At 38.9% G+C, this 45,755-nt stretch carries 38 protein-coding genes and 2 riboswitches; of the genes, 31 read left to right on the forward strand and 7 right to left on the reverse strand.

All coding sequences use genetic code 11. From position 1 onward, the window contains the following. Positions 1-327: 327 nt before the first annotated feature. From metN to H5084_RS14925, 4 genes are all read left to right on the forward strand, one after another. On the forward strand, positions 328-1,362 hold the full coding sequence (gene metN, locus H5084_RS14910) for a methionine ABC transporter ATP-binding protein MetN (protein WP_182691175.1): 1,035 nt from the start codon (positions 328-330) through the stop codon (positions 1,360-1,362). Further along, on the forward strand, positions 1,352-2,038 hold the full coding sequence (locus tag H5084_RS14915) for a methionine ABC transporter permease (protein WP_182691176.1): 687 nt from the start codon (positions 1,352-1,354) through the stop codon (positions 2,036-2,038). Before metN ends, H5084_RS14915 begins: the two co-directional genes overlap by 11 nt. A 55-nt stretch (positions 2,039-2,093) precedes the next feature. Next, positions 2,094-2,912, forward strand: coding sequence for a methionine ABC transporter substrate-binding lipoprotein MetQ (metQ, locus tag H5084_RS14920; protein WP_028868769.1), 819 nt, complete (start codon positions 2,094-2,096; stop codon positions 2,910-2,912). Positions 2,913-3,462: 550 nt separating this feature from the next. Next, positions 3,463-4,671, forward strand: a complete 1,209-nt coding sequence (locus tag H5084_RS14925; RefSeq protein WP_182691178.1) for a hypothetical protein — start codon at positions 3,463-3,465, stop codon at positions 4,669-4,671. A 252-nt stretch (positions 4,672-4,923) separates the two neighbouring features. Here the strand turns inward: H5084_RS14925 and H5084_RS14930 are convergent, their stop codons facing one another. From H5084_RS14930 to H5084_RS14950, 5 genes are all read right to left on the reverse strand, one after another. After that, positions 4,924-5,694 carry a putative DNA-binding domain-containing protein gene (locus H5084_RS14930; protein WP_182691180.1) on the reverse strand — a complete coding sequence of 257 codons (771 nt, stop codon included), beginning with the start codon at positions 5,692-5,694 and terminating at the stop codon, positions 4,924-4,926. A 159-nt stretch (positions 5,695-5,853) separates the two neighbouring features. Then, entirely contained in the window at positions 5,854-6,741 is an 888-nt protein-coding gene (locus tag H5084_RS14935; RefSeq protein ID WP_182691182.1) for a DUF692 family multinuclear iron-containing protein, read from the reverse strand. 93 nt (positions 6,742-6,834) lie between these two features. Next, positions 6,835-7,110: a DUF2282 domain-containing protein gene (locus H5084_RS14940; RefSeq protein WP_028870302.1), complete on the reverse strand. Its 276-nt coding sequence runs from the start codon at positions 7,108-7,110 to the stop codon at positions 6,835-6,837. Between the two features lie 49 nt (positions 7,111-7,159). Further along, positions 7,160-7,474 (reverse strand): co-chaperone YbbN, encoded by a 315-nt coding sequence (locus H5084_RS14945; RefSeq protein WP_182691184.1) that lies wholly within the window; start codon positions 7,472-7,474, stop codon positions 7,160-7,162. Between the two features lie 28 nt (positions 7,475-7,502). Continuing rightward, positions 7,503-7,988: a YHS domain-containing (seleno)protein gene (locus H5084_RS14950; protein WP_028870304.1), complete on the reverse strand. Its 486-nt coding sequence runs from the start codon at positions 7,986-7,988 to the stop codon at positions 7,503-7,505. Between the two features lie 152 nt (positions 7,989-8,140). On the opposite strand from H5084_RS14950, the gene H5084_RS14955 reads away from it, so the two are divergent. Beyond that, complete coding sequence (locus H5084_RS14955; RefSeq protein ID WP_182691187.1) at positions 8,141-8,974, forward strand: AraC family transcriptional regulator; 834 nt, start codon at positions 8,141-8,143, stop codon at positions 8,972-8,974. Positions 8,975-9,151: 177 nt separating this feature from the next. On the opposite strand, the gene H5084_RS14960 is transcribed toward H5084_RS14955, so the two are convergent. After that, the gene (locus H5084_RS14960; RefSeq protein WP_182691189.1) at positions 9,152-9,733 is read right to left on the reverse strand and encodes a PEP-CTERM sorting domain-containing protein; all 582 of its coding nucleotides are present in this window, start codon (positions 9,731-9,733) and stop codon (positions 9,152-9,154) included. Positions 9,734-10,135: 402 nt separating this feature from the next. Then, positions 10,136-10,279, forward strand: a riboswitch (cobalamin riboswitch). Between the two features lie 148 nt (positions 10,280-10,427). Between H5084_RS14960 and H5084_RS14965 the strand changes: the two genes are divergently transcribed. From H5084_RS14965 to H5084_RS15090, 26 genes are all read left to right on the forward strand, one after another. After that, positions 10,428-11,246, forward strand: a complete 819-nt coding sequence (locus H5084_RS14965) for a DUF4198 domain-containing protein (protein WP_028870307.1) — start codon at positions 10,428-10,430, stop codon at positions 11,244-11,246. Positions 11,247-11,313: 67 nt separating this feature from the next. Beyond that, positions 11,314-11,922: a cobalt transporter CbiM gene (gene cbiM / locus H5084_RS14970; RefSeq protein WP_028870308.1), complete on the forward strand. Its 609-nt coding sequence runs from the start codon at positions 11,314-11,316 to the stop codon at positions 11,920-11,922. Beyond that, complete coding sequence (locus H5084_RS14975; protein WP_182691191.1) at positions 11,922-12,611, forward strand: hypothetical protein; 690 nt, start codon at positions 11,922-11,924, stop codon at positions 12,609-12,611. The genes cbiM and H5084_RS14975 overlap by 1 nt, the downstream gene beginning before the upstream one ends. Next, positions 12,611-13,417, forward strand: coding sequence for a cobalt ECF transporter T component CbiQ (gene cbiQ, locus H5084_RS14980; protein ID WP_028870310.1), 807 nt, complete (start codon positions 12,611-12,613; stop codon positions 13,415-13,417). Before H5084_RS14975 ends, cbiQ begins: the two co-directional genes overlap by 1 nt. After that, a complete protein-coding gene (locus H5084_RS14985) occupies positions 13,389-14,078 on the forward strand; it encodes an energy-coupling factor ABC transporter ATP-binding protein (protein ID WP_182691192.1) in 690 nt (229 codons plus the stop codon). Before cbiQ ends, H5084_RS14985 begins: the two co-directional genes overlap by 29 nt. 21 nt (positions 14,079-14,099) lie before the next feature. Then, positions 14,100-15,938 (forward strand): AAA family ATPase, encoded by a 1,839-nt coding sequence (locus H5084_RS14990; RefSeq protein WP_182691194.1) that lies wholly within the window; start codon positions 14,100-14,102, stop codon positions 15,936-15,938. Between the two features lie 108 nt (positions 15,939-16,046). Then, on the forward strand, positions 16,047-17,528 hold the full coding sequence (locus H5084_RS14995) for a cobyrinate a,c-diamide synthase (RefSeq protein ID WP_182691196.1): 1,482 nt from the start codon (positions 16,047-16,049) through the stop codon (positions 17,526-17,528). 9 nt (positions 17,529-17,537) lie between these two features. Further along, the gene (locus tag H5084_RS15000; RefSeq protein ID WP_182691198.1) at positions 17,538-18,722 is read left to right on the forward strand and encodes a cobalt-precorrin-5B (C(1))-methyltransferase; all 1,185 of its coding nucleotides are present in this window, start codon (positions 17,538-17,540) and stop codon (positions 18,720-18,722) included. Further along, positions 18,719-19,522, forward strand: a complete 804-nt coding sequence (cobK, locus tag H5084_RS15005) for a precorrin-6A reductase (RefSeq protein WP_182691200.1) — start codon at positions 18,719-18,721, stop codon at positions 19,520-19,522. The genes H5084_RS15000 and cobK overlap by 4 nt, the downstream gene beginning before the upstream one ends. Next, positions 19,512-20,153: a precorrin-8X methylmutase gene (locus tag H5084_RS15010; protein ID WP_028870312.1), complete on the forward strand. Its 642-nt coding sequence runs from the start codon at positions 19,512-19,514 to the stop codon at positions 20,151-20,153. Before cobK ends, H5084_RS15010 begins: the two co-directional genes overlap by 11 nt. Further along, on the forward strand, positions 20,153-21,574 hold the full coding sequence (gene cbiE, locus H5084_RS15015) for a precorrin-6y C5,15-methyltransferase (decarboxylating) subunit CbiE (protein ID WP_259396835.1): 1,422 nt from the start codon (positions 20,153-20,155) through the stop codon (positions 21,572-21,574). Before H5084_RS15010 ends, cbiE begins: the two co-directional genes overlap by 1 nt. Before the next feature lie 2 nt (positions 21,575-21,576). Next, positions 21,577-22,350, forward strand: a complete 774-nt coding sequence (cobI, locus tag H5084_RS15020) for a precorrin-2 C(20)-methyltransferase (protein WP_182691202.1) — start codon at positions 21,577-21,579, stop codon at positions 22,348-22,350. Next, on the forward strand, positions 22,347-23,120 hold the full coding sequence (locus H5084_RS15025) for a cobalamin biosynthesis protein (RefSeq protein ID WP_182691204.1): 774 nt from the start codon (positions 22,347-22,349) through the stop codon (positions 23,118-23,120). The genes cobI and H5084_RS15025 overlap by 4 nt, the downstream gene beginning before the upstream one ends. Positions 23,121-23,182: 62 nt before the next feature. Then, a complete protein-coding gene (gene cobJ / locus H5084_RS15030; RefSeq protein ID WP_028870315.1) occupies positions 23,183-23,968 on the forward strand; it encodes a precorrin-3B C(17)-methyltransferase in 786 nt (261 codons plus the stop codon). A 164-nt stretch (positions 23,969-24,132) separates the two neighbouring features. Further along, a complete protein-coding gene (gene cobM, locus H5084_RS15035) occupies positions 24,133-24,939 on the forward strand; it encodes a precorrin-4 C(11)-methyltransferase (protein ID WP_160063412.1) in 807 nt (268 codons plus the stop codon). Next, complete coding sequence (cobW, locus tag H5084_RS15040) at positions 24,923-26,032, forward strand: cobalamin biosynthesis protein CobW (protein WP_182691207.1); 1,110 nt, start codon at positions 24,923-24,925, stop codon at positions 26,030-26,032. The genes cobM and cobW overlap by 17 nt, the downstream gene beginning before the upstream one ends. Positions 26,033-26,038: 6 nt before the next feature. Continuing rightward, positions 26,039-29,854 (forward strand): cobaltochelatase subunit CobN, encoded by a 3,816-nt coding sequence (gene cobN, locus H5084_RS15045; protein ID WP_182691209.1) that lies wholly within the window; start codon positions 26,039-26,041, stop codon positions 29,852-29,854. A 58-nt stretch (positions 29,855-29,912) separates the two neighbouring features. Continuing rightward, on the forward strand, positions 29,913-30,566 hold the full coding sequence (gene bluB / locus H5084_RS15050) for a 5,6-dimethylbenzimidazole synthase (RefSeq protein ID WP_182691211.1): 654 nt from the start codon (positions 29,913-29,915) through the stop codon (positions 30,564-30,566). A 238-nt stretch (positions 30,567-30,804) separates the two neighbouring features. Further along, positions 30,805-31,989 carry a sirohydrochlorin chelatase gene (locus tag H5084_RS15055; protein WP_182691212.1) on the forward strand — a complete coding sequence of 395 codons (1,185 nt, stop codon included), beginning with the start codon at positions 30,805-30,807 and terminating at the stop codon, positions 31,987-31,989. 155 nt (positions 31,990-32,144) lie between these two features. Further along, a complete protein-coding gene (locus H5084_RS15060; protein ID WP_182691214.1) occupies positions 32,145-32,798 on the forward strand; it encodes a histidine phosphatase family protein in 654 nt (217 codons plus the stop codon). Continuing rightward, positions 32,795-33,724 carry an adenosylcobinamide-phosphate synthase CbiB gene (gene cbiB / locus H5084_RS15065; RefSeq protein ID WP_182691216.1) on the forward strand — a complete coding sequence of 310 codons (930 nt, stop codon included), beginning with the start codon at positions 32,795-32,797 and terminating at the stop codon, positions 33,722-33,724. Before H5084_RS15060 ends, cbiB begins: the two co-directional genes overlap by 4 nt. Before the next feature lie 290 nt (positions 33,725-34,014). Continuing rightward, on the forward strand, positions 34,015-35,085 hold the full coding sequence (locus tag H5084_RS15070) for a threonine-phosphate decarboxylase (protein WP_182691218.1): 1,071 nt from the start codon (positions 34,015-34,017) through the stop codon (positions 35,083-35,085). A gap of 100 nt (positions 35,086-35,185) precedes the next feature. Then, a complete protein-coding gene (locus tag H5084_RS15075) occupies positions 35,186-37,213 on the forward strand; it encodes a GGDEF domain-containing phosphodiesterase (protein ID WP_182691220.1) in 2,028 nt (675 codons plus the stop codon). A 172-nt stretch (positions 37,214-37,385) separates the two neighbouring features. Beyond that, positions 37,386-37,835 carry a DUF302 domain-containing protein gene (locus tag H5084_RS15080; protein WP_182691222.1) on the forward strand — a complete coding sequence of 150 codons (450 nt, stop codon included), beginning with the start codon at positions 37,386-37,388 and terminating at the stop codon, positions 37,833-37,835. A 397-nt stretch (positions 37,836-38,232) separates the two neighbouring features. Continuing rightward, complete coding sequence (locus H5084_RS15085) at positions 38,233-38,994, forward strand: transporter substrate-binding domain-containing protein (RefSeq protein ID WP_182691223.1); 762 nt, start codon at positions 38,233-38,235, stop codon at positions 38,992-38,994. Between the two features lie 1,067 nt (positions 38,995-40,061). Then, positions 40,062-40,313 (forward strand): hypothetical protein, encoded by a 252-nt coding sequence (locus H5084_RS15090; RefSeq protein WP_182691225.1) that lies wholly within the window; start codon positions 40,062-40,064, stop codon positions 40,311-40,313. A 609-nt stretch (positions 40,314-40,922) separates the two neighbouring features. Here H5084_RS15090 and H5084_RS15095 read toward each other — a convergent pair. Next, positions 40,923-41,840, reverse strand: a complete 918-nt coding sequence (locus H5084_RS15095) for a DMT family transporter (RefSeq protein ID WP_182691227.1) — start codon at positions 41,838-41,840, stop codon at positions 40,923-40,925. A gap of 611 nt (positions 41,841-42,451) precedes the next feature. After that, positions 42,452-42,613: riboswitch (FMN riboswitch) on the reverse strand. Positions 42,614-45,755 lie beyond the last annotated feature (3,142 nt).

The following is a 45,755-nucleotide window of genomic DNA, read 5'->3' on the forward strand; positions in this document are numbered from 1 at the left end:
CATTTAAACCACTAAACTGCGCTTTTTCGCCTTGAACTAAGCATAAATAGCTTAGCCCTGAGCATTTACGTTTTTATTTTGGTAAAAAGCACTCAGTTTTAATGAGTGCTGAGTAGTTACAAATAACCTTCATTTGATCATAATTTAAGCATTATTGAGTAACGAAATTGAATGTCAGAAGCTTGTAGATGAGATAAATGAACTTGCTACTAATCATTAATTGCTTTAGACGTCTAGATGGCTTAGTATGCACTGGTAATTACGATGTAGATCACAGACTATATTGATCCAACAAAACGTAACACCCGATTAATTTCAGGAAATCTGATGATAGAAATAAAAAATGTAAACAAGGTATTTTATCAAGGCAATAAAGCGATTAATGCGCTGTCTGATATTAATCTCACCATAGAACAAGGTACTATTTTTGGCGTAATAGGATCATCTGGCGCAGGTAAAAGTACTTTAATACGCTGTGTGAACTTGTTAGAGCGTCCAACATCAGGACAGGTTATTGTTGATGGCGTCGACCTAACGGCCTTATCTGAACAAGAGTTAACACAAACTCGTCGCAAAATAGGCATGATTTTTCAGCACTTTAATTTGCTTTCATCGCGTACTGTTTTTAATAATGTTGCGTTGCCACTTGAACTAGCTGGTGTGGCAAAAAATAAAATTAAAAGTAAAGTAGAAGATTTATTAGAGCTTGTAGGCTTAGCAGATAAACGTGATGTTTACCCTGCCAACTTAAGTGGTGGTCAAAAACAACGTGTTGCGATTGCAAGAGCGTTGGCTTCTGATCCTAAAGTATTGTTATGTGATGAAGCAACCAGTGCTTTAGATCCAGCGACAACGATTTCTATTTTAGAGCTATTACGCAAAATTAATGAAGAGCTAAACCTAACTATTTTGCTGATCACCCATGAAATGGCCGTGGTAAAAGGCATTTGCCAAGAAGTGGCGATAATTGGTGATGGTAAATTAGTTGAAAATGGCACTGTGGGTGACATCTTTGCACACCCAAAAACAGATCTCGCACGTGACTTTATTCGTTCAACATTAGACTTATCAATACCTGCTGACTACGAAGCGCGCTTACATGCTACACGCACAAAAAATAGCTACCCATTAATTCGTTTAGAATTTACAGGCGCTTCCGTTGATGCACCTGTGATCAGTCATGTAGCACGAGAGTTTGATATCGATATTAGTATCTTAAGCTCAAATATGGATTACGTTGGCGGAGTTAAGTTTGGGCTTATGTTAGCCGAATTCATTGGCCCTGAAGCTTGTGCGAATAAAGCAATTCAGTATTTAAAAGAACAAAAAATTGAACTAGAGGTGTTAGGTTATGTCATTTAATGCAGTGATTACATGGTGGACTGAAAACACCCGTTTAATTGAGTTATTAGTGGACTCTTTATGGGAAACCCTAGTGATGGTATTTACCTCTGGTTTTATTGGTTTTGCTGTGGGTATTCCTCTGGGGGTGTTGTTACACTTAAGTAAAAAGAATGGTTTGTTAGAAAATACCAGCATGAATAAAATCTTAGGTATAGTGGTCAATATTGGCCGCTCTATCCCATTTATTATTTTATTGGTTGCACTTATACCGGTGACTCGTTTTATCGTTGGTTCATCGATTGGTACTGCCGCAGCGATTGTGCCACTGACTATCGGTGCCATTCCGTTTATTGCTCGTCTGGTTGAAGGTGCACTATTAGAAGTGCCGTCTGGTTTAGTAGAGGCTGCACAAGCGATGGGCGCAAAACCAATGCAAATTATTAAAAAAGTATTATTACCAGAAGCATTACCCGGCATTATAAATGCCGTAACTATCACACTAGTGACCTTAGTAGGTTACTCGGCGATGGCTGGTACCGTTGGCGGTGGAGGTCTTGGTGATGTAGGTATTCGTTATGGCTATCAACGTTTTGATGCGACGGTAATGATGATCACTATTGTGATCTTAGTTATCTTGGTACAAATGATTCAATCACTAGGTGATCACCTTGTTAAGCGTGTTGATCATCGTTAAATTTTTATTCTTAACTATTAACTCTAAAAAGTAAGTCACATTCAAAGGAAAATATATGAATTTTAATATCAAAAAAGTATTAGCCGTTTTAGGTTTTGCATCAATCTTTGCCTTAGCGGGTTGTGGTGAAAAAGAAGTCGTCGCTGTTGATAATGACAAAATTACTGTCGGTGTTATTGCTGGTGCAGAGGCACAGGTTGCTGAAGTCGCAGCTAAAGTTGCTAAAGAAAAATTTGGTCTAGAAGTTAAGTTAGTGACTTTCTCTGACTACATTACGCCAAATGCAGCATTAGAAGAAGGTTCAGTCGATGTTAATGCATTTCAACATAAACCTTACTTAGATCAACAAATTACTGACCGTGGTTATAAGTTTGCTGTTGCTGGAAATACATTGGTTTATCCAATCGCTGGTTACTCAAGCAAAATCAAATCATTAGATGAATTAAAAGACGGTGATCAAATTGCTGTACCAAGTGATCCAACGAACCTAGGTCGTTCATTGATCTTGTTAGAAAAACAAGGTCTATTAACATTAAAAGAAGGCGTTGGTCTAAAAGCAACTGTTTTAGATATTGTTAGTAGTGAAAAAAATCTACAAATAATTGAATTAGAAGCTGCGCAATTACCACGTTCATTAGATGATGTTAGCCTTGCTATCATCAACACAACTTACGCAAGCTCTATTGACCTTTCTCCTGACCACGATGGTTTATTTGTTGAAGATAAAGACTCTCCATACGTAAACTTGATCGTTGCACGTGCTGATAATGTTCAATCAGAAAACGTACAAAACTTTGTTAAAGCATACCAAACAGATGTTGTATTTAATGCAGCCACTGAAATCTTTAAAGGTGGCGCTGTTAAAGGTTGGTAATCTGTTCTTTTTACAGTTATCTATACTTATTAATTGATGATATTAATTAACGCAGGGAAGTAATAGTACTCTGTTATATAACACTGTACTAAGTTGATTAAAAAGGTATTAAGCCCCGCTTAATACCTTTTTTTATAGCGATTGAAAAATGCTTTCTTAGTATCGACTATTGATACTTCTTATTAATACACTCTCTTAGTCGCTATCCTTAATACGCATCCAACTAAATTACTGATCAACAGTCATTAAAATAAATCATCTGAAACGCTATCTCAGCAAAGCCCTGCAATAAACTGACTACAAACTCTAAATCTATCTATAAGCCATCTTGATCGCCAGCGCTAACCAATCAATAAGCGGTATTGAAGCGAGTCTGGCTAGTAAGTGATGTGTATGAATAGCACAAAGATTTTAGTATGATCAATGATTACTTTTACTGTGCTCTGTAACTGCTTTGTTGAAGCATCGCCGGTTAAAGGTCGAATATAATAAAAGACCTAAGGACAATGCAATCAACAGTCTAGTGAATAGGTTTGAAAGGAATAATGAAATGAAAAAAATAACATTGCTCATGTGCATCTTGATGCTGCCAGTATCCGTTCAAGCCGACTGGAAAGAGTCACTATCAACAGGTTGGAATTCAGTTAAAAATACAAGCTCAAAAGTTTATACCGATTTAATCGAAGACGATGCTGAAATAGAAGGTTTATCCACACTTTCTGCTGCAAGGCAAAAATCCATTATCACATGGGATAAAATGGAAGATCGCTTCGCTGATATTATTGAAGTAAAAGAAGATAAGAGTGTAGCACCAGAAAGTGCTTTCTTTAAAAAGAATAAAGCAGGGTATCAAGAAGATATCGATGATCTGTTAGGCGATATCTACGCGATTTTAAATGATGATATCGTGAAAGAAGCGAGTAATAGCATTACTCAAATTGATTCAAAAATGTTAGATCTCCAAGCAAAGGCTTCTCAACAAAAATCTAAATCAGTCATTTTGATTGGCGAAGAGAGACAAGATGCATTACAAAAGCAGCAAGAATACGAAAACGATATAGAAGTGTATCAACAAAATCGTCAAAAAATGATTGAAGCAGTACAAGCTCGTCTTGATGATTTTGGTACTGAGCTTTCATTTGAACAAGTTGAGGCGCTGTTAGTCCGAGTGAATGCCGATGATATTCTCGCTATGACCACTGTTTTCCCAGTGATTAGTGAAATTGCCAGTTCTTTTGCTAAGATCACTGCAGCGTCAGGTGAAGATCTTAATAATGCGAAAAAATACTACAGCATGTATGTCGTGCTGTTAGAGTTACAGCTGTACATTCAAGAGCGTTATATTGGTGATCTCAAATACAAATATCTTCCTCGTATTGATGAGCTACAAAGTAAACAAAATAGTTTAATTAACAGCACTCAACAAGCGCAACGTAACGCTTCTTCAAAACATAAAGTATCGTATTCTTTGAACTTAAAAAGCCAGAATACGACACTACAGGCTATCAAACTATATAAGGTGAGTATGCAGCAAGATTTAAATAAAATGTCTAAAGCTCACGCACTACTGATGCAAGATTATACTTTAGCGGTGAATACCTTAAACACGGTCACCATGTCTTCTCAAGTGAGCAGTCTTATCACTGATAGTAATCAACTCTTTGATAGAATAATGGCGTTACAAGCACCAGAGTTGGTACCATTTAATAATATTCAAATGCAAAAAGAGTTCTCCGCATTAACTGAACAAATCAAATAAGCATTTTAATAATCAGTTCGAATATTATTTAAATAAACTATAGTCAATAACCAATAACCAATAACACCAGTGGCTACTGGTTTTAGATAAACTTTAATAGATGAAAAGTGAAATACTCAAGGTTAAATATTAAAGGTTAAATATTAAACTTTAATAATCAAAGATATGATGGCATTTTTATTCAACAATATAAATGCCCATAACTATAACTACAACAATAACTACAACCATAGCCATAACTGTAACCACTCATCATGCGTTATCTTGTAAGTGTAAAATCCAGTTCTGCTCTATTGCTGTTAGCAACCATTTTTCAAATGAAAAGTCGTTGCAATGACCCACTGCATCTAGGGCGTCTGCTAATGGTTTTCCTGCTTTTAGGTAATACATAAAATCAGCATCACTATCAGTTAAGCGAGTTACCTTGGGTTGATACTGTCGTCTGAATAACATTACCGTTCGCGGTTTGCATTTTGCTGATAATGCAATTTTTGCATTACGCATTGCATCTTCCCGTATTGATTGCTCTGGGTGGTGATGGGCTTGAAAAATATCGTCAATGGGAAACATCGTTTGCATTAACGTTAGATTCTCATTAAAAATAACACTGATATTTTCTGGCTCTGTATTCGCTAGTAACGCTAATGAAGCGTTTACCAATGTTTGGTCTGGACCCTGTAATGCACAATGGAAATGCCAATCCAATGACGCGCAGTCTGGTAAATAGGGGTAATCATGCGCAATTTGATGCGTAGCAATAAAGTCAGCAAAAGTTTCTCCCCATTGTGCCCAATCTCCTTGATCTGGCGGACATAACGTTAAAAACTCCTGCACTAGGCTTTCACTTATATCACTGTCTAATAATTTAAAAATGGTTGGAAAGGTAATGCTTAATGAACGTTGTGCATTAGCCAATAAATTACGTCGATAGATAGCAATACCCGCAATATCGTAACCGCTCTCTGCTAATAAGGTTGGGTTATCATTCCAAATCAAGGTTAATAAAAGCTGTTGCTCATTCATTTTATTTCCTGCGCTAATATTTTATGTTAATTCATTATTCGGTGTAGGTAGGGGGCGCGATAGCAAGGGTTTTATGAACTCCTGCGCAGTAAGCGTTAGCCACCTAGACAAGTGTCTGTCTCACTCTATAAGAGCAGGGGAGCACTCTAAATCAGTATGTTAGAAGTAACTAAGACTATATTCTTTCTCTGCTAATACGGCATTCGCGATAGTACGGGCTTTATTAGCTTCATCAATAAGTGTTGACCAGTTTGGTAAATTATTGTCCCATTCAATTAATGTAGGGACCGCACCAAACCGTTGTAAAGCTTGCTGGTAACCTTGCCATACTGGAGAAGAAACCGGGCAGGCGTGATCATCAATCATTAATCCTCCTGCAGCAGGTTGAGAGCAGCCAGCTAAATGGATTTGTGCAACGCTATTGATTGGCAATACATTGATATAATCAGCGATAGATTGTTCAATATTGGCACCTTCAAAGTTAATACTATTAACCGCAATATTATTAATATCTAACAATATTTTTGCACCAGTACGTTGGCTCAGTGCTGCTAAAAAAGTAGCTTCTGAAATATGACTTTGTTCGAACGTTAAGTATGATGACACATTTTCTATAATCAGTGGTCGGCCTAAAAAAGACTGTACCTTATCTACTTTGATACACATCCTGTCTAAGCTGGCATGCGTATGTTCAATAGGCAGCAAATCACCACTGTGTATTAATTGTCCTTGCTGCTGACCCCAAGTAAAACTGGCATGTTCTGACATTAAAAAAGGGTCAATACTGTCTGTTAGTTTCTTCAAACGCTGCAAATAATCGTTAGGAATATTTTCACGAGAGCCTAAACCCATGGATGTGGAGTGCAGACTGATTGGGTATTTTTCGCGAACTTGGTGTAACACAGATAGCGCAGCACCACCTTCACCAAAAAAATTTTCAGAGTGTACTTCTACAAAATCAACTTGCTTAGCTTGTGTTAATACGTCAGTAAAATGTGGATGCCTTAAACCGACACCAATTAATATATTCTGATTATTTACTGACATATTACTTTTCCTATAATTTATAGCCGTTTCATTCAGTTTGAGATCTCTATTTCACTCGTTTTATAGAGCTGTTCTTCATTCTGATTGCTAGGGCTACGAGTTTGCTTTGTAATGCGCTTTCGCTTCAGCTTTTGATAACCCACCAAGTGTAGAACAAGTCCCTTTTGCAACGAGTTTCCACTCACCTTTATCATTATCAAGTGATGATTGACCAGCACATGAATGGGTACCTGCTAAATTTGCGCAGTCATTTTGACCTGCCGCAGCGATGCCGTAACACTTTTCTTTACTCGCTGCTTGTGCAGGCGCTGAAACACCTGCGGCAATAACCGCTGCTAAGGCTGCGCTTGCTAATAATTTATGACTCATAAAAAAATCCTCTGAAGGTTTATTAGTGATGCATTGTTAAATGAAGCAACTAAATATATTGCTCTAACCATTGCATCAATTGGACTGGCGGCATGCCACCGATCTGTTGTGCAATAATCTCGTTATTTTTTACTAGTAATAGCGTTGGTACGCTTCGTATGCCGTAATCTATCGCGTCATGTTGTGAAGCATCAACATCCACTTTAATGGTGTTAAGGTGTTGGTTCATTGCATTGGATACATTTTCAACAACAGGTGTCATCGATTGGCAGGGCCCGCACCAAGACGCACTAAAAAAGAGTAGTGAATGTTCGTGCTCTAATAATAAATCATCAAGAGAGTCGTTAGCGGTTAGTTGCTTCATGGTTAAATCTCGCTTATTGCTATTAGTGTTATTCGTTTATTTTTTCAATTTGAGCTTCAGTCAAACCTTTAATACCCGTCCAGTTAACTTGTGCGGTTTCAAGGAAACCTGGGACATCTTTTAACCATTGTCTTTGTACATCTTTGTTAAGGTTTAAATATAATTTATCGCCTTTGATATGCCATGCTGTTGGGTCAGTATCAAACTTCTGATTCATCGCTACACCCATCGCACAAAAGCCACCGTATTGTGGAGCATACTTAGCCGGCGTTGCTTTAAATAAATCACGGTTATCGGCATTTGAAAAGTGGTAGATAGCACCATTGTAAGCGGCTGTATATTTGTCAGAGCCTTTAGTCGGTGCACCTTTAGTAAAGTATGAAACGGTATCGTAGCCCTGAATTGCTAGGTCGTTACTATTTGCATTAACTTCAATGTTGGCTGCAAAACTGAAGCTGCTGACTAACAGTGCAGAGCTTATTAGTGTGGATTTGATGAGTGATGAAAGTGTCATTGTATTTCTCCATGTTTAATAACGATAGTTTTAAATTAAGTCAGGACGGATTCTGGCTTGGTTAATAATATAAGGCTTTCAATCTAGTGAAAGGGATGACATAGTCCATATTTTGAACCCAATCGTCCAAAGTGGTCAGGGAGATAGTAACAATGGATCAACTTTCAATTATCTTGAAGCGGTTTTCGATGAACACGGAAGTCTTTTTTACTGGCAATTTGTGTGGCATTAGTCATTTTGATAAACAACCTAATCAAGGCCATTTACACCTTTTACAGGCAGGTGAGTTAACGCTTATTGATGAGCTGGGCAAATCTCAATTGTTTAATCAGCCGACGGTATTATTTATTCCTTTACCACATACTCATCGTATTGTTGGTGATCCTAATAATCCACCGAAGTTGGTCTGTGCTAATGTAATTTATAATGAAACAACATCTAATCCGATTGCAGAAGCTCTGCCTACCTTGCTGCATTTTAATCTCAATGATTGTCCTAAAATAAAACAGACGTCACTGGCATTATTTGAAGAGGCTTTTGAAGATAGATGCGGTCGATTACCTATGATTAACTCCCTGACGGATATTTTTATTATTTATATTCTTAGGCATGTATTGAGTCATAAAATGATCAAGCATGGTTTATTAGCTGGATTATCTCACCCTCAAATTTCTAAAGTTATCTTAGCTATCCAAGATGCGCCCGAGCGGCAATGGGGGTTAGAGGAGATGGCAGAACTGGCATTAATGTCACGTTCTAAATTTTCTGAATTATTTAAACGCCTTGTTGGTCAAAGCCCTGGAGACTATGTTATTGATTGGCGAATTATTGTAGCGAAAAGTTTATTAAAGAAAAATAAGTCAGTGTCATTAGTCGCCAATGCAGTGGGTTATGAGAACGGGTCTGCACTTGCTCGCGTCTTTAGAAAAAAACTAGGTATGTCACCTAAGGAATGGCTGGAAAAAATGAAGTTATTCAATGCATGAAAATAGAGGTCGAAAATCCTGTAGTAGGAAGCTAGATCCTAAGAATAGAAAGTCTACAGCGATAAGATTGTAAGTATTAAGGTGTAAAATGATAGGTTGGAAATATAGAGTAGCTGTAAAGCTACTCTATAAAAGGCAATGCGAGAATAGCTATTTTATAACAGCTATTTGATAAAGTTAGGCTTTACGACGACGCGCGGCTACTAAGCTAATTAAGCCTAAACCAAATAAGGCCATTGCACCAGGTGCAGGAACTGAAGCAATTTTTGCGACTTCAGTTGCTTGTGTACCATTTCTTAACACACCGTAAGTAAGTAGAGTCGCTGCACCAGTGTTTTCCCAGAACAACAAATCAAAAGATACTAAACCAGTATCTGCAAAGCTAATCAGCCCGCTACTTCTTTTAGCTGTATTTGCATTGTAGGTATAGACTGGATTACCCGCTAGACTAACTATCATGCCATCATCGTGGAAAAACTTCAGTGCAGAATATAAAGAAGTGTCAACAAAACCTGTTGCAGTTAATACAAACGTTTGATTATGACCATTATCAAATCCAGGCGCTCCATGTGCTGCAGCATCGCTGTAAAAAATATTATCACTTTCAAATGAAGATGTTGAGGCAGTTGCGCTATCAATAACTGCTTGAGATTGTGCAATATTGCTTAAAGATGAGTTTGTCTCATAGATATTAATAAGAGCTGCATTTGCGTTTAAAGCCATTAGTGAAGTAACGGCAGCTATGATGATTTTTTTCATGAAATTGATTCCTTTCGTTGTTAGGTTGTTTTTATAATACTCATTAATGATTAACTAATATTGAGTATATATCGCATAGTAAAGCAGTAATCGTGCCAATATGATAATGTGTTAAAATTCAGGTTCTTACTGAGTTGCCGTATGATCTCTGTTTTAATGTGTAAATTTATTCGTCATAAATGCTTATTTTTATACAACGGCTTCTGCTGCATTTATTACAGGTGTTGCCGATCATAAAAAATTTGACGGTACAAAAATAATGTTCATAAAACACAGGTAAAGTATTTAGCGATATCAGCACTTGTATTATTAAGCATAAAATAGGTGCTTTATATTGACTGTTTGACCTGTATCAAGTTATGGTTCTGCCTCCTTTGGATATCGTGTTAAAACGATGCATTTGTAGTGGTCATTAATCCCGTTATGTCGGTTACCATCACATCTGTTTGGGAACTTGGTTAAAGACCAAGGCTGCCCCCGCAACGGTAGAGCAATATTTATTGATTTTGCTGAGCCCGGATACCAAACCTCTGGATGATACTTGCTTTTGACGCAAGTACCGTGGTGTTGCGGAGGGCTTCACCGGCTGGTTTATCTTTATTAAGCATATTGGCAACAGTCATGTATTGCTTATTCTAGGTGTTCCATCTCCTCCACAACTTCGCCTGTTCATTAATCAGACGGAGATTTTTCTGTGTTAACCTTTAAAAAACTAAAACAATTTTCTAATCCCTTCATTTTAGCCGTAACCTGTATGCTTTCATTTTCGGCCAATGCTCATTTCCAAATGCTTTACACCCCTGAATTGTTACATGCAAAAGGCGGGGCAATCAGCTTTAAAATGCCTTTTACACATCCAGCTGCAAGCGGACATGTGATGGCTGTGGATAAACCTGAAGCTTTTTACATGATTAAAAAAGGTAAAAAGACCGACCTTATTGACACGGTTACTGATATTGAGTGGGAAAGCGCAGTTGATAAAGGCCATGCTTATCAGGCAGATGTGAAGTTACGTGGTTTAGGTGATTATGTCTTTATTGCACAGCCTTCTCCTTATTTTGAAGCAGAAGAAGATATTTATATTCAACAAATCACCAAAACAATTGTGAATGTTGGTAACCTCCCTACAGACTGGAATAAAGACATTGGGTTAACGGCTGAAATAGTGCCACTCACTAAACCTTATGCTATTTATGAAGGCGGTATTTTTAGTGCGGTAGTGAAGTCTAATGGCAAGCCAGTTCCATTTGCTGCTGTTGAAGTCGAATTTATGAATTATGTACCGGATATGCAAAATAATCATTTTGCCAAAGAACCGATTATGACACCGCCTTCGGATATTTTTGTGACTCAGACGATCTATACCGATGCGAACGGCACCTTCCACTTTTCATTATTAAAAGCAGGGCAGTGGGGATTTGCCGCGTTAGGTATAGGTGAAAAAACAACTTATCAAGGTAAAGCGTTATCACAAGACGCGGTTATTTGGGTGCAAGCGACTAAGTTACCATAGTCTTTGTAGCGTCGGCTTATATAGGCGCAACGTATTACTTAGACGTATCACTTTAAACGGATAAATTATGCATATTGTTGATGGTGCTCTGTCAGTACCGGTATTAGTCAGTGGCGCAGTTTTGGCGGTCGTCGGTGTTTTTATTGGTCTAAAAAAAATGGATTATGACCACCTGCCATTGGTGGGCGTATTAGCTTCTGTATTTTTTATTGCTTCTTATATCCATTTACCCTTGGGCTTTTCTAGTGTGCATTTAATTATGAATGGACTACTCGGCATTATTTTAGGCTGGGTTGCTTTTCCGGCATTATTAGTGGCATTGCTATTACAGGTTATTTTCTTTGGCTTTGGCGGTTTACTCGTATTGGGTGTTAATACCGTCAATATCGCGTTGCCGGCAGTGATTATTTATTATCTTTGTTACAAAGGCATTCGCCATGAAAGTGCTAAAGTTGCAGCTATTTGGGGCGCGATTGGCGGTGCCGGCGCCATTATCATTACCTCGGTGATGGTGGCTTTTTCATTAGCGTTATCGGGTGAGTCATTTGTATTAGCGGCAAAAGCAGTATTACCTGCGCATATTCCTATTATGATCGTGGAAGGTTTTGTTTCTTATGCTGCAGTCTATTTAATTCATACGGTAAAACCTGAGTTTATTACTAAGGAAAAAAGTTAATGAAAAGATTTTATTCATTATTTATTTTATTGCCTTTTTTATGGTCACTGACGATGAATGCTTTAGCGCATAATGTCGTCGGTGGTGTTTACGTCAATGGTTTTGATATTGAAGGTGAAGCTGGTTTTTCTAATGGTGCGATGGCTAATGCGGGGACGTTGGTTAAAGTGTCTGATCAGTCGGGGACGCCGCTGGGGGAAGTGGTGACTGATGAAGATGGCTTTTTTATATTCACTGCTAGAAAACGTATTAATCATGTGTTTGAAATAAATATGGGAGCGGGGCATACATTAAAAATGCTATTACCTGCTGAAGAGTTGCCTGAAGATCTAGACAATATTGTAAATAATAATATTAACAGCACCATTAGTGGCAATAGTGCCAATAGCAGCAATATAGATACTTCTAGCGCCGCTACTTCTGCGTCTAAAACGTCTGTAAACACTAAAACAAGTACAATCACGGGCACTAGCCAAAATATGAATAATGGGCCGATGTTAAGCGCCCAAATTACGCCATTAATGTTAGAGAAAGCGATTGCTAAACAGATAAAACCTTTACGCAAAGAGATCCAAGCATTAAAAGAAAAATCAGGGTTCCGCGATATGATCGGTGGTATTGGCTATATATTTGGTTTGCTGGGATTGGTGGCTTTTTTACGTGAACGTAAATTAAAGGCTAACAAGTAATGTCGCAGGGGCTAGAGCATAGTTTGACGTCATGGTCAGGACAAGCACTAAAACATCAAGCATCATGGATAGATGCAATTGATGCACGTGTGCGTGTGGTTTGCTCGGGGTTATTTGCGCTAGTTGTCGTTTTAAGCAGTCATTTTGTGCCGACCTTAGTCGGTTTGTTAGCTGCTTTTATACTGGTGAAGTCGAGCAAACTCAATATAAAGCGTACCTTGCGTCGAGTGATTGCGATGGATTTGTTCATGTTAACGCTAATATGTGTTTTGCCGTTTACCACACCCGGTGATGCGATGTTTAGTGTGTTTGGTTTTGATGCTAGTTGGCAAGGTTTAGCACATGCGTTATTAATCACTATTAAAGCGAATGCGGTGTTGTTAGTGTTATTTTCATTAGTAGCAACGATGAGTGCATCAACTCTAGGGCATGCACTTGCACATCTTAAAGTACCTGATAAATTAGTTCACTTAATGTTATTTATGGTGCGTTATTTAGATGTGATCAGCCAAGAATATAAAAAGATGCGTCGTGCAATGCAAGCGCGTGCTTTTGTTCTGCGCACCAATCAACATACTTGGAAAAGCATCGGTTACTTGTTTGGCATGCTATTAATTCGTTCTGTAGAGCGTGCTGAACGTATTTCAGGAGCCATGAAGTGTCGTGGTTTTTGTGGTCGTTATTATCTTAACGATGATATGAAAATGCGTCGCGTAGATGCTATTTTTGGTTTTGCTTTTTTCTGTTTCTTAATACTGTTAATAGGGCTCAATATTGATGACTTATTCAAATCAACCGCTGATTAAGATAGAAAACCTTAGTTACGCTTATCCAAGGCGTGGCAGTGTATTAAACGCCATTAACTTTGTTTTACATCGCAGTGAACGGGTTGTTATTAATGGTGATAACGGAGCAGGAAAAACGACGTTATTACATTTAATTGTTGGCCTTAAAAAAGCCAAGCAAGGTAAAATTATTGGCTTTGGTGAGAACTGTAAAACTGAGAAGCAGTTTAACCAGTTACGTGCTAAGGCGGGATTATTATTTCAAGATCCAGATGACCAGTTGTTTTGTCCAACGGTATTAGAAGACGTCATGTTCGGACCGTTAAATTTAGGGTTTACTAAGCAACAGGCGATTGAAAAGTCATTACAAACTTTGAAACAGTTGGGCATGCAAGGGTTTGAGTCACGTATTACCCACCAACTTTCCGGTGGTGAAAAACGCATGATCACCTTAGCCAGTGTATTAGTGATGGAGCCACAAGTATTAATTTTAGATGAACCAACTAACGCATTAGATGAGAAAGCTAAAATGCGCCTTTTAAATGTGTTGCAAGCATTGCCTCAGGCGATGATCATCATCTCCCACGATAAGATATTTTCAGACCAATTAGCAACGCGCCAATTAAACCTGCAAGATGGTTTATTAACTGAGGCATCAAATCCCTCGGTCGCTGTGGCTTAAGCCGCATTAGAGAGAATTAAAATGAGCAGCTACATCAATAATTATAATGACCCATCACTACAGGCTATTTTTCCTTTTAGCGCGGTGCAAGGGCAACCTCTGTTTAAGTTAGCGCTATTGCTTGCAACGGTTAATCCCCTGATTGGTGGTGTATTAATTTCAGGACCTCGTGGCTGTGCTAAATCAACCTTAGCACGCGCCGTGTCAGACTTGTTGCCCGTTAAGGATGAACAGACTCCACAATTTGTCACGTTACCTTTAGGTGCAAGCGAAGAGATGCTGATAGGAACATTGGATTTAGACCATGTACTAAAAGATAAACAAGTTAAATTTTCTCCTGGCTTATTAAAAAAAGCGCATAACGGCATATTGTATGTTGATGAAGTTAATCTGCTGCCTGATCATTTGGTTGACCAGTTATTAGACGTGGCGAGCAGCGGCGTAAATGTTGTCGAACGTGATGGTATTAGCCATGCTCATGATGCCCGGTTTACTTTAATTGGCACCATGAATCCCGATGAAGGTGAGTTGCGTCCACAATTAAAAGATCGCTTTGGTTTGATGGTTGAATTAGATAATACGTACAGCCTCAATGAGCGTATTAATATTGTTAAAACACGACAACGTTTCGAACTTGATAAAATTGCTTTCTGTGATGATTACCAAGCAGAACAAATTTTTTTACAGCAACAAATTAGCGATGCACAGAAATTATTACCAACAGTACAGTGTAGCGATGATTGTTTAATCGAAATAGCCACCCGTTGCCAACAAGCAAATGTAGATGGGTTGCGTGCTGATATTATGATGCATCGAGCGAGTTTGACGCATGCCGCCTGGTGTGGACGAAAAGCAGTAACCTTTGATGACATCGCGCAGGTTGCACCTCTTGTTTTATCGCACCGTATGCAACATGCGGGATCTCCGCCGCCGTCATCAACACCACCATCTCCACAGACTGAAAAGAGCAATAATAGCGGTGGCTTTTCTCGTCCTCAAGCGCCGCAAAAAACACAATCATCACGTGAATCTAGCGTTAACCCAAGTAATGAACATAATGCGACAGACTCAGACGCGACTTCTGATTCGAATAATGATGGTCGTTCAGGTGAGTGGGGGGCGATGCCTGCTCAATCGGGAGAAGCTCAAAAAACTAACAGCACGCTCAATATCGAATTACCAACATTAAAAAAAAGTACATTAAGTGATGTATTTAAACCCAACTTATTGAGCGAACAACATAATAAAAATAAACAAGGTAAAACAACCAAAGGTGAGAGAAAGTCAACCTTAAATAGCCACAAACCAGATTGGTTTAAAACCTTAACAACGAGTTTAGGGCAATGGCCGCCAGCGCAGTTTTCCTTTAAAAAAATTTCAACGGGTGAACAGAGGTTACACCTTATTTTATTAGATACTTCTGCTTCGACATTAAGTGATAGCTTGTCTGCTATTGCTAAATCGGTAGTGATGAATATTACCGATAGCGCTTATTTACAGCGAGATAAAGTTAGTTTGTTAGGGTTTGGTAATAATAACGTCGAAACAATCATTAAAGCAGGTCGAGCACCTAAACAGGTGGCTCGTTTGTTAGATGATATTAGTGCTTTGGGTGGCACACCTTTGCGTCTTATTTTAGAAAAAGCCTCACAGAGTATTAAGCAGCTGACCCATCAATATCCAGGACTATCGTTTTTTTGTTATCTGATCACCGATGGCCGAAGCCGTGTTGATATTGATGATTTAAAACTTAAAGTACCGACTTTATTGATAGATATTGAAAAAGCACAGATAAAACGTGGTCGTGGAAAGTTATTAGCCCAGCAATTAGATGCACAATATCTAGCTATACAGTGCTAGCTATAAAGCGATGAGATATCTAGCCATAAAGCGGTTAGCTATAAAGCACCTAAAAATTCAGCATTCAAATAGGTAGCTAGTGTTATTTAACATGAAGAGATTAATTCGATGAAAGAAAAAGCAAGTTGTCCGGCACTATTTTTGGCCGCTCCTGCATCAGGACAGGGTAAAACAACCATTACGTCTGCTATTGCACGCTATTTTACTGAGCAAGGCAAGGTCGTGCGTGTTTTTAAGACTGGCCCTGATTATCTTGACCCGCAAATTCTAGCGCAAGCATCACACGGGCATGTTGAACAGTTAGACATGTGGATGGCCGGTGAAAACTACTGTCAGCAAAAATTGTATGAAGCAGCACAAGAAGCCGACCTTATTTTAGTCGAAGGTGCGATGGGGTTATTTGATGGTGAACCCTCAAGTGCTGATTTAGCCGCTCGTTTTAATATTCCCGTTGCGATTGTGATGGATGTAAAAGGCATGGCACAAACTGCCGCCGCCGTTGCGATTGGTTTAGCTAACTTTCGTGATGACTATAGTTGCTATGGTTTAATTGCTAATAATTGCAGCAGCGAGCGTCACGCTCAATTAATTAGAGAGGCATTGGCTGAACAATTGCCGTTATTAGCGTGTCTTAAAAAAGATGCTGATATCGCCTTACCTGAACGTCATTTAGGGTTGGTACAAGCCAGTGAAGTCTTTGATGAATTAGAACAAAAATTCACATTGGGATGCGAATGGTTAGCTGATGGTGTTAAGCGTGCTAATGGTAATGAAAGTACAGAAAAACTATTACTCACATTACCGCCAAGCGTTGATTTTTATGCCGGTGAAATAGAAAAAGTAGGCAAATTACTCGAAGGTAAAAAAATCGCCATTGCCCGTGATCTTGCTTTTAGTTTTATCTATCAAGCGAATACGCGATTATTAGAAGAGATGGGGGCAACACTGCATTATTTCTCTCCGCTAAAAGACACGCAATTACCTGACGCTGATGCTTTATGGTTACCCGGTGGATACCCTGAATTATACGCTCAGCAACTTGCGGCGAATACTCAATTACAAACACAAATTACTGGTTTTTATAATGCCGGTAAACCTGTACTCGCGGAGTGTGGTGGATTTCTTTATTGTTTAAACGAGCTGGTGGATCTTGATAACAAGCATCATAAAATGTGTGGTGTGTTAAATGGTCAAGGCAGTATGTCAGGTAAACGTGGTTGTCAGGGTATGCAAAAAGCAATGCTACCGGAAGGTGAAATACACGGCCATGCGCATCATCGATCTCGTGCGATCATGGAAGTAGATGCAATGGGGTATGGGCAACGTCAACGTCACCCCGCACCCGGTGAAGCCATTTATCGTGATAAGAAATTAACGGCGAGTTACTTACATCTATTTTTCCCGTCTAATCCAACGTTGATTGCTGATTTGTTTACCGGGAAATTACAAGCGGTGGATCAGCAAAAGCTAACAGATTGGCAGAATTATGCCGCTTCAGGCACTGATAAAAATTCTGTAGATAAAAAGCAAGCGGCTAATAAGCAGCAAGCATCTAGTCAACAGCATGCCGCTATGCAGGCTCAACAATAGGGAACGTTTATGTGGCCTGAATCGAGTGAAACAGAGCAACCATTACGTAATGGTTTAACCACAGGAAGCTGCGCAACAGCTTGCTGTGTTGCTGCTGTGCGCTCGTTACTGGCAAATAAACAACCCAATAGCGTTGAAATTACCTTACCGCGTGGAGAGAAGGTTGACCTTGATATTATCAGTTACCAACCGATCGACAATGGCATTCGTACCAGCACCATTAAAGATGCCGGTGACGACCCCGATGCCACTCACGGAGCGACCTTGTTTGTTGAACTATGTTTAACCGCTGAACAAGGTATTAAATTTAAAGCTGCTGAAGGTGTGGGTACAGTCACTCGCGAGGGTTTAGTCCTTGCCATCGGTGAACCGGCGATTAATCCTGTTCCGCGTAAAATGATGACAGGGCACCTTGAACATTATGCGCTCGCTTATCAATATGCTGGTGGCTTTGAAGTTTCTGTTGGGATTGAAAACGGCGAGCAGATTTCTTTAAATACGATGAACAGTCGTTTAGGTATTATTGGTGGTTTATCTATTCTAGGCACAACCGGTATTGTACGTCCTTATTCCTGTGCTGCTTATATTGCTTCTATTCATCAAGGCATTGATGTTGCGCGTGCTAATAACTTCACTCATTTAGCTGCTTCGACCGGTATTGCTAGTGAGCATGCGATTAAAGAATTTTATCAAATGAATGAAGTTAGCTTAATTGAGATGGGCGACTTTGTGGGGGCAATGTTGAAATATTTACGTCGTGAAAAAGTCGATCCTAAAACGGGTAATAGAATTCAAAAGCTCAGTATCAGTGCTGGTTTTGGTAAATTAACTAAGCTCGCAAATGGTCATTTGGACCTTAATAGTCGTCAATCCAGCATCGATTTTCAGCAGTTAGCCAATATTGCAAAATCTTTAGGCGCATCACAGGCATTACAACAACAAATTCTAGAGGCTAACACCACTATTGAAGTGTTAAATAAAACCAAAGCGGCGGGGTTAGATATTGCGACAGTTGTGTGTATGGAAGCATTAAAATTTGCCAAAACCATTGTTCATGAATCCATTGAAGTAGAGGTCTGGGCCGTTGATAGAAAAGGTTTATTTGTGGCAAATAGTTACAATGATCGCTTTGATAAAAATGGACATCGGATTAACATATCAGACGAACAACTTAATAGTGAAACAAAACCATGAAAGTTCTAGTTATTGGTGGCACAGCAGATGGGCGTAAACTTGCGACTCAATTGTTTGAGTTGGGATTTGATGTGATTTATAGCATTGCTGGCATAGTGCGTAAAGCGACCGTTCCTGGGCCTGTTATTAGTGGCGGTTTCACACAATTTGGTGGTTTGGCAACTTATATTTCTGACCATAAAATTACTCATCTTATTGATGCTACCCATCCTTTTGCTGAGACAATGAGTAATACCATTGCACAAGTGAGCAATGACTTGTCGATTCCTGCCATACGTTTTCACCGTAAGCCATGGCCTAAAACCGATAATGATTATTGGGTAGAGGTGTCTGAATGGCCTGAATTAATCGCAAAAGTGGCTCAACATCAATCCTTATTTATGACTGCAGGGCAAATCTCGCAGGATGTTATTGAACAATTGGCCAAACAAGCTAAACATCTATTATTGCGCACTGCGATGCCCGCTAAAGTACAGCTTCCGGCTAATGTCACTTGGTTAAAAGCGATTGGACCTTTTTTACTAGAAGATGAAAAGCAGTTACTCCAAGCCTATAAAATAGACGCGATTATTAGTAAAAATAGCGGTGGTGACGCTACCTACGCAAAAATACAAGCGGCGGCACAAGCGGGTATTCCTGTTTACCAATTTAAACGCCCACAGCTTGCGCCATTACAGTATGAGTTTGATAATGCAGCGGATTGTGTTGCCTTATTACAAACATGTATAACATCAACTAAATTGCCTAAATCTGCTTTCGCGTCCTCTGCAACATTAACTGAGTTTAAAAATGAAATTTGATTATATCCACGATCCAAGCTTGATCGAGAATGAAAGCTTTCGCCAAATTAGAACCTTAACCGACCTCGACCATTTATCCATAGAAGCGCAACAAGTGGTAATGCGTGTTGTACATAGCGTGGGTATTCCTGCGGTTGCTTCACAGGTTAGGTTGAGTGAACGCGCTTGCCAATCGGGTATTGAAGCATTGCAAAAAGGGGCGTCAATCCTGTGCGATGTGGAGATGGTTAAACAAGGCATCACCAAACGAATGATTAAAACGGATCCATTGTGTTTTTTAAATGCAGAAGGAGTGCCAGAACGTGCTAAAGCAACGGGCGAAACCAGAACCATGGCAGCACTAACCGCTTGGTTACCTTACCTGCAAGGCAGTGTAGTAGTGATTGGTAATGCACCTACTGCGTTGTTTCGTTTATTAGAAATGATTGCTCAAGGAGCACCTAAACCGGCTTTGATTATTGGTATGCCCGTTGGGTTTGTCGGTGCTGCTGAATCTAAACAAGCATTATGGGATGTTCATCAACAGTTAGGTATTGAATGTATCACTTTATTAGGGCGAGAAGGTGGCAGTGCTGTATCTAGCGCGAGCTGTAATGCCTTATTACGTTGTATCAAAGGAGAGTTGTATTAATGAGTATCATTAAAAAATTAATGAAAATGTTCGAGATTAATGTTGCTAGCAAAGTTAAATCATCGTCTAAGGCTACGCGAGAAATCGCAGTGATTGGTTTAGGGGTAGCTGAAAATGCCATGCTCAGCGAACAAGCTTTAATCGCGCTGCAATCTGCGGATCTTGTCATTGGATCTGAGCGTCAATTATTAACGTTAGAAAAGCACTTAGCGGTACAACCTAAGATAGAAACCATAGGGGAAGGTGAGCAGCAACAAGTTGAACCTCAAACTCCAAGTTTGCCACCAAGAACAGAAATAATCCCTAAATTAAAAGATTTGAAAGTGCTAATAGAAACCGAACAAAAAGTGGTTGTATTAGGCTCTGGTGATCCCCTTTATTACGGTATTGGTACTTGGATCAGCAAACACTTTAACGATGCAACAGTACGTTTTTTCCCAGCCGTTTCTAGTATTACACAAGCTTGTCATAGCCTGTCGATTGCACAGCAAGATGTAAATGTTATCAGTCTGCATGGTCGTCCGTTGGCAAAATTGAAAGTAGCCTTAAAAGCGCAGCAAACCTTATTGCTGTTAACCGATAAAGACAGCTTGCCACATCACCTTGCGGCAGTTTGTGTAGACTCTGGGTTTGTTGATGCTGAAATCATTGTGTGTGAGCGTCTTGGTTACACAGAGCAAAAAATATCTCGATTCACAGCACAAGCGTTATTAGAAGCAGAGTCTGAAGGCGCCTTGCAAAATTTTGATGCGTTACATGTATCTTTTGTCATTTGTGGTGCGAATAAAGGTTTCTTGCCTGAGTTCCCTGGCATTAAAGATGCTGATTTTGAAACGGGCGAGTTAGGTAGTAAAGGTATGATCAGTAAACGCGAAGTACGTTTATCTATATTGTCATTATTACAACCAAGTAAAAGAGACATTATTTGGGATATTGGCGCAGGTTGTGGTGGTGTTTCGATTGAGATGGCGTATTGGCAACCTAAAGCAAAAATTTATGCCATTGAGCATAACCAAGCGCGATTCGATTGTTTATTACTCAACAAGCAAAAGTTTGGTGTGGTTAATAATTTAAAAACTACTTTTGGACGAGCACCAGGAGCACTGACTGGCTTACCAACACCGAATAAAATATTTATTGGTGGGAGTGACGGAGCACTTCCTGAACTACTTGAGTCACTATGGGAAAAACTGCCAGAAGACGGACAAATTGTGGTCTCTGCAGTGATGGAAAAAACTAAATATCAATTATTAGATTTTTACATAAAACGCAGTGATGTTAATGATAGTGAGTTAGAGACATTACAAGTTGCCGTTAATAAAAGTAGAACCTTAGGTGGTCAGCTTGCTTACCGCCCAGCATTGCCAGTGAGTTTGTTTAGCTTTATTAAAAAGAGCAATAAAGAAATAGTAGAGGAATAGAAATGAATGATCTTGCTTCAACAGCCCAAGGTGGCCTGTTTATTGGTGTGGGTGTTGGCCCGGGTGACCCTGAGTTATTGACCTTAAAAGCATATCGTGCGATTCAACATGCAGATGTTATTTGTTATTTAGAAAATGAATCAGGACAATCGCAAGCACTTGATATCGCTGTTGAAGCATTGAGAAGTCCTATTAAAAAGCAGCAACATTTAGGCGTGCGTTTTGCGATGTCTCGTGAACGTGTTGCGGCTAATTTAGCTTACGACAAAGCGATAGGGCAAATTCATGAGCAATTAAAACAAGGAAAAACGGTTGTATTTTTATGTGAAGGAGACCCTTTGTTTTTTGGATCTTTTACTTATTTATTAGAGCGTTTAGACAGCCAATACGCTTCACATGTTATTCCAGGTATTCCAGCTTTTGTAGCAGCGACGGCAGAACTTAAAATACCACTAACGGTATTAAAGCAATCTTTCGCCGTGATCACTGGACGTCATAGTGACGCAAAAATTAAAGCCGCTTTATTAGAACATGATGCCGTTGTGATCATGAAAGCAGGTATTGAAAGACCGCGTTTATTAGCTTTATTAAAAGAAACAAAGCGTTTTGATGATGCCAACTATTTAGAGTATATCAGCCGTGATAATCAACAGGTGATCACTGATTTAAACTTTTTAGAGAATATAGCCGGACCTTACTTTTCATTATTTGTCATTACCCGTAAAGAACCGCGTCGGGAAGCTAATCAGGAAGCGAATCGGGAAGAGAGGGCGTGATTAGAATTATCTGCTTAACCGAAGTCGGGTTGCAATTAGCAAGGCGTTTACAGCACCTTTTATCTGAGACTGATACTAAAAGTGAAGTGTGTTTCAAACCGACTCCTTTTATTGATTCAGTGCAAACTTATTTTAAACAACAAGACTCGTTAGTGTTCATCTGTGCCACTGGCATCGTGATGCGTACTTTAGCGCCTGTTATCAAGGATAAATATACCGATCCTGCGGTATTAGTGTTAGATGAACAAGGGCAGTTTGTGATCCCTTTGTTATCGGGGCATGAAGGCGGGGCAAATGAGTTCGCACGACAAGTTTCAAACTTGCTAGAAAATCAATTAGTGATAACTACTGCCAATCGTTATTTAAACCCCATCTATGTAGTGGGGATGGGATGTGAACGACATTGTCCGGAAGCTGTTTTGCAAGGTTTATTGGACGAGTGTTTAACAACGGCTGGATTAACGATCAATGATATCAGTGCGATCACCAGTATCGATATCAAAAGCGATGAAGTGGGATTGATTGCATTATCGAAAAATTTACATAAACCGTATGTAACCTTTGATGCAGAAACCTTGGGGGCGATGGAAGAGCGATTGTCTACTAAGTCTGATTATATTTTTAAAACCGTCGGTGTGTATGGTGTTGCAGAATCGGCGGCATTATATCAAGCACAACAATTAACTAAGAATGGCAGCGAATTACTGCTCAATAAACAAAAAAATAAACAAGCTACCTGCGCAATTGCGCGCAGTTACAGTTTGTCTTAATCATCAGCTACCACTAGTGTAGCGAGTAAAAAATTTAAAACGTAAATATTAAAGAGAGAGTCATGAATAATAAAAAACAACTTTTTGTTGTCGGTATGGGACCGGGTGATGCTGACTTAGTGGCTCCTAAAGCATTAAAAGCAGTACAACAAAGTACCGATTTAGTGGCTTATGGACTGTATTTAGATCTTTTAGGTGAGCCTTGTAATAACAAGGTACACCATGATTTACCATTGGGTGAAGAGATTGGTCGTGCGCGCCTTGCATTAGATCTAGCGGCAAGTGGTAAAACTACTTCACTTATTTCAAGTGGTGATATCGGCATTTATGCGATGGCAACATTAGTGTTTGAATTGTTGGATAGACAACTTCAAGGCCTTGAAGATCATCCTGAATGGTTAGAGGTTGAAATCGATGTTGTACCAGGCATTTCAGCAATGCAAGCAGGCGCAAGCCGTATTGGTGCAATGTTAGGTCATGACTTCTGTACAGTGAGTTTGTCAGATCTGTTAACGCCGTGGGAAACGATCAATAAACGTATTCATAGTGCTGGAGAAGGCGATTTTGTTATCTCTTTTTATAACCCTGTATCTAAGAAACGTGATTGGCAGCTTAATCACGCCCGCGACGTATTATTAAAGTACCGTCCAGCTTCAACACCGGTTTTATTAGGCCGTCAATTGACCCGTGAAGATGAAAGTATCCGTATTATCCGTTTAGATGAGTTAGATGCAAAAGACGTAGATATGTTTACGTTAGTGAGTGTCGGTAATAGTGAGTCTCGTCATATCGTCAACGGTGATAAAAACTGGGTGTACACACCTCGTGGCTATAAAAAGAAATTATAGCGTCGCACTTGAAGCGATTTCTGCGTTGAAAGTACTCACTTGGTAAACCAAGCTCCGTGCTTTCGCCTTGAACTAGCGTGAATTGCTTAGCCATAATTTATTTTGTGATAGTGAGTTAAAAGTAGCAATTAAAAGCTTAAAGTATTAATTAAGAAGGATTCTACATGAAAGTTTATTTTATTGGCGCAGGGCCGGGTGATCCTGAATTGATGACGATTAAAGGGGCGCGTTTGTTAAAGCAGTGTCCTGTTGTGTTGTATGCAGGGTCGTTGATTCCACGTCAAACATTACAAGATGTTGAAGACAGTGCAGAGTTGATTGTTGATACGGCTAAAATCAATCTTGATGAAATGGAAGCATATTTTGTTGAAGCTGCAAAAGCAGGTAAGGACGTTGCACGTTTACAGTGTGGTGATCCTGCTTTATACGGTGCTATTGCAGAGCAAATCCGTCGTTTAGAAAAACATGGTATTGACTATGAAGTGATTCCTGGTGTGAGTGCAACCGCTGCATCTGCTGCATATTTAGGCAAAGAGCTAACACTTTCAGGTGTGTCGCAAACGGTGATCATGACACGTTATGAAGGTAAAACACCTTTCCCTGAACGTGAGCGTTTACCGCAATTAGCACAAAGTGGCGCAACCTTAGCAATCCATTTAGGTATTACTAAGATCCGTAAAATTGTGGCTGAGTTAATTCCACATTACGGTGAAGATTGTCCTGTGGCGGTTTGTTACCGCAGTTCATGGCCTGACCAAGATAAAGTCACGGGCACATTAGCGGATATTGCAGAAAAAGTAGAAGCCAAAGGGTTTAAGTTAACGGCACTTATTTTGGTTGGTCACGTATTAGATACGACCAATTTTGAAGATTCGTACCTGTATAAAAAAGATAAACCTAATATTTTCCGTCGCCGTAAAAACACACTTTCCATTGAAGAATTAGAGGTCAAAAATGACAGTAGCAAATAAGAACGTTTCATTAAATAAAATTCCAACGACGGTTGTAACAGGTTTTCTTGGTAGCGGTAAAACAACGTTATTAGCAAACTTGCTTAAAAAAGCAAAAGGCAAACGTATTGCTGTGATCATGAATGAATTTGGTGAATTAGATATCGATTCAGAATTACTACGTAGCTGTCCCTTTGATGAAGAAAGTGGATGCGAAGGAGATGGCGCAGAACTAGTCGGTGGCGATGATGGAATCTATGAATTAGCCAACGGTTGTATCTGTTGTACGGTAGAAGAAGAGTTTTTACCTGTGATGAAAAAATTGGTTGAACGTCGTGACCAAATCGATCATATCCTAATTGAAACATCTGGTTTAGCGTTACCAAAACCATTAGTACAAGCCTTTAACTGGCCGGGTATTAAAGAATATTGCACGGTTGATGCTGTTATTACATTAGTTGATGGTCCTGCAATTGCAGCGGGTCGTTTTGCAGCTGATGAAGATAAAGTAAAACAACAACGTGCATTAGATGAAAGTTTAGATCATGACCCAAGTTTACAAGAACTATTAGACGATCAACTTAACTCTGCTGATTTAGTGGTCGTGAGTAAAAGTGATTTATTAACTGAAGAAGAGCAAGCACGCGTTAAAGCTGTCATAGAGAAACGTGTACCAAGTTCAGTTAAAACTGCCTATATCAATAATGGTGACGTACCACTTGAAGTGTTAATCGGTATTAATGCGGGCACTGAAAAAACCATTGATAAAGTTCATAACCATCATGACCATCATCATGCTCACGGTGCACATCACGACCACGCACATGACCATTTTGATTCAATGGTGATCAGCTTAGGGGCGGTTGATGCTGACAAACTAAAAGTAAGTGTTGAAAAACTATTAAACGAATTTAACTTATTCCGTATTAAAGGTTTTGCAGCTATTGAAAACAAACCTATGCGCCAAGTATTGCAAGCCGTTGGTAAACGTTTAGAAGTTCACTTCGACCGTTTATGGGAAGCGACTGAAACACCAAAAACTGAATTAGTGTTGATCGGTAAGGGCTTAGACGAAGCTGCAGTTATTGCTATCTTAAAAAGCGCAGAGGTTTAATAACAAATGCATCTATTAGCGGCACAACCAGGCGGATTTATTGAAGAAGAAGGCATTGTCGATTTAGCGCAATCGCCAGCGCCTTTGGTTGTGTTTAGCGCTGCCGACAGCCAATTAACCGCGCTTTCTGCCGGATTTAAAAAGGTGAATGCTGTATCTTCGAAAAACCTGTCTTCGAATAGCTTGGCTGAAACGCGTTTAGTTAATTGGACTAACTTACTAAAGCCTGCTGCTTTTGACCTTTATGAAGATAAAGTCCTAGAGCAAGCAGAAGTAGTGGTGGTGTCGCTATTAGGTGGTAAAGCTTATTGGCAATATGGTGTGGAAGGATTAATTCGCTGGTCAAAAGCAAAATCCAATCGCACACTTATTTTAGTGCCCGGTGATGATAATGTTGACCCTGAGTTAATTGAATTATCAAATGTATCCGAAAAAATTCAACATCAAGTATGGCGATACTTACGTGCTGGTGGGCTTGATAACAGTGCACAGCTTTTTGCTTATTTGAATCAGCTATATTTTGCGTCAAATATCGATGTTAATGACCCTCAGTTTTTGCCTGTTGCGCAGTTTTATAATGAGCAACAAATCAGTCGTAAATGGAAAGAAGAACAAAGTGTCGTCGCACTGATTTTTTATCGTAGTCATTTACAATCAGCTAATTGCGAGATGTTTGATCAGTTTATTGAGTTGATGTCATCGAATGGTTTAAACCCATTACCAATAGTGATTAGTTCGTTAAAAGATGAACAAGCCATGAGTGTGGTGAATCAGCTTTTAAGTGCGCATGATTGCCGTTTGATTTTAAACAGTACAGACTTTGCTGCGAATACAGTGAGCAGTCCCGGATTAAGCTCTCAACCGAATAGCTTTAAGCGTTTATTTGCCGTTGATATTCCTATTTTACAGCTAGTACTTTCTAGTAGTGCGTTAGAGGATTGGACGGATTACAAACAAGGTTTACGTAGTCGTGATATTGCTATGCAGGTGGTATTACCTGAAATGGATGGCAAAGTATTAACCCGTGCCATTAGCTTTAAAACCGAAGCTTTTTTTGATCAGAAAACACAAATTTCATTAGTGCAATATCAATTACATAGCGAGCGTGCTTTGTTTGTGATTGAGTTGGCTAAAAAGTATATTAAGCTTTCACTTACCGATAATAAAAACAAACGTATTGCGCTGATCTTAGCTAATTATCCAACCAAAGATGGCCGCATCGGTAACGGTGTAGGATTAGACACGCCAAACTCGACAGTGAATATCTTAAATGCCTTAAAGAACGCGGGGTATCCCATTGATAGCGTGCCTGAAAACGGCAATAAACTGATTGAAACCTTATTAGAATCAGTGACCAACAACCCCAATACGTTACATCATTTAGCCTGTTGGCAGAGCTTGTCGTTAAGTGATTACAAAAAAGCCTTTGCAGATTTACCGTTAGTGAGTCAGCAAGCCATTACCGAGCGTTGGGGTAAACCCGAAGATGATATTAAATGTCGTGATGGACGTTTGATGATCTCAGGGATCCGCTTAGGTGAAACCTTTGTCGGTATTCAACCTGCACGTGGCTTTAATATTGATTTACTCGCTAACTATCATGACCCTGATTTAGTACCGCCACACAACTATTTAGCCTTCTATTTTTGGCTACGTTTTACTTATCAAGTCAACGCGGTTATTCATGTGGGGAAACACGGTAATTTAGAATGGTTACCGGGTAAAGGGCTTGCGCTTTCTAATGAATGTTGGCCTGATGCAGTGTTAGGTCCAATGCCACATTTTTATCCTTTTATTGTTAACGATCCCGGCGAAGGAGCGCAAGCAAAAAGACGTACGCAAGCAGTGATTATTGACCATTTAATGCCACCGATGACGCGTGCTGAAACTTATGGTGAATTGGCTGAGCTAGAAGGTTTAGTCGATGAATATTATCAAGCACAAGGTTTAGATGTGCGCCGTGAAGTGTGGTTGCGTGAACAAATTTTAGAAAAAGTACAAAGCACTAATATCCTCGATGAATTAAATGAAGCGGCGCGTGAAGACGATAATCAAGTATTAGAAGAATTAGATACCTACCTTTGTGATATTAAAGAAGCGCAAATTCGTCATGGGTTACATATTCTTGGGCAACTGCCGGAACCACATAAAGTAGCGAATACCTTAATTGCTTTATTACGCTTACCACGTGGTGAAGGCGTTATAAACCAAGGTATTTTACACGCTTTAGTGAGTGATTTTGTCTTGCAAGTAGATGGTAAAGCATTCGATCCTTTAGAAGCGACTCGTGAACAATGGTTGGATGAAAAGCCTTCATTATTAATGAAGGTGAGTGAAACCCTATGGCGAACGCATGCAGATACGCGTGAACGTTTAGAGTTGTTGGCCTTAGAATGGGTTGAGCACTTTTTACTTAACGATAACGATCTTATTGAGCTGAATAATTATCCAGCAACACAAGCGTTATTAACCTATGCAAAATCAACCATTCAAGCGGCGTTAAATCAAAGTGTTAAAAATGAATTAAGCGCAATCATTGACGGGTTAGATGGAAAATTTATTGAAGCCGGGCCAAGCGGTGCACCAACGCGAGGTCGATTAGATACACTACCAACAGGACGCAATTTCTATTCTGTGGATAATCGCGCGATTCCCTCGAAAGCCGCTTGGATATTAGGTCAACAATCGGCGCAAGCGTTAATCCATCGTCATTTACAAGAACATGGTGATTATCCTAAACAGCTTGGTTTATCGGTGTGGGGCACTGCAACCATGCGCACTGGTGGTGATGATATTGCACAAGCTTTTGCATTGATGGGGGTAAAGCCTATTTGGGCGCAGGGCAGTAATCGTGTGGTGGATTTTGAGATTATTCCATTTCAATTATTAAATCGTCCAAGAGTTGATGTGACCTTAAGAGTTTCCGGTTTTTTCCGTGATGCTTTTGCTAATGTGATGGCATTGTTTGATGCGGCTGTGGTTGCCATTAGCGAACTCAATGAACCGGGCAACGGTAATTTAATCCAACAAAATATTAAACAACGTGAAGCACAGTTAATTGCCGATGGCATGGTAATTGGTGAAGCTAAACGTGAAGCAAGTTATCGTGTATTTGGTTCTAAACCGGGCGCTTATGGCGCAGGGTTACAAGGTTTAATCGATGAACGTTGTTGGGAAGAGAAAAGCGATTTAGCTGAAGCGTATTTAAACTGGGGCGGTTACGCCTACGGTAACAGCGATAAAGATGGCGTGCAGGCTAAAGATGCCTTTTTACATCAACTAAGTAACATTGAAGTCGTAGTACAAAATCAAGATAACCGTGAACATGATTTATTAGATTCCGATGACTATTACCAATTCCAAGGTGGCATGAGTAACGCAGCTCAGGTGTATTCAGGTAAAGCACCAACCATTTATCATAGTGACCATAGTAATCCAAGTAAGCCGGTGATTCGTACCTTAAAAGAAGAATTGAATCGTGTGATCCGTTCGCGTGTTTTAAATCCTAAATGGATTGAAGGGATGCGTGAACATGGTTACAAAGGGGCTTTTGAAATGGGCGCAACGGTTGATTACCTGTTTGCCTATGATGCGACCACAGATTTGATTGCCGATTATCAATATGAGCAAGTGACTGATACGCTGCTGTTTGATGACGTTAATCAGCAATTTTTAAAAGATAATAATCCACAAATTATGGAAGAGATGGCCGAGCGTTTAATGGAAGCGGCGCAACGTGGTTTATGGCAAGCGCCTGAGGAATATAAAGAAAAGCTACAAGATCTCCTATTACAGTGTGATGAGATGCAAGAAGCTAAGTAAAGTCAGTTAGATATAAAGTAAAACAGAAGAAGACCTTAATTAAAAAAAGTAGTCAATAATGAAAAGCCAGCATAGCTATAGCCAAGTTGAAAAAGAAGCCGTTTATCGTGTTATTAAAGAGCGCCGAGATATGCGCCATTTTAGCAGTGAACCGCTTGAAAAAGGATTATTAACACGTTTATTAACGGTTGCTAACCAAGCACCAAGTGTTGGCTTAATGCAACCGTGGCGATTTATTCGTATTACAGATAATGCATTAAAATCGTCGATAAAAACGTTAGTGGAAACTGAACGCAATATAACAGCAGAACTTTTGAATCAACGTAAGAGTGACTTCTTAAAGTTAAAAGTAGAAGGTATTTCAGTGTGTGCTGAATTGATTGTTGTTGCCTTGCCTGAAGGGCGTGAAAAACATCTGTTTGGCCGTCGTACTATGCCTGATATGGATTTAGCGTCAGTGGCCTGTGCGATTCAAAATATGTGGTTAGCCGCACGTGCTGAAGGGATTGGCCTTGGTTGGGTTTCTTTGTTTGACCCGATTCAATTGGCTAATTTATTAAATATGCCTGAAGACAGCCGACCGATTGCTATTTTATGTATTGGTCACGTTGAAAAATTTTATGAAAAGCCAATGTTGATTGAACAAAACTGGGCTCAAGCTGCAGAAGTTGATACTTTTTTGTTTGAGAATAGTTGGCCAGAAACTAAGTAGTCGTATTTTTTACACTACTTGTCACATTAGTTTATTGCATTAGTTATTACATTAGCTTCTACGTTAATTATAGCTATCTGAACCTAGAAAAATAACAATTGTCGATTGCTGTTTTAGCTGTCATTGATACCATGGCGAAATAAATGAGTTCAAAGCGAATCAATTCCGTTTACAGCGAATCAACTGCGCCAAATAAAGTGTAAATAAAAAACAATTAAAAGATATAAAGAGATTAAAAATGAATAATAAAGTAGTTAAGAAAGGCATTATGGTTTGTGGTCACGGTAGCCGTGATAAAGACGCTGAAATGGAATTCTCACTGGTTGCTGAAGGGTTAAAAAAACGTTTTCCTGACTTGCCTGTTGAATACGGATTCTTAGAGTATTCTGCGCCTAACATTCACATGGGGTTAAACAGTTTGATCAACCAAGGTGTAGAGCATATTTATGCGGTACCCGGTATGTTATTTGCTGCAACACATGCTAAAAATGATATTCCTTCAGTATTAACTACTTTTGAAGAAAAAAATGAAGGATTGCAAGTAAGTTACGGTAAAGAGTTAGGTTTACAAGAGCCAATGATCAACGCGTTTCAAGCACGTATTTATGAATCATTAGGCTTAGATGCTGATAATCCACCTGCTGAATTATACGATACGATGTTAGTCGTTGTTGGCCGTGGTACCTCTGATACACAAGCGAACGCTGAAGCGGCTAAATTAACACGTATTGTTAGTGAAAATATGGGCTTTGGTTGGGCTGATACGGTTTATTCCGGTGTGACTTATCCTTCAGTTGGAGTGGGTCTTGAAAAGCTGATTAAACTTGATTACAAGCGTATTGTGGTTGCCCCTTATTTCTTATTTACAGGTCGTTTAATCAAACGTATTTCTGGTTATGTCGATAAAATTGCAAAAGAAAACCCAAGCATTGAATTTATTAATACGCCTTACTTACGTGACCATGAAAAGGTAATCGATGCATTTGAAGTCCGTGTTCGTGACATCATGGATAATACGCAATCAAGTGAAGAAGATTTGATGGCGATATTCAAGCGTCGTTTAGCCGCTGGTGAAATCGATGTGCATCATCATCATGCTGAATATCAAGATCCAGCAACTGAGCAGGCGCATTCGCACAATCATGACCATTCTCACAGCCATGATCATGCACATTCTCATGGTAATGAACATTCTCATAATGAACATTCACATGATCATTCTCATAGCCATGACCATGCGCATGTAGAGCCTCATAGTCACGGTGTGTATAAACATATTGCTCATCCATTAGGGCCTAGAACCATGATCGGTGAAGGCATCTGTTGTTGTTTCATGAGCCAATTCCCACAAGCGCTATTGGACGAAGAGATGGAACGTATTAACAATGGTGTACAAGGTGAAGCATTGGCACATAGAAAATAGTTGTTATTGATAAAGTAACATCTCATTTTTATACTATCAAAGTAACTAATGGCAGGTGAGCATTAGTTACTTTTTATTTTTGATTACTATCAACGGGAATCAAATTTGATTAACACTGTCCTATTAAACCTTCTGATTAAAATAAGAGCTGACATTTGAATAACAAAACTACTTTTTATCTTGCCCGCCATGGGCAGACTGAATGGAATGTTGAACACCGAATTCAAGGGCAGCTCGATAGTTTCCTTACGTCAGAAGGGGAACAACAAGCTTCACAACTCGCAGCTCAGTGCAGCGAGTTAAATATCACTCAAGTGTTAACGTCTTCATTAGGGCGTGCCGTTCAAACTGCTAACATTTGTGCAGAACAATTAAATATAACCGTTAAGCCTGTACCTGGTTTTGAAGAGCGTCATTTTGGCATATGGCAAGGTAAGTTAGTGAGCGAAGTAAATGGTGATCTTAATTATAATGAAATAACCTCACAAATTACTGACTGTAAACCTGAGCAAGGTGAAAGTGCAAAAGAGCTATTAGCGCGTTTTACAAAAGCATTAACTAATCAGTTGCAAACGGCGAATAATGAAACCTTTTTAATTGTCAGTCACGGCGATATTTTACGATCTTTTATGGCGCAATTTAGTCAACCGTTATTATCGGAAGTATCTTTGTCTGAAGCATCATTATCTAAAGCATCATTATCTAAAGGATCATCAAAAAAAGCATTAAGTACCGGTTATGACTATAAAAATGCGCAATTAATTGCCATGACTTATGATCAAGAAACAGGAACGTTCGCAAAACTATGATACTGCTGTTTACCTTGATAACTGCGCTGGTGGTTGATCACTTCATTGGCGAGCCTAGGCGTTTCCATCCTTTAATTATATTTGGCAACTTCGCTAATAAATTAGAAAAAAAACTCAATAAAGGTAACCATCAACAACAATTTATTGCAGGTCTCGTTGCTTGGTGTTTATTAGTGCTGCCATTGCCATTGTTATATGTTTTACTGCTTTGGTTACTGCCTGGTTATCTTATTCTGTTAGTTAATATTTATATTGTTTACTGGGCAGTGGCATTAAATAGTTTGAATCTGCACGGCATGCAAATTTATAATCCATTAATCAATAACGACTTAGCCCAAGCACAGCATTATTGCTCTTATATCGTGAGCCGTGATACTAGCCAATTAGATGCTCAAGCAATCAGCCGAGCAACCACCGAATCTATGCTTGAAAATGGTCATGATGGTGTCACAGCGACACTTATCTATTTTGTTATTGGCGGAGCGCCGCTAGTGATCATACATCGCTTGAGTAACACCTTAGATGCAATGTGGGGTTATCGAACTGAGCAGTTTAACTATTTTGGTAAATTTAGTGCCAGAATGGATGACTTATTAGGTTTTGTGAGTGCAAAAATCACTGCGTTATTATTTACTATCATTGGCTTATTTAATGGTACTGGCAAGCAAGCGCTTGTTAATGCGTATTCACAAAGCCAATCTTATAAAAGCCATAATGGTGGTTGGGTAATGGCCTCTGGCGCAACGGTGCTAAATGTTTGTTTAGGTGGCAGTGCAGTTTATTTTGGTAAAACAGTTAACTCACCATTATTAGGTCAAGGTGAAGTTGTTCAAAGTAAGCATATTAAAGCTAGCCTAACCTTAGTAAAACAAGCGGTCGTTGTTTGGTTAGTAGTTGTTTTTGTTTATCAATGGTTTCTACTGTAATGGTTACTAATGAGCTACCAACTGTATAAACTGTCAACGAGTGGCTTTAGTTAGTCTTTTCAGTATTTAACTCTTTTTAGTATTAAGTTTAGTTATTTGTAGTAGTTATTTACTTTAGTTATTTACCTTAGTTATCCGCCTTAGCTATTTACCTTCGTTATTCACCTCAGTTATCCTAGCCACTTATTATGATTAGTACTTTTAACCAATCATTTTAGCTGTTTATGTTTGTTACAATTGGTGAGTCTATCTACTCATCTATCGCTATTTTTAAAAGGTCAATTCGTATCATGGCAACTCTACATGGCGGACAACTTAGTCGCGTCGCAAAGCAGTATCAAATCCCAGAGCAAGAGTGGTTAGATCTGTCTACGGGCATTGCTCCATTTAGTTACCCGATCCCCAAAATTCCAACTCATATATGGCAAAATTTACCCACTATTACCGATAGTTTAGTGAATGCGGCGAAAGCCTATTATCAAGCACCGTATTGCTGGCCGTTAGCCGGGAGTCAGCAGTTGATTGAAAAGCTACCAGAGCTGTGGAATTGCAAAGTGGCAGAACTCAATAATATTCCACTCAAAGAGAAACATGCCTATTTACCTAAAGTAGGTTATAAAGAGCACCAACAAGCTTGGTCTAAAGCAGGTTATCGATTACATTTTTATCAACAGTCATTACCCTGTGATATACAACAAAATAGTGTGGTAGTGGTGATCAATCCAAATAATCCACTAACCGATGCTTTTACTATTAATCAATTAAAACAATGCCAGGAACTATGTACCCAGCAGCAAGCTTTATTAATCATTGATGAAGCATTTGCAGATATTTTTGAGCCTGAATTTAGTTTTATTTACCACCTTACTGATTTAAATGATATAACCTATCAAGAACACCGCTTAGATCAAATTAGTGAAAATGTGATTGTATTACGCTCCGTTGGAAAATTTTTTGGGCTTGCCGGTTTACGCATTGGTTTTGTTTGTAGTAGCAAAGAGTGGTGTCAAACGGTACAAGAAAATATTGGACCTTGGTCAATTAATGGTCCTGCATTATTTATTACAGAGCAGGTTTTAAAAGATAAAACGTGGCAAGTCACTCAAAAAATGCGATTACAGCAACAAAGCAAAGTAATGCGATCTATACTCGAAACACATTTTGTAGGTGCTCGTATTGAAGCCAATGCATTGTTTATTACTGTTTTTCTGAATAAAGCCGCAGATGTCTATCATCAGCTTTGCGAACAAGGTATTTATGTCAGATTAACCGATGAAAATGATTCGTTACGTTTTGGTATTGCTAATGAAACCGAATTAAAAAAATTGCAGTTGGCATTAATAAAGGTCATTAGTTATTAGCCTTACTTTACATTCAGCATTTAATCTGTAAGTGTTGTAAGCTATTTGTTTTATTTTTTACCTGTAAATACAGGTTCAGTCTTAACGTTAAGGGGGGAAAGTGGCGTTTTTTGAAAACTTACTCGATAGATACGAAAAAAACGGCGCAATTTTAACGTTACAATTAGACGGGACTATTCTCGAGGTAAATCAGTGCTATTTAAAAATGGTCAATACAACCACTGATGATGCCGTTGGTAAAAATATTAAAGAGTTTGATCTGCATTTAGCTGAACAGGGTATTTCAACACTACATAATACAACCTATGGGCATTACCATTCTCGGTTGCTTACAATGAAGGCCGAAACCACTCCCGTTGAAGTCGTATTTTTCCGCCGCTATGATCAAACCGATGTGATCACTTTATTTATTAAAAATTTGTCTTATTTAGATGAAGCAAAGCATGCATTATCTTTTTTATCGAAAATGTATCGAGAATATAAAGAAGCGGTATTAGTGACAGATGCATCGGGTTATATTTTATGTGCTAATGATAGCTTTAGTGAAATTACGGGTTACTCGAGCCAAGAGGTGTTGGGTAAGACACCTTCAGTATTAAAATCCGGCAAACAGGACAAACATTTTTATCGCAAATTTTGGCAAGAACTAATAAGTACAGGTAATTGGCATGGTGAGATTTGGAATAAACGTAAAAATGGTGAAATATTCCCAGAGTGGTTAAATGTCTCATGTTTAAAAGACGACAATGACATTATTACGCATTATATTTGTCAATTTAACGATATCACTACATTAAAAAAATCAATAGAAGAAAAGAAATTTCATACTTATTATGATTCATTGACGTGTTTACCTAACCGCAGATTATTATTTGAAAAACTGGCCGAATTACAAAAATCTAACGCAGTTAAACCCGCTTATTTTGCTATTTTATGTTGTGATTTAGATCGTTTTAAAATGATTAACGACACATATGGTCATCATGTAGGGGATGAGCTATTAAAGTGTATTGCTAATCGCTTTGAAAGACGATTAAGAGATAATGATATACTGGCAAGAAGTGGTGATGATGAGTTTGTTGTTGTTATCGAAGGTGAAGAATCACTTAAAAATATAGATAAAATAACGGCTAAATTATTAACTATCTTTGATCGTCCTTTTCTCACTGGATATGGACAATTTAAAATGTCGATTAGTATTGGCATTAGTCAGTTCCCTGTCAATTCAACGGATTTACGTGAGCTTATCTCCTTTGCCGATGTAGCGATGCAAAAAGTGAAGCGGTTAGGTGGTAATCAATATGCGATTTTTGACTCATCAGAGAAACAGTTAGTTCGACAACAACACTTGTTAGAGCAAGATATAAAAGTAGCGCTGTCTAGACAAGAATTTGAAGTGTGGTATCAGCCTCAAATTAATTCCATTACCGACCAAGTTTACGGTGTCGAGTGTTTATTAAGATGGAAGCATTACGATCACGGCATTATTTCACCTGAGATCTTCATTCCGATACTTGAATCCAATGGCATGATCAAAGAGGTTGGTGACTTTGTCATTGAAACGGCTTGCATGCAGGTAAAAAAATGGCAAAGCAAACAAAAGTTTAACGGCATTGTCGCGATTAATGTTTCCTTACGACAATTAGACAACGAAAGCTTTGTGTCCAGCATTGAGAATATACTTAATAAGTACCAGATAGAAGGTAGCTCAATAGAACTTGAAGTCACGGAATCTTTGTTCTCTGAAAATAATAAATACTTGATCCCAACGTTAAATAAATTAAGAGCCTTAGGAATAAAGCTATCGATAGATGACTTTGGTACTGGATATTCTTCACTACAACGTTTGAAAACATTACCCGTTGATAATGTGAAAATAGATAAATGCTTTATCGATAATATTGTTGATTCAGAAAAAGACTTATCCATTATCAATGCCTTGATCTTATTATCAAAAACCTTCAAATTTGGATTGGTTGCAGAAGGTATTGAAAACAAGCAACAAGCAGATTGTTTGAATCGATTAGGTTGCTTCAATCATCAAGGTTTTTTATACAGTAAACCTCTCAGAATTAACGATTTTGAAATATTACTTGATAATCACAAGGTTAATCATTTACACCTCTAAGTTAAAAAGGCAGTATTAAATTCGTACTGTTTTATAGAATTTAAGTTCACTAGTCATCTTTAATACTTTAGTCTCTTTGCTAATTTCTTGGCAACCATCGTTTGCTAGAAGTTTTATGCAGAGAAAATCTCTAACCCTATCCCTCTAAACCTATAATTGAAGAGAAATTACCATGAAAAAAATTATTATTTTTGCATTGTTCTCATTTTTTGTTTTAGGCTACGCGCAAGCTTCAGAAGGTTTAATTTCAGTTGAGAGTAAGCATTCAGCAAAACAGACCGCAGATAAATTTGCATCAATCGTAGAAAAAAAAGGACTAACTCTTTTTGCTAGAATTGATCATCAAAAAAATGCTGCAGGGGTTGATTTAACAATAAGATCAACGGAAGTGATCATCTTTGGTAACCCGAAGGTTGGGACGCCAATTATGCAATGTTCACAACTAGCTGCCATTGACCTTCCTCAAAAAGTATTAATCTGGACCGATGCGGATAATAAAGTTTGGCTTACCTACAACGATCCAGAATATATGAAACAGCGGCATGACTTAAAAGGATGTGACAAAGTATTAATGAAGGTCTCCACGGTATTAAGTGGCTTAACGCAAGCAGCTGCAAAATAACTAACCATTTTTGATTGCTTATAACTGCTAACATAATCAATTGCTTAGCTCAGTGTTTGCGTTTTTTTTGGGGTAGTTAGCACTCCGTTTTAATGGAGTGTTGAAAAGCCATATAGATTGAAACCCTATAACCAGTGAATTTATTGTAGGGTTCATGCTTTCAGTAACATCATGGCTTATTAAAGTAACCTGTTATTTGTAAAGAGAGTGGTTATAAAAAATCTGTTTATATACCGATGACTTATAAACCGATTTCTGATGAAAAAACTTATAAAGCAATACTTACAAACTAATACTTACAAACCAATACCTACAAACAAGACCTATAAGATAATTCCTATAAACCTGTGCCTATAAGCATGACCTATAAAACAAGACTTAAAACTTAAGGATATTTATGAAACTCTCTTCTATTGCTTTGCTTTCAATCGCTGCTATTAGCTTTAATGCTCAAGCTGACTTACTGGATGATATTCAAGAAAAAGGAGTATTAACCATAGGTACAACTGGCGACTATAAACCTTTTACTTACTACGATAATACACAGTATTCAGGTTACGATATTGATGTTGCAAAACATTTTGCAGAGCAGTTGGGTGTTGAAGTACGTTTTGTACAAACAACGTGGAAAAATCTAGTCGGAGATCTTAAACAAGGTAAATATGATATCGCAATGGGTGGAATTACCCGTCGAATGTCACGTCAATTAGCAGCAGAACAATCCCAGGGCTATATGACCTTTGGTAAAGTATTTTTAGTTGCCAATGGCAAGCAAGAACAATATGACACATTAAAAGAAGTGAATGTACCGAGTGTTAAAGTAGGTGTGAATATTGGCGGAACTAATGAAAAATTTGCAGCGCAATTTCTGACTAAAGCCACCATTGTGAAATATGAAAACAACCTAGATGTACCCAAAGCAGTATCCGCTGGCACGGTTGATGTGATGGTAACTGAGACCCCAGAAGCCTTATTTTATCAAGCAACAGATAAAACCTTACAAGCAGTGAGAGAAGAAAACCCATTCACAAAAAGCCAGTTTGGTTACCTGATGCCAGTAGGAGAACAACGCCTATTAAACACCGTTAACTTCATAATGGATGAAATGAAATTAAAAGGCGTAGATAAAGCACTAATGAAGAAAAACTCATTATTATAATTAAAACCAAATAACGGCTTAGATTGAAGTGAAAATATTCTCTCATTAGCCTCTTTAACGCCTTCCTCTTTTATAAGAGAAAGGCGTGTCCCGGCAAGGGCGAAATAAATGTTAATAATGATCAAACTGCCACGACGAGCAAAGACAAGCTAAAACCCAAACGGCTTCTTCAAAACAAGCGCTTATCATCACTACGAAGAACAGATTAAACTGCCACAATAAAACATGACTCATTGTGGACGTACAATCCCACCGTCAAGTTTTCCCAAGCTAAATTGGCATTTTAGCAATTACAAACAGGACGTTTGCGATAATGTCAGAATGGCCATGGACGGCCATCCTGACATGATGCGTTTAAAATGGCGGTTTAGATTGGAGCAAAAAACGCCTCGGTGTCAGTCTCTTTGCCGCCTTTCTTTTCTGACAAAAGAAAGTAGGGTCGCCGACATGGCGAAACCAATGTTAATAGAAGCCAAGCAGCCTCAACGAGCGCAGACGAGTTGAAAACCCAAGCAAACTCACCAAAGCAAATGCTCTGCACTCCCACACAGAGCATACGGAACGAGAATAAACGGCTAACAGCGCATATACAATTCAGCAATAAAAAACATCAGCTCACCGTGGACGTACAACACCACCGTAAAGTTTTCCCAAATTATCAATGGCTTTTAGCAAAACCAAACAGGATGTTTGGGTTAGGCTCGTTTGGCACATGGATGTGCCGTAAGAGCCGGTGCGTTATAAAAGCCATTTATTAGTTGGAACAGAAAACGATCCGGTGTCAGTTTCTTTGCCTACTTTCTCTTCTGACAAAAGAAAGTAGGGTCGCCGACAAGGCGAAAACACTGTTAATAGAAGCCAAGCTGCCTCGACGAGCGCAGACGAGCTAAAACCAAAAGCAAACTCATACAAAAAATAATGCCCCAACTGCCACAATAAAAACATTAACTCATCGTGGACGTACAACACCACCGTAAAGTTTTCCCAAATCATCAATGGCTTTTAGTAAAGCCAAACAGGATGTTTGGATTAGGCTCGTTTGGCACATGGATGTGCCGTAAGAGCCGGTGCGTTATAAAAGCCATTTATTATTTGGAACAGAAAACGCCTCGGTGTCAGTCTCTTTGCCTACTTTCTCTTCTGATAAAAGAAAGTCGGATCGCCGACATGGCGAAAACACTGTTAATAGAAGCCAAGCTGCCTCAACGAGCGAAGACGAGCTAAAAACCAAACAAACTCACCAAAGCAAATTCACAGAATTCCCATGCAGTGCATGTGGAATAAGACTACAAAAAATAATGCTCAAACTGCCACAGTAAAACATGACTCAATGTGGCTACAACATGGCCACCGTAAAGTTTTCCCAAATCATCAATGGCTTTTAGTAAAGCCAAACAGGATGTTTGGATTAGGCTCGTTTGGCACATGGATGTGCCGTAAGAGCCGGTGCGTTATAAAAGCTATTTATTATTTGAAACAGAAAACGATCCGGTGTCAGTCTCTTTGCTTACTTTCTCTTCTGACCAAGAGAAAGTAAAGTCGCCGCAAGGGCGAAATACCAAAGCATACAATTAATCAAACTGCCACGATGAGCGCAGACGAGCTAAATACCAAACAACTTCTTCAAAATAAGCGCTTATCATCCCCACGCATAACAGATTAAACTGCCACAACAAAACGATCCGGTGTCAGTTTCTTTGCCTACTTTCTTTTCTGATAAAAGAAAGTAGGGTCGCCGACAAGGCGAAAACACTGTTAATAGAAGCCAAGCTGCCTCGACGAGCGCAGACGAGCTTAAACCACTAACAATTACTATGAATGATAATCAAACTACCTCAACGAGTGCAGTCGAGCCAAAGCTAAAAGAAAGCTCATTAACATAATACGTTAAAGAATTAGAGCAATTAGCGCTTACCGCTCATTAATATTCATATAGATTGTTTTGGGGCTGTTTGCTTCTGAATCATAGTACTAGCTGCAATAAGCGTCGCTGCACCAATCAATTGCACCTGTGTCATCGCGACACTTAAAAACAACCAGTTGATAAAGATAGCCGCTACAGGAAAAAACATTTCAGCAAGTGTCGCCCAATGAGCAGGGATCCGCTTTAAGCCTTGGTAATAAAAATACATACCAAAAACACCTGAAAGCAGCGCCAAAATAGCAATTTTCTGTAAAACACTTATTTCAATAGTAGTGACTAAAGTTGGTGTGATAAACGCAAAAGGCAACATACCTAAAAGTCCAAAACTAAAACGTCCAGCCATGAGATCGATGCTATTCAGACCTTTTGAACTTAACTTCTTACCAAATACCGTTGCACTTCCCCAACTGATCACCGCAAATAAAGCCAATCCGTAACCTAGTAGCGCTTTATTATTATGCTCCAAATCCCCTTCTCTAAAACTGGAAAGTAAAACTTGTAGATCTGGCCAAATAAGTAACAAACTACCTAATAGTGCTAAACCTAGCCAAATAAAAAATCTCGAGTTAATTTGTTCTTTTAATAATACGCAAGCTAAAGTGACCGCCACTAAAGGCTGTAGCTTTTGTAATAAGATAACCACAGTTGGATTGGCGAGATAAAAGGCTTCGGTGAAAGCTAAGGTACCTAGTGCAGATCCAAATATGCCAATAACGATAAATGGCACAATAGTCTGGCGGCTAAGGAAGTTGAACTTGCGACGTTGCACAATGAAAAATGTGATAATCACGGTAACAAGGATCAGATGTTCAAATAAAACAATCTGTTGTGCACTTGAACCGCCAAAAAGTAATGGGTAGCGGATAAGTGTATCAGCAGCCCAAAGTAGGCACGCAAAAAATATAAAAGTAATACCTGTCATGACATTTCCTAAAAATAAAAAGGATAGAAAGACAGAGCTTGGAACGAATCTAATTCAATGATGCTGAGCTTTTAGCAGTTATAAATAACTGTACCACCATAGTGATCTATTTTACTGATTGAATTCAACTATTAATAAGCCCACTTACCTGTTTCTTTAATGTATACTTCGCAAAAGAAGTAATTATAAAAAACTAACGTGGTTAATCGTCGAACTCATTAATTCACACCTTTAACTAAGGCATGTAGACAGTATAAAAATCACAACACTTTTTATTACAATGGCTAATAAAAATAGTAAAAGTTAAACATCACAGAATAAAACAGACAGACTAAAATTTGACGAAACTAAATTAATATCGCCACTTAACCGACAAAACTACTCATCTAAATAAAATGTTCAATTGCCCATAGAGGCTTTAAATACAATATCGAGTAGTAATGATACGCAAAGCTAAATGACTTTAAAAAGGTCATTAATATTATAAAACTTATTCTTATCTAAACAGGACTAAGTTTGGTTCGTCATAATTTAAAAAAGTTATTAAAAAATACTTCAACGATTTACAAAATTCGTAAAGTATTATTTATTATGACTTTTAATCTGTTTGTTATCGATCTTCTTCCATCCGGACTATAACCGTCGGCTTTGGCCTCTCACCAAATCTGCTTGACCCTAACTTAATAGTTAGGCGCTCGTGGGCTCTTTTACTCACAAATATTGTTTGTAAAAATACCACCGGTGGGGAATTTCACCCCGCCCTGAAGTCGAATTGGTTGAAACTATTTTATAAATAAATCAACCAAGCGTTATAGTAATAATGTTTTTTAAAAAAACAAGTAAAATGAAGTCTTTGATGCTTCTATTTAATTAGCGAAATGAATAAATCAAATGCACATTAATTACGTTCTTCATTCTGTTGCAATAACAGAGCCCACAGGCTGAAATAAATCACAGAATTTAAGCTCGGGAATAAAGATACTACAAAAAATAATGTTTAAACTGTCACAATAAAACATGACTCATTGTGGACGTACAACACCACCGTAAAGTTTTCCCAAATCATCAATGGCTTTTAGTAAAACCAAACAGGATGTTTGGATTAGGCTCGTTTGGCACATGGATGTGCCGTAAGAGCCGGTGCGTTATAAAAGCGATTTATTATTTGGAGTAGAAAACGCCTCGGTGTCAGTCTCTTTGCCGCCTTTCTCTTCTGATAAGAGAAAGACGTGTCGCCGACAGGGCGAAAACACTGTTAATAGAAGCCAAGCCGCCTCAACGAGCGCAGACGAGTTGAAAACCCAAGCAAACTCACCAAAGCAAATGCTCTGCACTCCCACACAGAGCATACGGAACGAGAATAAACGGCTAACAACGCATATATCATTCAGCAACAATAAAACATCAGTTCACAGTGGACGTACAGCTCCACCGTCGAGTTTTCCCAAATCACCAATTGCTTTTAGCAAAGCCAAACAGGATATTTGGATTAGGCTCGTTTGGCACATGGATGTGCCGTAAGAGCCGGTGCGTTATAAAAGCACTTTATTATTTGGAACAGAAAACGATCCGGTGTCAGTTTCTTTGCCTACTTTCTTTACTGACAAAAGAAAGTAGGGGCGCCGACAAGGCGAAAACACTGTTAATAGAAGCCAAGCTGCCTCGACGAGCGTAGACGAGCTAAATAACCAAATAACCTCACCCTACACAACTAAGCCACAATAAAACATTAACTCATTGTGGATGTACAATCCCACCGTCAAGTTTTCCCAAGCTAAATTGGCATTTTAGCAATCGCAAACAGGACGTTTGCGATAATGTCAGAATGGCCATGGACGGCCATCCTGACATGATGCGTTTAAAATGCCGGTTTAGATTGGAACAGAAAACAATCCGGTGTCAGTCTCTTTGCTTACTTTCTCTTCTGACCAAGAGAAAGTAAAGTTGCCGCAAGGGCGAAATACCAAAGTATACAATTAATCATACTGCCACGATGAGCGTAGACGAACTTAACTCAACTCAAATGATCAAAATGCTACGACGAGCGAAGACCAGCTAAAAAACAAATAACCTCACCCTACACAACTAAGCCACAATAAAACATTAACTCATTGTGGACGTACAATCCCACCGTCAAGTTTTCCCAAGCTAAATTGGCATTTTAGCAATCGCAAACAGGACGTTTGCGATAATGTCAGAATGGCCATGGACGGCCATCCTGACATGATGCGTTTAAAATGCCGCTTTAGATTGGAGCAGAAAACGCCTCGGTGTCAGTCTCTTTGCCGCCTTTCTCTTCTGATAAGAGAAAGGCGTGTCGCCGACAGGGCGAAAACACTGTTAATAGAAGCCTATCTACCTCAACGAGCGCAGACGAGCTAAAGCCCCAAGCAAACTGGCCGACTAGAGCTAAGCCATAATAAAGCATGACTCAATGTGGCTACAACATGGCCACCGTAAAGTTTTCCCAAATCATCAATGGCTTTTAGCAAAACCAAACAGGATGTTTGGATTAGGCTCGTTTGGCACATGGATGTGCCGTAAGAGCCGGTGCGTAATAAAAGCTATTTATTATTTGGAACAGAAAACGATCCGGTGTCAGTCTCTTTGCTTACTTTCTCTTCTGACCAAGAGAAAGTAAAGTCGCCGCAAGGGCGAAATACCAAAGCATACAATTAATCACACTGACCAGGTGAGCGCAGACGAGTTAAAAATCAAGCAAACTGACCAAAGAAAATGTTCTGCACTCCTCCGCAGAGCGCGCGAAACGAGAATAAACGGCTAACAGCGCATATACAATTCAGCAATAAAAAACATCAGCTCACCGTGGACGTACAACACCACCGTCAAGTTTTCCCAAGCTAAATTGGCATTTTAGCAATCGCAAACAGGACGTTTGCGATAATGTCAGAATGGCCATGGGCGGCCATCCTGACATGATGCGTTTAAAATGCCGGTTTAGATTGGAACAGAAAACGATCCGGTGTCAGTCTCTTTGATTTTTTGGGTACTGGTTTCTCTTCTGACCAAGAGAAAGTAAAGTCGCCGTAAGGGCGAAATACCAAAGCATACAATTAATCACACTGACCAGGTGAGCGCAGACGAACACCTAACTCAAATGATCAAAGAAGCTCAACGAGCGTAGACGAGCTAAATACCAAACAACCTCACCAAAACAAGCACTGTCGCCGCAAGGGCGAAATAAATGCTAATAATAATCAAACTGCCACGACGAGCGCAGACGAGCTAAATACCAAACAACCTCACCAAACAAGCGCTGTCGCCGCAAGGGCGAAATAAATGCTAATAATAATTAAACTGCCATGACGAGCGTAGACGAGCTAAATACCAAACAACCTCAAATCACCCCCATCTAAAGCAAACTCATTAATACAACAGATATAAAAAAGGCCTTACTCCAGTAAACTGAAATAAAGCCTTAATGTATTCAAACTTCAAACTTTTTCACTTGATATCTGTTTTTGCTAATTAAACTCGTTAAGCTTTATCTGCAAAAATATAAACAATAAAATGAGTTAAAAAAACTTGATAATAGAAGTAAATAAAGTATGGATACTTGCATCAATCCATCTGCTTCGGTATCCTGCGCATAAATATATTTATCAGACTAATAATTTAGTTAAACGTTATCTCGAAATATAAAGAAAATGTTAATAAATATAGCTGGTTACGAAAAAGAACAAGTTAAAGTCAAATAACTAAGGTAAGCACTGAGCCAGTGTTTTAGGTATTAATTTTGACTATTTATTACATAATGTATTGATATTGGTATTTTAGTTAAATCCCAATACATTATGTATTAATTTACAATTGCTTGCGGTAAATAAAACAGAAACTGCACGATAAAAAATAGTAAAAGATAAAACAATACCCAATAAACAATAAACAATAAAC

This window comes from Psychromonas sp. SR45-3 (genome assembly GCF_014163575.1).
Taxonomy (GTDB): Bacteria; Pseudomonadota; Gammaproteobacteria; order Enterobacterales; family Psychromonadaceae; genus Psychromonas; species Psychromonas arctica.

Excerpts from the sequence above, each read along its gene's own strand:
- H5084_RS14950 (WP_028870304.1), bottom strand. The coding sequence starts at position 7,988 with ATGACACTTTCATCACTCATCAAATCCACACTAATAAGCTCTGCACTG.
- H5084_RS15010 (WP_028870312.1), top strand. The coding sequence starts at position 19,512 with ATGAAATTTGATTATATCCACGATCCAAGCTTGATCGAGAATGAAAGC.
- cobN (WP_182691209.1), top strand. The coding sequence starts at position 26,039 with ATGCATCTATTAGCGGCACAACCAGGCGGATTTATTGAAGAAGAAGGC.
- H5084_RS14945 (WP_182691184.1), bottom strand. The coding sequence starts at position 7,474 with ATGAAGCAACTAACCGCTAACGACTCTCTTGATGATTTATTATTAGAG.
- cbiE (WP_259396835.1), top strand. The coding sequence starts at position 20,153 with ATGAGTATCATTAAAAAATTAATGAAAATGTTCGAGATTAATGTTGCT.
- metQ (WP_028868769.1), top strand. The coding sequence starts at position 2,094 with ATGAATTTTAATATCAAAAAAGTATTAGCCGTTTTAGGTTTTGCATCA.
- H5084_RS14915 (WP_182691176.1), top strand. The coding sequence starts at position 1,352 with ATGTCATTTAATGCAGTGATTACATGGTGGACTGAAAACACCCGTTTA.
- cbiQ (WP_028870310.1), top strand. The coding sequence starts at position 12,611 with ATGTCGCAGGGGCTAGAGCATAGTTTGACGTCATGGTCAGGACAAGCA.
- H5084_RS14985 (WP_182691192.1), top strand. The coding sequence starts at position 13,389 with ATGACTTATTCAAATCAACCGCTGATTAAGATAGAAAACCTTAGTTAC.
- bluB (WP_182691211.1), top strand. The coding sequence starts at position 29,913 with ATGAAAAGCCAGCATAGCTATAGCCAAGTTGAAAAAGAAGCCGTTTAT.
- H5084_RS14930 (WP_182691180.1), bottom strand. The coding sequence starts at position 5,694 with ATGAATGAGCAACAGCTTTTATTAACCTTGATTTGGAATGATAACCCA.
- cbiB (WP_182691216.1), top strand. The coding sequence starts at position 32,795 with ATGATACTGCTGTTTACCTTGATAACTGCGCTGGTGGTTGATCACTTC.
- cobK (WP_182691200.1), top strand. The coding sequence starts at position 18,719 with ATGAAAGTTCTAGTTATTGGTGGCACAGCAGATGGGCGTAAACTTGCG.
- H5084_RS14960 (WP_182691189.1), bottom strand. The coding sequence starts at position 9,733 with ATGAAAAAAATCATCATAGCTGCCGTTACTTCACTAATGGCTTTAAAC.
- H5084_RS14940 (WP_028870302.1), bottom strand. The coding sequence starts at position 7,110 with ATGAGTCATAAATTATTAGCAAGCGCAGCCTTAGCAGCGGTTATTGCC.
- H5084_RS14990 (WP_182691194.1), top strand. The coding sequence starts at position 14,100 with ATGAGCAGCTACATCAATAATTATAATGACCCATCACTACAGGCTATT.
- H5084_RS15000 (WP_182691198.1), top strand. The coding sequence starts at position 17,538 with ATGTGGCCTGAATCGAGTGAAACAGAGCAACCATTACGTAATGGTTTA.
- H5084_RS15095 (WP_182691227.1), bottom strand. The coding sequence starts at position 41,840 with ATGACAGGTATTACTTTTATATTTTTTGCGTGCCTACTTTGGGCTGCT.
- H5084_RS14955 (WP_182691187.1), top strand. The coding sequence starts at position 8,141 with ATGGATCAACTTTCAATTATCTTGAAGCGGTTTTCGATGAACACGGAA.
- H5084_RS15070 (WP_182691218.1), top strand. The coding sequence starts at position 34,015 with ATGGCAACTCTACATGGCGGACAACTTAGTCGCGTCGCAAAGCAGTAT.
- H5084_RS15080 (WP_182691222.1), top strand. The coding sequence starts at position 37,386 with ATGAAAAAAATTATTATTTTTGCATTGTTCTCATTTTTTGTTTTAGGC.
- cobW (WP_182691207.1), top strand. The coding sequence starts at position 24,923 with ATGACAGTAGCAAATAAGAACGTTTCATTAAATAAAATTCCAACGACG.
- metN (WP_182691175.1), top strand. The coding sequence starts at position 328 with ATGATAGAAATAAAAAATGTAAACAAGGTATTTTATCAAGGCAATAAA.
- H5084_RS14935 (WP_182691182.1), bottom strand. The coding sequence starts at position 6,741 with ATGTCAGTAAATAATCAGAATATATTAATTGGTGTCGGTTTAAGGCAT.
- cobI (WP_182691202.1), top strand. The coding sequence starts at position 21,577 with ATGAATGATCTTGCTTCAACAGCCCAAGGTGGCCTGTTTATTGGTGTG.
- H5084_RS14975 (WP_182691191.1), top strand. The coding sequence starts at position 11,922 with ATGAAAAGATTTTATTCATTATTTATTTTATTGCCTTTTTTATGGTCA.
- cobJ (WP_028870315.1), top strand. The coding sequence starts at position 23,183 with ATGAATAATAAAAAACAACTTTTTGTTGTCGGTATGGGACCGGGTGAT.
- H5084_RS15085 (WP_182691223.1), top strand. The coding sequence starts at position 38,233 with ATGAAACTCTCTTCTATTGCTTTGCTTTCAATCGCTGCTATTAGCTTT.
- cbiM (WP_028870308.1), top strand. The coding sequence starts at position 11,314 with ATGCATATTGTTGATGGTGCTCTGTCAGTACCGGTATTAGTCAGTGGC.
- H5084_RS14995 (WP_182691196.1), top strand. The coding sequence starts at position 16,047 with ATGAAAGAAAAAGCAAGTTGTCCGGCACTATTTTTGGCCGCTCCTGCA.
- cobM (WP_160063412.1), top strand. The coding sequence starts at position 24,133 with ATGAAAGTTTATTTTATTGGCGCAGGGCCGGGTGATCCTGAATTGATG.
- H5084_RS14925 (WP_182691178.1), top strand. The coding sequence starts at position 3,463 with ATGAAAAAAATAACATTGCTCATGTGCATCTTGATGCTGCCAGTATCC.
- H5084_RS15055 (WP_182691212.1), top strand. The coding sequence starts at position 30,805 with ATGAATAATAAAGTAGTTAAGAAAGGCATTATGGTTTGTGGTCACGGT.